Origin of the sequence: Bifidobacterium hapali (assembly GCF_002259755.1) — a bacterium.
Taxonomy (GTDB): domain Bacteria; phylum Actinomycetota; class Actinomycetes; order Actinomycetales; family Bifidobacteriaceae; genus Bifidobacterium; species Bifidobacterium hapali.
On the sequence record NZ_MWWY01000033.1, the window covers coordinates 1 to 50,770 of the forward strand.

54 protein-coding genes, 1 tRNA gene and 1 pseudogene are annotated in these 50,770 nt (G+C 57.7%); 41 read left to right on the plus strand and 15 right to left on the minus strand.

The window, feature by feature from the left end; translation table 11 throughout:
• Window positions 1–461 (minus strand): transposase-like zinc-binding domain-containing protein (locus tag BHAP_RS08335; RefSeq protein WP_420807729.1); only part of this gene is annotated, 461 nt, incomplete at its 3' end.
• Between the two features lie 570 nt (window positions 462–1,031).
• Between BHAP_RS08335 and rpsJ the strand changes: the two genes are divergently transcribed.
• The 33 genes and pseudogenes from rpsJ to BHAP_RS08500 all read left to right on the plus strand — a co-directional run bounded on the left by rpsJ (window position 1,032) and on the right by BHAP_RS08500 (window position 21,124).
• Window positions 1,032–1,340 carry a 30S ribosomal protein S10 gene (rpsJ, locus tag BHAP_RS08340; RefSeq protein WP_003808013.1) on the plus strand — a complete coding sequence of 103 codons (309 nt, stop codon included), beginning with the start codon at window positions 1,032–1,034 and terminating at the stop codon, window positions 1,338–1,340.
• Window positions 1,341–1,357: 17 nt separating this feature from the next.
• Window positions 1,358–2,005 carry a 50S ribosomal protein L3 gene (rplC, locus tag BHAP_RS08345; RefSeq protein WP_094730266.1) on the plus strand — a complete coding sequence of 216 codons (648 nt, stop codon included), beginning with the start codon at window positions 1,358–1,360 and terminating at the stop codon, window positions 2,003–2,005.
• 17 nt (window positions 2,006–2,022) lie between these two features.
• A complete protein-coding gene (rplD, locus tag BHAP_RS08350; RefSeq protein WP_094730267.1) occupies window positions 2,023–2,685 on the plus strand; it encodes a 50S ribosomal protein L4 in 663 nt (220 codons plus the stop codon).
• Window positions 2,686–2,690: 5 nt separating this feature from the next.
• Complete coding sequence (gene rplW / locus BHAP_RS08355; protein ID WP_094730268.1) at window positions 2,691–2,987, plus strand: 50S ribosomal protein L23; 297 nt, start codon at window positions 2,691–2,693, stop codon at window positions 2,985–2,987.
• A 36-nt stretch (window positions 2,988–3,023) separates the two neighbouring features.
• Window positions 3,024–3,854, plus strand: coding sequence for a 50S ribosomal protein L2 (gene rplB, locus BHAP_RS08360; RefSeq protein WP_094730269.1), 831 nt, complete (start codon window positions 3,024–3,026; stop codon window positions 3,852–3,854).
• 15 nt (window positions 3,855–3,869) lie between these two features.
• Window positions 3,870–4,148, plus strand: coding sequence for a 30S ribosomal protein S19 (gene rpsS / locus BHAP_RS08365; protein ID WP_003814508.1), 279 nt, complete (start codon window positions 3,870–3,872; stop codon window positions 4,146–4,148).
• Between the two features lie 17 nt (window positions 4,149–4,165).
• Complete coding sequence (gene rplV / locus BHAP_RS08370; protein ID WP_094730270.1) at window positions 4,166–4,525, plus strand: 50S ribosomal protein L22; 360 nt, start codon at window positions 4,166–4,168, stop codon at window positions 4,523–4,525.
• A gap of 2 nt (window positions 4,526–4,527) precedes the next feature.
• On the plus strand, window positions 4,528–5,337 hold the full coding sequence (gene rpsC, locus BHAP_RS08375; protein WP_094730271.1) for a 30S ribosomal protein S3: 810 nt from the start codon (window positions 4,528–4,530) through the stop codon (window positions 5,335–5,337).
• A 4-nt stretch (window positions 5,338–5,341) separates the two neighbouring features.
• A complete protein-coding gene (gene rplP / locus BHAP_RS08380) occupies window positions 5,342–5,761 on the plus strand; it encodes a 50S ribosomal protein L16 (protein ID WP_094730272.1) in 420 nt (139 codons plus the stop codon).
• Window positions 5,761–6,018 (plus strand): 50S ribosomal protein L29, encoded by a 258-nt coding sequence (gene rpmC / locus BHAP_RS08385; protein ID WP_094730273.1) that lies wholly within the window; start codon window positions 5,761–5,763, stop codon window positions 6,016–6,018. Before rplP ends, rpmC begins: the two co-directional genes overlap by 1 nt.
• Window positions 6,018–6,278 carry a 30S ribosomal protein S17 gene (gene rpsQ / locus BHAP_RS08390; RefSeq protein ID WP_094730274.1) on the plus strand — a complete coding sequence of 87 codons (261 nt, stop codon included), beginning with the start codon at window positions 6,018–6,020 and terminating at the stop codon, window positions 6,276–6,278. The genes rpmC and rpsQ overlap by 1 nt, the downstream gene beginning before the upstream one ends.
• Window positions 6,279–6,369: 91 nt before the next feature.
• Entirely contained in the window at window positions 6,370–6,738 is a 369-nt protein-coding gene (rplN, locus tag BHAP_RS08395; RefSeq protein WP_094730275.1) for a 50S ribosomal protein L14, read from the plus strand.
• Between the two features lies 1 nt (window position 6,739).
• Window positions 6,740–7,075 carry a 50S ribosomal protein L24 gene (rplX, locus tag BHAP_RS08400; RefSeq protein WP_094730276.1) on the plus strand — a complete coding sequence of 112 codons (336 nt, stop codon included), beginning with the start codon at window positions 6,740–6,742 and terminating at the stop codon, window positions 7,073–7,075.
• A complete protein-coding gene (gene rplE / locus BHAP_RS08405; protein ID WP_094730277.1) occupies window positions 7,072–7,644 on the plus strand; it encodes a 50S ribosomal protein L5 in 573 nt (190 codons plus the stop codon). The genes rplX and rplE overlap by 4 nt, the downstream gene beginning before the upstream one ends.
• A gap of 1 nt (window position 7,645) precedes the next feature.
• Window positions 7,646–7,831, plus strand: coding sequence for a type Z 30S ribosomal protein S14 (locus BHAP_RS08410; RefSeq protein WP_003808046.1), 186 nt, complete (start codon window positions 7,646–7,648; stop codon window positions 7,829–7,831).
• Window positions 7,832–7,936: 105 nt separating this feature from the next.
• Complete coding sequence (gene rpsH / locus BHAP_RS08415; protein WP_094730278.1) at window positions 7,937–8,335, plus strand: 30S ribosomal protein S8; 399 nt, start codon at window positions 7,937–7,939, stop codon at window positions 8,333–8,335.
• Between the two features lie 17 nt (window positions 8,336–8,352).
• A complete protein-coding gene (gene rplF / locus BHAP_RS08420; protein WP_094730279.1) occupies window positions 8,353–8,892 on the plus strand; it encodes a 50S ribosomal protein L6 in 540 nt (179 codons plus the stop codon).
• 1 nt (window position 8,893) lies between these two features.
• Window positions 8,894–9,265: a 50S ribosomal protein L18 gene (rplR, locus tag BHAP_RS08425; protein WP_094730280.1), complete on the plus strand. Its 372-nt coding sequence runs from the start codon at window positions 8,894–8,896 to the stop codon at window positions 9,263–9,265.
• Window positions 9,262–9,999, plus strand: coding sequence for a 30S ribosomal protein S5 (gene rpsE, locus BHAP_RS08430; RefSeq protein WP_094730281.1), 738 nt, complete (start codon window positions 9,262–9,264; stop codon window positions 9,997–9,999). Before rplR ends, rpsE begins: the two co-directional genes overlap by 4 nt.
• Window positions 10,000–10,002: 3 nt before the next feature.
• A complete protein-coding gene (gene rpmD, locus BHAP_RS08435; protein ID WP_094730282.1) occupies window positions 10,003–10,185 on the plus strand; it encodes a 50S ribosomal protein L30 in 183 nt (60 codons plus the stop codon).
• A 2-nt stretch (window positions 10,186–10,187) separates the two neighbouring features.
• Complete coding sequence (rplO, locus tag BHAP_RS08440; RefSeq protein ID WP_094730283.1) at window positions 10,188–10,646, plus strand: 50S ribosomal protein L15; 459 nt, start codon at window positions 10,188–10,190, stop codon at window positions 10,644–10,646.
• Window positions 10,647–10,850: 204 nt separating this feature from the next.
• On the plus strand, window positions 10,851–12,188 hold the full coding sequence (gene secY, locus BHAP_RS08445; RefSeq protein ID WP_094730284.1) for a preprotein translocase subunit SecY: 1,338 nt from the start codon (window positions 10,851–10,853) through the stop codon (window positions 12,186–12,188).
• A gap of 141 nt (window positions 12,189–12,329) precedes the next feature.
• Window positions 12,330–12,893, plus strand: coding sequence for an adenylate kinase (locus tag BHAP_RS08450; RefSeq protein WP_094730285.1), 564 nt, complete (start codon window positions 12,330–12,332; stop codon window positions 12,891–12,893).
• 305 nt (window positions 12,894–13,198) lie between these two features.
• Entirely contained in the window at window positions 13,199–13,417 is a 219-nt protein-coding gene (gene infA, locus BHAP_RS08455) for a translation initiation factor IF-1 (RefSeq protein WP_003808114.1), read from the plus strand.
• A 21-nt stretch (window positions 13,418–13,438) separates the two neighbouring features.
• Entirely contained in the window at window positions 13,439–13,552 is a 114-nt protein-coding gene (rpmJ, locus tag BHAP_RS08460; RefSeq protein WP_003814578.1) for a 50S ribosomal protein L36, read from the plus strand.
• A gap of 151 nt (window positions 13,553–13,703) precedes the next feature.
• Window positions 13,704–14,081, plus strand: coding sequence for a 30S ribosomal protein S13 (rpsM, locus tag BHAP_RS08465; RefSeq protein WP_094730286.1), 378 nt, complete (start codon window positions 13,704–13,706; stop codon window positions 14,079–14,081).
• Between the two features lie 83 nt (window positions 14,082–14,164).
• Window positions 14,165–14,566, plus strand: coding sequence for a 30S ribosomal protein S11 (rpsK, locus tag BHAP_RS08470; protein ID WP_033493949.1), 402 nt, complete (start codon window positions 14,165–14,167; stop codon window positions 14,564–14,566).
• A gap of 90 nt (window positions 14,567–14,656) precedes the next feature.
• Window positions 14,657–15,652, plus strand: a complete 996-nt coding sequence (locus BHAP_RS08475) for a DNA-directed RNA polymerase subunit alpha (protein WP_094730287.1) — start codon at window positions 14,657–14,659, stop codon at window positions 15,650–15,652.
• Window positions 15,653–15,740: 88 nt separating this feature from the next.
• Complete coding sequence (gene rplQ / locus BHAP_RS08480; protein ID WP_094730288.1) at window positions 15,741–16,262, plus strand: 50S ribosomal protein L17; 522 nt, start codon at window positions 15,741–15,743, stop codon at window positions 16,260–16,262.
• Window positions 16,263–16,541: 279 nt separating this feature from the next.
• Window positions 16,542–17,666 carry a tRNA pseudouridine synthase A gene (locus BHAP_RS08485; protein ID WP_244569363.1) on the plus strand — a complete coding sequence of 375 codons (1,125 nt, stop codon included), beginning with the start codon at window positions 16,542–16,544 and terminating at the stop codon, window positions 17,664–17,666.
• Window positions 17,667–17,803: 137 nt separating this feature from the next.
• Window positions 17,804–19,907, plus strand: a pseudogene (locus BHAP_RS08490) (circularly permuted type 2 ATP-grasp protein); the annotation flags it as partial.
• Between the two features lie 215 nt (window positions 19,908–20,122).
• Window positions 20,123–20,923, plus strand: a complete 801-nt coding sequence (locus BHAP_RS08495) for a transglutaminase family protein (RefSeq protein ID WP_094730290.1) — start codon at window positions 20,123–20,125, stop codon at window positions 20,921–20,923.
• A 116-nt stretch (window positions 20,924–21,039) separates the two neighbouring features.
• Window positions 21,040–21,124 (plus strand) — tRNA-Ser (locus BHAP_RS08500).
• Between the two features lie 90 nt (window positions 21,125–21,214).
• On the opposite strand, the gene BHAP_RS08505 is transcribed toward BHAP_RS08500, so the two are convergent.
• Together BHAP_RS08505 and BHAP_RS08510 are read right to left on the minus strand one after the other, a co-directional pair.
• Window positions 21,215–22,435 carry an ATP-binding protein gene (locus BHAP_RS08505; protein WP_094730291.1) on the minus strand — a complete coding sequence of 407 codons (1,221 nt, stop codon included), beginning with the start codon at window positions 22,433–22,435 and terminating at the stop codon, window positions 21,215–21,217.
• 534 nt (window positions 22,436–22,969) lie between these two features.
• Window positions 22,970–23,947 carry a hypothetical protein gene (locus BHAP_RS08510; protein ID WP_143248772.1) on the minus strand — a complete coding sequence of 326 codons (978 nt, stop codon included), beginning with the start codon at window positions 23,945–23,947 and terminating at the stop codon, window positions 22,970–22,972.
• 217 nt (window positions 23,948–24,164) lie between these two features.
• On the opposite strand from BHAP_RS08510, the gene nusA reads away from it, so the two are divergent.
• The 5 genes from nusA to ribF all read left to right on the plus strand — a co-directional run bounded on the left by nusA (window position 24,165) and on the right by ribF (window position 31,817).
• The gene (nusA, locus tag BHAP_RS08515) at window positions 24,165–25,193 is read left to right on the plus strand and encodes a transcription termination factor NusA (RefSeq protein WP_094730293.1); all 1,029 of its coding nucleotides are present in this window, start codon (window positions 24,165–24,167) and stop codon (window positions 25,191–25,193) included.
• Between the two features lie 288 nt (window positions 25,194–25,481).
• Window positions 25,482–28,496 (plus strand): translation initiation factor IF-2, encoded by a 3,015-nt coding sequence (infB, locus tag BHAP_RS08520; RefSeq protein ID WP_094730294.1) that lies wholly within the window; start codon window positions 25,482–25,484, stop codon window positions 28,494–28,496.
• 237 nt (window positions 28,497–28,733) lie between these two features.
• Window positions 28,734–29,282, plus strand: coding sequence for a 30S ribosome-binding factor RbfA (gene rbfA, locus BHAP_RS08525; RefSeq protein WP_094730295.1), 549 nt, complete (start codon window positions 28,734–28,736; stop codon window positions 29,280–29,282).
• Window positions 29,283–29,300: 18 nt separating this feature from the next.
• Window positions 29,301–30,461, plus strand: a complete 1,161-nt coding sequence (locus BHAP_RS08530; protein WP_094730296.1) for a tRNA pseudouridine synthase B — start codon at window positions 29,301–29,303, stop codon at window positions 30,459–30,461.
• A 135-nt stretch (window positions 30,462–30,596) separates the two neighbouring features.
• A complete protein-coding gene (gene ribF, locus BHAP_RS08535; protein WP_094730297.1) occupies window positions 30,597–31,817 on the plus strand; it encodes a bifunctional riboflavin kinase/FMN adenylyltransferase in 1,221 nt (406 codons plus the stop codon).
• A gap of 141 nt (window positions 31,818–31,958) precedes the next feature.
• Here the strand turns inward: ribF and BHAP_RS08540 are convergent, their stop codons facing one another.
• From BHAP_RS08540 to BHAP_RS08575, 7 genes are all read right to left on the minus strand, one after another.
• Window positions 31,959–32,762: an amino acid ABC transporter ATP-binding protein gene (locus BHAP_RS08540; protein ID WP_244569364.1), complete on the minus strand. Its 804-nt coding sequence runs from the start codon at window positions 32,760–32,762 to the stop codon at window positions 31,959–31,961.
• On the minus strand, window positions 32,759–33,673 hold the full coding sequence (locus BHAP_RS08545) for an amino acid ABC transporter permease (RefSeq protein ID WP_094730298.1): 915 nt from the start codon (window positions 33,671–33,673) through the stop codon (window positions 32,759–32,761). The genes BHAP_RS08540 and BHAP_RS08545 overlap by 4 nt, the downstream gene beginning before the upstream one ends.
• A 124-nt stretch (window positions 33,674–33,797) precedes the next feature.
• The gene (locus BHAP_RS08550) at window positions 33,798–34,691 is read right to left on the minus strand and encodes an ABC transporter substrate-binding protein (RefSeq protein ID WP_094730299.1); all 894 of its coding nucleotides are present in this window, start codon (window positions 34,689–34,691) and stop codon (window positions 33,798–33,800) included.
• 526 nt (window positions 34,692–35,217) lie between these two features.
• The gene (locus BHAP_RS12055) at window positions 35,218–35,859 is read right to left on the minus strand and encodes a cupin domain-containing protein (protein ID WP_338024695.1); all 642 of its coding nucleotides are present in this window, start codon (window positions 35,857–35,859) and stop codon (window positions 35,218–35,220) included.
• Window positions 35,860–36,222: 363 nt separating this feature from the next.
• A complete protein-coding gene (locus BHAP_RS08565) occupies window positions 36,223–37,674 on the minus strand; it encodes an amidohydrolase family protein (protein ID WP_094730300.1) in 1,452 nt (483 codons plus the stop codon).
• Between the two features lie 49 nt (window positions 37,675–37,723).
• On the minus strand, window positions 37,724–39,223 hold the full coding sequence (locus BHAP_RS08570; protein WP_244569365.1) for an adenosylhomocysteinase: 1,500 nt from the start codon (window positions 39,221–39,223) through the stop codon (window positions 37,724–37,726).
• Between the two features lie 314 nt (window positions 39,224–39,537).
• The gene (locus tag BHAP_RS08575) at window positions 39,538–41,151 is read right to left on the minus strand and encodes a DNA repair protein RadA (protein ID WP_094730301.1); all 1,614 of its coding nucleotides are present in this window, start codon (window positions 41,149–41,151) and stop codon (window positions 39,538–39,540) included.
• A 186-nt stretch (window positions 41,152–41,337) separates the two neighbouring features.
• Here BHAP_RS08575 and BHAP_RS08580 point away from each other — a divergent pair, with 186 nt between their 5' ends.
• Together BHAP_RS08580 and BHAP_RS08585 are read left to right on the plus strand one after the other, a co-directional pair.
• Window positions 41,338–41,997: a hypothetical protein gene (locus tag BHAP_RS08580; RefSeq protein ID WP_094730302.1), complete on the plus strand. Its 660-nt coding sequence runs from the start codon at window positions 41,338–41,340 to the stop codon at window positions 41,995–41,997.
• Between the two features lie 190 nt (window positions 41,998–42,187).
• Window positions 42,188–42,277 (plus strand): 30S ribosomal protein bS22, encoded by a 90-nt coding sequence (locus tag BHAP_RS08585; protein WP_004268639.1) that lies wholly within the window; start codon window positions 42,188–42,190, stop codon window positions 42,275–42,277.
• 362 nt (window positions 42,278–42,639) lie between these two features.
• Here the strand turns inward: BHAP_RS08585 and rpiA are convergent, their stop codons facing one another.
• From rpiA to pgm, 5 genes are all read right to left on the minus strand, one after another.
• Entirely contained in the window at window positions 42,640–43,338 is a 699-nt protein-coding gene (gene rpiA / locus BHAP_RS08590) for a ribose-5-phosphate isomerase RpiA (protein ID WP_094730303.1), read from the minus strand.
• Between the two features lie 162 nt (window positions 43,339–43,500).
• Window positions 43,501–44,676, minus strand: coding sequence for a ribonuclease H family protein (locus BHAP_RS08595; protein ID WP_094730304.1), 1,176 nt, complete (start codon window positions 44,674–44,676; stop codon window positions 43,501–43,503).
• A 595-nt stretch (window positions 44,677–45,271) separates the two neighbouring features.
• A complete protein-coding gene (locus BHAP_RS08605) occupies window positions 45,272–46,543 on the minus strand; it encodes an AAA family ATPase (protein WP_094730306.1) in 1,272 nt (423 codons plus the stop codon).
• Between the two features lie 7 nt (window positions 46,544–46,550).
• Window positions 46,551–47,369, minus strand: coding sequence for a nicotinamide riboside transporter PnuC (pnuC, locus tag BHAP_RS08610; RefSeq protein ID WP_244569366.1), 819 nt, complete (start codon window positions 47,367–47,369; stop codon window positions 46,551–46,553).
• 725 nt (window positions 47,370–48,094) lie between these two features.
• A complete protein-coding gene (gene pgm, locus BHAP_RS08615) occupies window positions 48,095–49,768 on the minus strand; it encodes a phosphoglucomutase (alpha-D-glucose-1,6-bisphosphate-dependent) (protein ID WP_094730307.1) in 1,674 nt (557 codons plus the stop codon).
• A gap of 536 nt (window positions 49,769–50,304) precedes the next feature.
• Here pgm and BHAP_RS08620 point away from each other — a divergent pair.
• Window positions 50,305–50,770 (plus strand): transposase-like zinc-binding domain-containing protein (locus BHAP_RS08620; RefSeq protein ID WP_420807730.1); only part of this gene is annotated, 466 nt, incomplete at its 3' end.

A 50,770-nucleotide genomic window follows, 5' to 3' on the forward strand; every position in this document is an offset into this window, starting at 1 on the left:
GTCATGATGCCGCCCCCGCCGTCGCACACGAGCACGTCCGGTGGCGCGATGCGCGCCATCAGGCTCTGCCACGCCGCCGACCGTTCGCTTTTGGCGATGTGCCAGCCGATCACGTGCCCGTCGGCGATGGCGATCAGCACCACGGCGTCGCGGTGCAGGTGAATGCCGTCCACATGCACCACGTGATGCACCTCGTCCACCAGGGGCACCGGCGGCCACAGGCCCCACATCAGCTCGCACCGGCGGCGCAGCGTGCGGGAGGGCAGGTCGTGCTCGGCCTGCGACCGTTTGGAAAACAGCCAGTCCAGTCCGCACCGCAGGTCACGGGCCCTGTTGTCGCGCGACTGGGTGCGCGAGCTCCCGCAGCCGGCGTCCCGGCACCGCCACCTGACCCGCCCCGAGCTTGTTCTTCCGTTCCGTTTCATCGGCTCGCCGCACACGGCGCAACTGGGTGTGTTCATCCACCCAATCTGCCACGCCAACTCGAAAGCCGCTCAACCGTTGTCCCGAAAGGCCTCACAGCCTGTTCCGGACACACATTCTGGCCGACTTCAAGTTCCCCGCCCATACAACTCGAACAGGGGAAACGCCCACTGCCACAAAGGAAAGCGAGCCAAAACAGACACACATTTTGGCCTATAACCCACATTTTGAGAGATGTGACACGTCTGCGGAGCCGTGAGGGCGGAAACCCGGTGGGTTTCCAGTAGGCGACGCCGAAGACGACCGGTAGGGAGGATGAGGGAATGTGACAGTGTGAGGGCGGGTCGCAGTGCGACACGCCCGAACTCCTTAAGGCTATGCCTAGTGGCATAATAAACAAGTTGCCTGATTTGGGCTCGCACATTGGAATCAAAAAAGCGAGCGCGGAGCGGGACTTCATGCAAATGAAGCGACGCATGCCGCGCACTGATGTGGTTTGACCACAAAGAACGCCTCGTATTGAGGTGTGTCTTGCTGCGGTCAGATCCCCGGTGCCCTTGAAGCAGGCTGGAAACCAGTACACGAATCGCTAGAAAGGGCGGACGGCAATGGCGGGACAGAAAATCCGCATCAGGCTTAAGTCCTATGACCACGAGGTCATCGACCAATCGGCGAAGAAGATCGTCGAAACGGTGACGAACGCGGGCGCAACTGTGGTTGGCCCGGTTCCGCTCCCGACCGAGAAGAATGTCTTTGTTGTTATTCGTTCTCCTCACAAGTACAAGGATTCTCGCGAGCACTTCGAGATGCGCACTCATAAGCGCCTCATCGACATCGTGGACCCGACCCCGAAGGCCGTGGACTCCCTGATGCATATTGATCTGCCCGCGGATGTCAACATCGAGATCAAGCTGTAAGGGAGGAGGGAACCACTATGACTTCACAGAGAGGCAGCCACAAGGCTCTGCTGGGCAAGAAGATCGGCATGACTCAGGTCTGGGACGAGAATGGTTTCTTTGTCCCTGTCACCCTCGTTGACGTGTCCACCAACGTGGTGACCGCCGTCAAGTCCGAGGAAACCGACGGCTACAAGGCCGTGCAGATTGGTTTCGGCCAGATCGATCCCACCAAGGTGACCAAGCCGCTTGCTGGCCACTTTGCTAAGGCTGGCGTCACCCCGCGTCGTCACCTCGTTGAGGTGCGCACTGAGGATGCCGCTGACTATCAGCCCGGTCAGGAGCTGAGCATCGACTTCTTCCCGGAAGGCTCTGAAGTCGACGTCACCGGCACCACCAAGGGCAAGGGCTTCGCTGGCACCATCAAGCGTTGGGGCTTCAAGTCCTACCGTCGTTCCCACGGCTCTCACAAGAACGAGCGCCGTCCCGGTTCTGTCGGCGCATGCGCGACCCCGGGTCGTATTCTCAAGGGCAAGCGTATGGCTGGCCGCATGGGTCATGTGACCGCGACCGCTCAGGGCTTGACCGTTATGTCCGCTGATGCCGAGAACAGCATCCTCGCCATCAAGGGCGCGATTCCGGGCCCGAAGGGCGGCATCGTTCTCGTCCGCACGGCAGTGAAGTAAGGGGAGTCTGATCAATCATGGCAAACGTTACTCTGAACGTGTCTGACGCCCAGGGCACTACCACCGGCACCGTTGAGGTTCCGGCTGAGATCTTCGGCCACACTGCTGAAGAAGTCACTGCTCGCGTCCCGCTGATCCACCAGGTCGTTGTGGCCCAGCTTGCGGCTGCTCGCGCTGGCACCCACGCCACCAAGACTCGTGGCATGGTGTCCGGTGGCGGCAAGAAGCCGTGGAAGCAGAAGGGCACTGGTCGTGCTCGTCAGGGCTCTATCCGCGCTCCGCAGTGGTACCACGGTGGCACCGTGTTCGGCCCGCAGCCGCGCGACTACTCGCAGCGTACCCCCAAGAAGATGAAGGCCGCAGCTCTGCGCTACGTGCTTTCTGATCGTGCTAACGCCGGTCGTATCGCCGTTGTGGACTTCGGTATCACCGATACTCCGTCCACCAAGGCTGCTATCGCCGCGCTGACCCCGATCACCGAGAACAAGTTCACCACTGTGGTGTTCTCCCGCGACAACATCAACGAGTGGCTGTCGGTGCGCAACATCCCGACCGTTCACCCGATCTTCGCGGATCAGCTGAACACCTACGATGTGGTCACGGCTCAGTATGTGGTCTTCACCAAGGATGGCCTTGATGCTTTCCTCGCTGGCAAGACCGAGCCTGCTAAGGAGGCCTGATCAGTATGGTCGCTATTCACAAGCCCGCACACGACATCATCCTCAAGCCTGTCGTTTCTGAGAAGAGCTACGCGCTCTCCGATCGTGGTCAGTACACCTTCGTGGTGGCCCCGAACGCAAACAAGGTGCAGATCAAGCAGGCTATCGAAGAGATCTTCAAGGTGAAGGTGACGAACGTCAACACCCTCAACCGTGACGGCAAGCGCAAGCGTTCCCGTTACGGCTTCGGCCAGCGTGTTTCTCAGAAGCGCGCGATCGTGACCGTGGCTGAGGGCCAGACGATCGACATCTTCGGCAACTGAAGGCTAGCCGAGAAAAGTTAAAGGAAGAACTATATTATGGCTATCCGCGTTTATAAGCCGACGACTGCAGGCCGTCGCAACGCTTCCGTCTCGGATTTCTCCGAGCTGACGCGCTCTACGCCTGAGAAGTCGCTGGTTCGCAAGCTCACTAAGACTGGCGGCCGTAACTCCTACGGTCGTATGACCTCCCGCCATCGCGGCGGCGGCCACAAGCGTGCCTACCGTCTCATCGATTTCCGTCGTTGGGACAAGGACGGCGTGCCGGCAACGGTCGCTCACATTGAGTACGACCCGAACCGTACCGCTCGCATCGCGCTGCTGCACTACGCCGATGGTGAGAAGCGTTACATCATCGCTCCGGAAGGCATCAAGCAGGGCGACCGTATTGAGACCGGCGAGAACGCCGATATCAAGCCGGGCAACAACCTGCCGCTGAAGAACATCCCGACCGGTACCGTTGTGCACGCGATCGAGCTCAAGCCGCTGGGCGGCGCTAAGATCGCTCGTTCCGCTGGTGCTGCCGTTCAGCTCGTCGCTAAGGATGGCGCTTACGCTCAGCTGCGTATGCCGTCTGGCGAAATCCGCAACGTCGACGCTCGCTGCCGCGCAACCGTTGGTGAGGTCGGTAACTCCGATCACGCTAACGTCGAGCTCGGTAAGGCTGGTCGTGCTCGCTGGATGGGTAAGCGTCCGTGGACTCGTGGTGAGTCCATGAACCCGGTTGACCATCCGCACGGTGGTCGTACCCGCGGTGGTAAGCCGCCGGTGTCGCCGTGGGGCAAGGGCGAAGTTCGTACTCGCCGTCCGAAGAAGGCTTCGAACAAGATGATTGTTCGTCGTCGTCCGAATGGTAAGAACCGCAAGTAAGGGAGTGTCGAGTAGATGACTCGTAGCATCAAGAAGGGCCCCTTCGTCGACGCCCACCTGCAGAAGAAAGTCGACGAGCAGAACGAGAAGGGCACCAAGAACGTCATCAAGACGTGGTCCCGTCGTTCGATGATCACCCCTGATTTCATCGGACACACGTTCGCTGTTCACGATGGCCGCAAGCATGTCCCGGTGTTTGTCACCGAGGCTATGGTCGGTCACAAGCTCGGTGAGTTCGCCCCGACCAAGACCTTCAAGGGTCATGTGAAGGACGACAAGAAGGCCCGCCGCTAAAGGATAAGGAATAGAACATGGAAGCTAAAGCAATCGCTCGTCACGTCCGCGTGACGCCGCGCAAGGCTCGCCGCATGGTCGACCTCATCCGCGGCAAGCAGGCGACCGAAGCCGTCACCATTCTCAAGTTCGCTCCTCAGGACGCGTCCGTTCCGGTGCGCAAGGTCCTCGAGAGCGCTATCGCCAACGCTCGCGTCAAGGCCGACAAGGCCGGCGAAGCGTTCCGCGAAAACGATCTGGTCATCAAGGAGACGTACGTGGACGAGGGCGTAACCCTCAAGCGTTTCCGCGCTCGTGCTCAGGGCCGTGCTGCTCGTATTAACAAGCGCACTTCCCACATCACGGTCGTTGTCGCTACCAAGGAAGGAGCCCGCTAAAGATGGGTCAGAAGATCAATCCCTTTGGCTATCGTCTGGGCATCACTGAAAACCATCGTTCCAAGTGGTTCTCCGATTCCAACAAGCCTGGCGAGCGCTACAGCGACTTCGTCCTTGAGGATGACAAGATCCGTAAGGAAATGAACAAGGACCTCGAGCGTGCAGGTGTGTCCCGCATCGTGATCGAGCGTACTCGTGACCGCGTGCGTGTGGATATTCACACCGCTCGTCCGGGTATCGTGATCGGTCGCCGTGGCGCCGAGGCCGAGAAGGTCCGTGCCAAGCTCGAGAAGCTCACCGGCAAGCAGGTCCAGCTCAACATCTTCGAAGTCAAGAACGCCGCGCTGGACGCCCAGCTCGTCGCTCAGGGCATCGCTGAGCAGCTGACCAACCGCGTGACCTTCCGTCGTGCAATGCGCAAGGCTCAGCAGGACGCTATGCGTGCTGGCGCTAAGGGTATCCGCATCAAGCTCTCCGGCCGCCTCGGTGGCGCGGAAATGAGCCGCTCGGAGTTCTACCGTGAGGGTCGCGTTCCGCTGCAGACCCTGCGCGCCCTGATCGATTATGGCTTCTTTGAGGCCAAGACCACCTACGGCCGTATCGGCGTCAAGGTGTGGATCTACAAGGGCGACATGACCGAGAGCGAGTTCGAAGAGCAGCAGGCGCAGCAGAACAACCGTCCGGGTCGTCGTGGCGGCGATCGTCGCCCGCGTCGTGGCAACCGCAACGCCGCAGCACAGCAGCAGGCCGAGGCCCCGAAGGCCGAGACCGCCGCCGCTGAGGCTCCTGCCGCAACGGAAACGAAGGAGTGAACTGATGCTTATCCCGAAGAGGACTAAGTACCGCAAGCAGCATCGTCCGGTCCGCTCTGGCATGTCCAAGGGCGGCAACGAGATCGCATTCGGCGATTTCGGTATTCAGGCGCTTGCGCCGGCCTACGTGACCAACCGTCAGATTGAGGCTGCGCGTATCGCCATGACCCGTTACATCAAGCGTGGCGGTCGTGTGTGGATCACGATCTTCCCGGATCGTCCGCTGACCAAGAAGCCGCTGGGCACCCGAATGGGTTCCGGTAAGGGCACTCCGGAGTTCTGGATCGCCAACGTGCGTCCGGGCCGCGTGATGTTCGAGATCGGTGGTGTTTCCGAGGATGTCGCTCGCGAGGCTCTGCGCCGCGCAATCGACAAGCTCCCGATGAAGTGCCGCATTATCGCTCGTGAAGGTGGTGATATCTGATGGCAGTCGGTACCGCTGAATATGCAATCAAGAATCTGAACGAGAAGACCAACGAGGAGATTGAAGGTTTCCTCAAGAAGTCGAAGGAAGAGCTGTTCAACCTGCGCTTCCAGCACGCGACCGGTCAGCTCGACAACACTGCCCGCCTCAAGGCGGTCAAGCACGACATCGCCAGAATGTACACCGTTCTGCGCGAACGTGAGCTCGGCATCAGCCAGGCGCCCGAGGCATCTGATACGAAAGCTGAGGAGAACTAATGGCTGAAGAGCGTAACTTCCGCAAGGTTCGTCGCGGTTACGTCACGTCCGAAGCAATGGACAAGACGATCACCGTTGAGCTCGAATCTCGTTCGACCCACCCGCTGTACGGTAAGGTCGTCCGCAAGACCAAGAAGGTCAAGGCCCATGATGAACACAACGACGCGCATATTGGCGACCTCGTGAGTATTATGGAAACTCGGCCTCTGAGCAAGACCAAGCGTTGGCGTCTCGAAACCATTATCGAGCGCGCTAAGTAACAAGTTCGGCAAGGCTCCGCGAGTCACCCCGCCCATGCTCGTACAGGTGGGCGGGGTGCTTGGGGAGAACCAGCTCGGCTAAGGAGAATCAATGATTCAGCAGGAAACGCGGCTTCATGTCGCCGACAACACGGGTGCGAAGGAACTCCTCTGCATTCGCGTGCTCGGCGGATCGAAGCGACGCTATGCCGACCTAGGCGACGTGATCGTCGCCTCCGTCAAGGACGCGATCCCTGGCGGGTCGGTCAAGAAAGGCGACGTGGTTAAGGCCGTCGTCGTTCGCACCGTCAAGGAGCACCGTCGTGTGGATGGCTCCTACATCAAGTTCGACGAGAACGCCGCTGTCATTCTCGGCTCTGGCCGTGAACCGAAGGGCACTCGTATCTTCGGACCGATCGCTCGTGAGCTGCGCGACAAGCGCTTCATGCGTATCGCGTCCCTCGCTCCGGAGGTGATCTGACATGGTAGCCAAGATCAAGAGCGGTGACCTCGTCAAGGTCATCCGCGGCAAGGATAAGGGCAAGGAAGGCAAGGTCACTCGCGTGTTGGCCGACGATCGTCTGATCGTCGAGGGCGTGCAGATTGTTAAGAAGCACGTTCGCGCCACGCAGCAGGGCCAGCAGTCCGGCATCGTCTCCGTCGAGGCTCCGATCCATCGCTCTAACGTGATGCTGATCGACCCGGAGACCAAGCAGCCGACCCGCGTTGGTGTCGTGGTGAAGGAAGAGGCTCGTGACGGCAAGGTGAAGACCGTGCGTGTGCGCGTGGCCAAGAAGTCCGGAAAGGAGCTGGCATGACCGATACGACCGTTGAGGCGCCGGCAACCCCCCGCCTGAAGCAGAAGTACAACGAGGTCATCATCCCTGAGCTCGAGAAGGAGTTCCACTACTCCAACCCGATGCAGGTGGCCCGCATCCAGAAGATTGTTGTCTCTATGGGTGTCGGTGCCGCAGCTCGCGACTCCAAGCTCATCGAAGGCGCAATCAAGGACCTCACTCTGATCACCGGTCAGAAGCCGAAGGTCACCAAGGCTAAGAAGTCTGTCGCGCAGTTCCACCTGCGTGAAGGCCAGGCCATTGGCGCATACGTCACCCTGCGTGGCGATCGTATGTGGGAGTTCTTGGATCGTCTGCTGACCCTCGCGCTGCCGCGTATCCGCGATTTCCGCGGCATCAACGGCAACCAGTTCGATGGTCAGGGCAACTACAACTTTGGTCTCACTGAGCAGTCCATGTTCCACGAGATTGATCCGGATTCGATCGATCACCAGCGTGGTATGGACATCACTGTGGTGACCTCCACCAAGGACGACAAGGAAGCCTCTGTGCTGTTAAAGCACCTCGGTTTCCCCTTCAAGGAGAACTGATATGGCAAAAACCGCTCTGAAGAACAAGGCGGCCGCCAAGCCGAAGTTCAAGGTGCGCGCTTACACGCGCTGCCAGGTTTGTGGTCGTCCTCACTCCGTCTACCGCAAGTTCGGCCTGTGCCGCATCTGCCTTCGTGAGAAGGCACACCGCGGTGAACTGCCCGGCGTTACGAAGTCCAGTTGGTAAACATCGACGCTGAAGGTCCGCGGCCCGATCGCCTGAGCTTGAGCAGTTGTCTCGGCCAGGCGTGAGGGCGGCGGAAACCATAGCGAGAAAGGGCAACAAGCCCAAATGACAATGACAGATCCTATCGCAGACATGCTTACGCGTCTGCGTAATGCGAGCGCGGCTAAGCACGAAACCGTGGACATGCCGTACTCCAAGTTCAAGGCGAACATCGCCGAGATCCTGAAGCGTGAAGGCTACATCAAGGACTTCGCTGCTAAGGAAGCCAAGGTTGGACAGACTCTTGAGGTCACCCTCAAGTACGGTCCGAACGGCGAGCGTTCCATCCAGGGCATCAAGCGTATTTCCAAGCCGGGCCTGCGTCGTTACGCTAAGTCCGATGCGCTGCCAATGCCGCTCGGTGGTCTCGGTATCGCTATCATCTCGACCAGCTCGGGACTGATGACTCAGAAGGAATGCCTCGATCGAGGCATCGGTGGCGAAATCGTCGCCTACGTGTGGTGAGAAAGGAGAGCTAGATCATGGCATCGCATATTGGTAAGCTCCCCGTCACCATCCCGGCTGGCGTGGAAGTCACGATTGACGGTCAGAACTTTGCAGCTAAGGGTGCGAAGGGCTCTGACTCCTATGTTCTTCCTGAAGGCATCTCCGCTGTCGTCGAAGGCAACGAGATCGTCCTCACCCCGTCCGATGATCTGCGTCCGACCCGTGCTAAGCACGGTCTGGCTCGTTCTATCGTTGCCAGCATGGTCAAGGGTGTGCACGATGGCTACGCTAAGACCCTGCAGATCGTTGGTACCGGTTACCGCGCCACGCTTAAGGGCAAGAGCATTGAGTTCGCTCTCGGCTACTCCCACACCATCACGGTGAACCCGCCGGAAGGCATCGAATTCGAGGTCCCGAACGCCAACACGGTGATCGTTAAGGGCACCGACAAGCAGGTCGTCGGCCAGGTCGCTGCGAACATTCGCAAGCTGCGTGCTCCGGAACCCTACAAGGGCAAGGGCATCAAGTACGCTGACGAGCATATCCTGCGCAAGGCTGGAAAGGCTGGTAAGTGATATGAGCGTTAAGATTTTCGGCAAGGGCAAGAAGTTCTCGCTCAAGCGTCGTCACGCCCGCATCCGCAAGCGCATTTCCGGTACTCCGGAGATGCCACGTCTCGTGGTCTCCCGTTCCAACCGTCACATGGTCGCTCAGATCGTTGACGACACCAAGGGCATCACCCTCGTGTCTGCTTCGACCCTGACTGCTGACTTTGCCGGTTTCGAGGGCACCAAGAGCGAAGCGGCCAAGAAGGTTGGCGAGCTCGTGGCTGAGAAGGCCAAGGCTGCTGGCATTCAGGCCGTCGTCTTCGACCGTGGCGGCAACAAGTACACTGGTCGCGTCGCAGCTGTCGCTGAAGGCGCCCGTGAGGGAGGTCTGGCACTGTGAGCGACGAAACTCAGAAGGAAACCCAAGTGGCTGAAGAAACTCAGAACACTGAGGCGGCTGAGACCAACAACGCGAACGAGGATCGTAAGTCCCGTCGTGGCCAGCGCGGCGAAGGCCGTCGTGGCGAGCGTCGCAACCGTCGCGAAGAGAAGCAGGGCGATGAGCTGCTCGACCGCGTGGTGACCATTAACCGTGTGTCCAAGACTCACAAGGGTGGCCGTACGTTCAGCTTCGCCGCTCTCGTGGTTGTCGGTGACGGCAACGGCACCGTCGGTGTTGGCTACGGCAAGTCCCGCGAGGTTCCGGCCGCTATCGCTAAGGGCCAGCTCGACGCTAAGAAGCACATGTTCTCTGTCCCGCGCGTCCGCGGCACTGTCACCCACCCGGTGATCGGTCACGACGCTGCTGGCACCGTTCTCCTCCGTCCGGCTGCTCCGGGTACCGGCGTTATCGCCGGCGGTCCGGTTCGCGCCGTCATGGAGTGCGCCGGCATCACCGATGTCCTGTCCAAGTCGATGGGCTCCGCCACCGCCGTGAACATGGTTCGCGCCACCGTGGCTGCCCTCAAGCAGCTTGAGGACCCGGAAGAGATCGCGGCTCGCCGTGGTCTGGCCCTCAACGAGGTTGCTCCGGACGCCCTGCTGCGTGCTCGTGCCGCTGGCATCGACGAGGCCCGTAAGGCTCGTGAAGAGGCTGCGGCTGCCGCTCAGGCTCAGCAGAAGGATGGTGAGTGATAGATGGCTAACCTGAAGATCACCCTGCATCACGGTCTAGTAAACCGTACGCCCAAGCAGCGCGCCACCGTGCAGACTCTTGGTCTGCGCAAGATCGGCCAGAGCGTTGTCCTTGAGGACAACAAGAGCACTCGCGGCATGATCCTGACGGTGCGCCACCTGGTCACCGTCGAGGAGGTCGACTGATTATGGCAGAAGAAGAAACCACTATCCTGCAGATGCACGATCTGCGTCCGGCTCCGGGCGCCAAGAAGGACCGCATCCGCGTGGGCCGCGGTGAAGGCTCCAAGGGTAAGACCTCGGGCCGTGGCGACAAGGGTACCAAGAAGCGTTACCAGGTTCGTCCGGGCTTCGAAGGTGGCCAGCTGCCGCTGTACATGCGCCTGCCGAAGCTCCGTGGCTTCAAGAACCCCTTCAAGCAGGAGTTCCAGGTCGTGAACGTGGCTGCTCTCGCTAAGCTCTTCCCGGAAGGCGGCGAAGTAACCGTTGCCGACTTGGTTGACAAGGGTGCTGTGCGTGCAAACCAGCCGGTGAAGGTGCTGGGCGATGGTGAACTGACCGTCGCACTCACCATCAAGGGCGTGAAGGCTTCCGCATCGGCTAAGGCCAAGATCGAGGCTGCTGGCGGTTCCATCTCCGAGGACTGATCTCGGGCACGGATTACCGCTCTGTAATACGAATGATGACCCCCGTCCGCGATTTGCGGCGGGGGTCATTCGTTATATTCATTCGTTATATATGGACAATATGAACTGTTACCGGGGGCAGTGGTAGACGCTGTACGCTAGACTCGTCGGTTAGAGTCTGTCCGGACGGGTGCGCAAGGGGCGCACATATGGAAAGGAACCCAGGTGAGGACGTTAATCCAGGCCTTCCGTACCAAAGAGCTACGAAACAAGATACTGTTCGTTTTCGGCATGATCATCATCTACCGTATCGGTTCGTTTATTCCGACACCGGGTGTTGATTACAAGATCGTGCAGCAGTGCGTTGGCACGATGAAGACCGCTTCCGAGAACTTCATTGGTCTGGTCAACCTGTTTTCTGGCGGCGCTATGTTGCAGCTGTCAATTTTCGCGCTGGGTGTTATGCCGTACATCACCGCGTCCATTGTGGTGCAGCTGCTGCGCGTGGTCATCCCTCGTTTCGAGGCACTGCACAAGGAAGGTCAGTCCGGCGAAGCTAAGCTGACGCAGTACACGCGTTACCTCACCATTGGCTTGGCTGTGTTGCAGTCCACGACGATTCTGGTGACGGCTCGTTCCGGCGCGCTTTTCAACTACCAGTGCTCGCAGGTGATTCCGGACGGTGCTGTGTGGAACTTGATCGTTATGGTGTTGATCATGACCGGTGGCACCGGCTTGATCATGTGGATGGCTGAGTTGATTACTGATAAGGGTATCGGTCAGGGTATGTCCATCCTTATCTTCATGTCGATCTGCTCGGGCTTCCTGCCGCAGCTGTGGGAGATCGGTTGGGGTACGAATGGCACCGATGGTAACTGGCCGAAGTTTGCGATTGTCGCTGGCGTGCTGCTCGTTATTTTGATCTTCGTTGATTTCGTTGAGCTGTGCCAGCGTCGTATTCCGGTGCAGTACACACGCCGCATGATTGGTCGCAAGATGTACGGTGGTTCGTCGACGTATGTGCCGCTGAAGATCAACATGTCTGGCGTTATTCCGCCGATCTTCGCATCGTCGATTCTTGCGATTCCAACGTTGATTGCACAGTTCGGTTCCACTGACGCCGGCTGGGTGACGTGGATTAACAATAATCTCGCTAACACGACGTCTGTTTGGTACATCGGACTGTACGCGCTGATGATTGTGTTCTTCTGCTTCTTCTACACGGAGATCACGTTTAATCCTGACGAAACTGCTGACAACATGAAGCAGTACGGTGGCTTCATTCCGGGTATTCGTGCCGGTAGCGCAACCAGCCGTTACTTAAGCTATGTGATGAACCGTTTGAACACGGTTGGTGCAATCTACTTGCTGTTCGTGGCTCTGATTCCGACCGTGCTGATCATGGCTTTGCAGTTGAACACGCAGTTGCCGTTCGGTGGTACGACGATTCTGATTATCGCTGGCGTCGGTCTCGATACGTTGCGCCAAGCGAAGGCTCAGACTGAGCAGTTCCAGTACACTGGTTTCCTGCTTGAGAATATTGATCACAAGGAAGGCAAGTAGAAATTCTTCTTGGCTCCCCTGATAGGCGGTCGCTCGATTGGCAGCGGCACGCGCGTGGAGGTGAACAGTCCAGTGGACTGTTCACCGACGGAGCCATCCATTTCTACACACCTACATCACAATAGGAAAAGGAACAAACCAATGCGTCTTCTCATCATGGGCCCGCAGGGCGTCGGCAAGGGTACTCAGGCTGCACTGCTCGCTGAGCACTTTGGTATTCCGGCGATCTCGACCGGTGATATTTTCCGTTACAACATCAAGAACAAGACTGAGCTCGGTCTTGAAGCATTGAAGTACACCGACAAGGGTGAACTGGTGCCGGATTCGCTGACCAACACGATTGTTAAGGATCGTCTGGCTAAGGATGATGCCAAGAACGGATGGATTCTCGACGGCTACCCGCGTAACGCATCGCAGGTTGAGGCCCTCGACCAGATGCTCGCTGAGCTTGGCACTCCGCTCGACAAGGTCGTGGCGCTTGATGCTAACCACGACGTGCTCATGGAGCGTATCGCTAAGCGTGCCAAGGAGCAGGGCCGTTCCGATGATACTCCGGATGCGATTGCTAAGCGTCTGGAAACCTATGCGAAGGAAACCGCTCCGCTGCTCGATATTTACCAGCAGCGTGGTCAGCTTGTTGCCATCGATGGTGTCGGCGAGATCGACGCAATTCAGACCAACATTGTTAAGGCACTCGAAGCCTGAGTAATTTTCGGCTTGTGATGAAAGTGGGCAGCTCAGTTGAGTTGCCCACTTTTTGTATGCGGGGAGGCGAGAATAACTTTGACACGGGGGATTTATTTAGATTGATTGTGGCGGGGTGTGGGATACGGATGGCTCTGTCGGTGAACAGTCCACTGGACTGTTCACCTCCTCGCGCGGTCGCCTGCTGAGCGGGCGACCGCAGCGACACGCCATTGTCGTAATCCCCACTTTCGTGTATATTTGATCGTTGGTGTGTTTTCGGACATGCTAACGGTAATTGTCCCGAGGAACGGATAACGAGGCTCATGGCAAAAGACGGTGTGATTGAAGTCGAAGGTCAGGTAGTGGAAGCGCTGCCGAACGCGATGTTCCGCGTCGAACTTGAGAACAAGCACATCGTGCTCGCCACGATCTCCGGTAAGATGCGCAAGAACTATATTCGTATTCTGCCGCAGGATCGCGTTGTGCTCGAAATGAGCCCGTACGATCTGAACCGCGGACGTATTACGTACCGCTATAAGTAAAGGTACAAGTAAAGGAAAACCATGAAGGTCAGCCCTAGTGTGAAGAGGATCTGCGAAAACTGCCGCGTGATCCGTCGTCACGGCCGCGTCATGGTGATCTGCACGAACCCGCGCCACAAGCAGCGTCAGGGCTGAGAGCAGATCCAGCGGCACACAACCAAAAATCAGGCGCTGAGTCACAGGCGTGTTTCTCCCGAGAGGCGCGTCTGAACCCTGGGTACGCAGGCCCGGGCCGGGAAACCGGACGACTTGGTGCACGACCTGCGGAAGTATAGAAGGAATCGCAATGGCACGTCTTGCCGGAGTCGACATCCCCAATGAGAAGCGTATCGAGATCGCGCTCACCTACATTTTCGGTGTGGGTCGCACTCGTGCGAAGGAAACGCTTGCCGCGACCGGTATTAACCCGGACACCCGCGTCAAGGATCTGACGGATGAGCAGCTCATCACGCTGCGTGACTATCTTGAGGGTAACTACAAGATCGAAGGTGATCTGCGTCGTGAAATCGATGCGGATATCCGTCGTAAGATCCAGATCAACTGCTATCAGGGCATTCGTCATCGCCGTGGTCTGCCTGTGCGTGGTCAGCGCACCAAGACTAACGCGCGTACCCGCAAGGGTCCGAAGCGCACGGTCGCCGGAAAGAAGAAGGCCACCAAGTAGTAGGTGGTCCAGTCCAAGCCACGGGATGAATAATTCCATCGTTTGGACACACAAATTAGTACGTTACTAGGAAACGAGGGTCAATGGCAGCTGCAAAGCAAGCCGCTCGTAAGCCTGTCCGTCGCCGCGACCGCAAGTCGATCCCGGTGGGTCAGGCTCACATTAAGTCCACTTTTAATAACACGATCATTTCGATCACTGATCCGTCCGGTGCTGTTGTCTCCTGGGCGTCCGGTGGCGACGTCGGGTTCAAGGGTTCCCGTAAGTCCACGCCGTATGCTGCTGGCATGGCTGCTGAATCCGCCGCCCGCAAGGCGATGGAGCACGGTCTGAAGAAGGTCGACGTGTTCGTCAAGGGCCCGGGTTCCGGTCGTGAAACCGCTATCCGTTCCCTGCAGTCCGCCGGTCTTGAAGTCGGTTCTATCACCGACGTCACCCCGCAGGCGCACAACGGCGTTCGTCCGCCGAAGCGTCGTCGCGTCTGAGCCGTCTGAGCACTAGACATACCACATCATCCAACACCGCTTGTCTGGCTGGTGAGTGCACCACCGACCAGAAGCTGAAAGGATAATACAGTGCTTATTGCACAGCGTCCGACACTGACCGAGGAAGTCATTAATCCGCAGCGCTCCCGCTTTACTATCGAGCCTCTTGAGCCTGGTTTCGGCTATACGCTGGGCAACTCCCTGCGCCGTACCCTCTTAAGCTCGATTCCGGGTGCAGCTGTGACTTCGGTGCGTATCTCTGGCGCCCTGCACGAGTTCACTACTCTGCCGGGTGTCGAGGAGGACGTAACCGAGATCCTGCTCAACATCAAGGGTATCGTGCTCACGAGCGAGTACGACGAGCCTGTCGTCATGTATCTGCGTAAGAGCGGCGAGGGCGAAGCTACCGCGGGCGATATCACCCCGCCGGCTGGCGTCACCATCGCAAACCCGGAACTGCACATCGCAACTTTGGCCGAAGATGGCGAACTCGAGATCGAGTTCACTGTCGAGCGTGGCCGTGGCTATGTGCCGGCGCAGATGAACAAGCAGGACAACGACGAGATTGGCCGTATTCCGGTCGACTCGATCTACTCCCCGGTACTGAAGGTGAGCTACAAGGTCGAGGCTACCCGTGTGGAACAGCGCACGGATTTCGACAAGCTCATTCTGGACGTGGAAACCAAGCCCGCCATCTCCCCGCGTGACGCAGTCGCTTCCGCTGGTTCGACTCTGGTGGAGCTCTTCGGCTTGTGCCGTGAGCTCAACACTCAGGCCGAAGGCGTTGAAGTTGGCCCGGCTCCAGTGGCAGAGGAAACCAATCCTGAGATGGCCGTGCCGATCGAGGATCTTAACCTCACCCAGCGCAGCTACAACTGCCTGAAGCGTGAAGGTATCCACACCATCGGCGAGCTGGTTAACCACACCGAGCAGGACCTGCTCGACATCCGCAATTTCGGTATGAAGTCAATCGATGAGGTCAAGGATAAGCTGCAGACGCTTGGTCTGTCGCTGAAGGCCTCCCCGCTGGGCTTTGATACCACCAACCTCGAAGGCGGCACCTTCTACTCGCCTGAAGACGAGTGATTTGTCGTCGTTGACTAATAACCCCGCTGCGCCCGGATGTTCGGGCACATGCCCACCTGTGCGTGGCGGGGCATTCAAGGAGTAATTCATGCTTACACCCAAGAAGGGCCCGCGTCTGGCCTCCAGCCCGGCCCACGAGCGTCTGATGCTCGCGAACATGGCTACCAGCCTGTTCCAGAACGGCCGCATCGTCACCACGCTGCCGAAGGCCAAGCGCCTGCGTCCGCTGGCTGAGCGTCTGATCACTTTCGCAAAGCGCGGTGATCTGCACTCTCGCCGTCGCGTGATGCGCGTCATCCGCAACAAGTCCGTCGTGCACTCCCTCTTCACTGAGATCGCTGAGCAGATGGAACAGCGCGAGGGCGGCTACACCCGCATCGTGAAGATTGCGCCGCGTAAGGGCGATGCCGCTCCGGCTGCAATCATCGAGCTCGTCACCGAGCCGGTTGCGAAGAAGGCTGTCGTGGCTGAGGCTGAGTCCGCTGCTAAGGTTGCCGAGGAGACTGCTGCTCCGGTCGAGGCTACTGCCGAGAACACCGAAGCTACTGAGGCTCCGGCTGAGGCAGCTGCGGCTGAGACTACCGAGGCTCCGGCTGAGAACGCCGAGTGAACTCGCTAGTTGTATAGCATAGCGACTACTGAGGGGTCGAGAATCCGCAAGGGTTCTCGACCCTTTTGTTCTTTCCCCTATATTCCTTCCCATGATGCGGTATTTCACTCATGGTGCGGTAAATAACACATGATGCGGTAAACCAAAACGGCTTAATTCCAAGCTTTTCCCTGCATTGGTCAATTTCGCTTAACCGCATCATGGGCGAATTACCGCACCATGAGGGTAGGGGTGTTCCGGTTGTGATGTGTGTTTGAGACTTTTGTACACTTAATACTCATGAGATTGCGCATTGACTTAGCATATGACGGCGGCGACTTCTACGGCTGGGCAAAGCAGCCAACCTTGCGTACCGTGCAAGGTGAAATCGAGCAAGCAATGCGTACGGTGTTGCGACTGCCGGATGTAGCATCAGGTGCAACAAACACGGCGGATTCTGCGGCAGGTGTCGTGCAGAGTGTTGTGCGCACTACGTCGAATGCTTCAGCCGTAGCGCAGGGACCGCAGGAACAGCAGCAGGAACAGCAGGAACCGCAGAAATCACACGAACTACACGAACCACTCAAATCGCGCGAACCACTCGAACCACACAAATCGCAAGACTTATCCCAAGCAACAGCGCATTCGCAACTCCAGCCGCTACGCCTAGTCGTTGCCGGTCGTACCGACACCGGCGTTCACGCAAGTCATCAAGTTTGTCACGTAGACATCGAAACGGAAATACTCAACCGTTGCGTGGGTCACATGAACGTGCCGCCGATAATCGCGTTCACACGTCGACTGCAGCGCATCTTGCCGGCGGACATTGCGATTCACAATATCAGCGTCGCGCCAGACGGCTTCGACGCGCGTTTCTCCGCGCTCGAACGCACGTATGTGTATCGCATCGCCGATCGCAGCAGTGAAATTGACCCGCGCATGCGTGGGTTTGTATTACATATCGACGACGATCTCGACATTACCGCAATGAACGAAGCCGCCGCGATGACTATCGGCTTGCATGATTTCGGCTCGTTCGCAACGCCAAACCCTGGTGGCACGACGATTCGCGACGTAAAAACTGCATACTGGCGCAGGATTCCCGCTCGCTCGCTCATCGACGACGATATGACAATGGGGGAGCGGTATCGTACGCCGACCGTCGAATCGGGACTGCTCTGTTTTACGATCGTCGCCGATGCGTTCGCACGTAATATGGTTCGCTCGCTGGTCAACGGTTGCGTGCAAGTCGGCATCGGCAAACGATCACTTGACTGGTTCGGACAGAAAATGGCCACGCCGTTGCGCGAAGGATCCACCGGACCGATCGCACCACAAGGACTCACGCTCGAACATATCGCCTATCCGCCCGACGATCAGCTCGCCGCACGCGCCGCAGCAATCCGCGCAAAACGTACGTTGTAGCACTTTCGTAACACATTCGCTCACGTCCGGTAACCGCACGCGACTACGGTAACGCTCAGATATGGCGACTGCCGCAGCGTGAGCGCGCGCTTCAGCAGTCGCAACAGCGCACGGAAACACGAATAAGGAGTGCGATCATGGTTGCATCGGCGATCAAACTGGCAGGTGAACTCGTCAACCGTCGCGAGGCGATCAACCGCGAACTGAGCCGTAACGGCGTGCGGTTTGGTGTGTACAAGAATGGCGAATATCATGATCGACTGTTTCCGTACGATCCGATTCCGCGCATTATCGAATCTGACGAATTTGATCAGCTGGAAGCTGGTTTGAAGCAGCGTGTGAACGCACTGAACGCGTATTTGAAGGACATTTACTCCGACAAGCGCATTATTCACGACGGTGTGATTCCCGAAGAATACGTGTACACGTCGGCCGGGTATTTTCCGCAGGTTAACGGCGTGACGCCTCCCGGCGGCATTTTTGCGCACATCGCTGGCGAAGATCTTGTGCAGGGCGAGGACGGTCGCTGGTGGGTGCTCGAAGATAATCTGCGCATCCCGTCGGGCGCGAGTTATCCGCTGTTTGCGCGCGACATTGAACGTCGCACGAATCCGAAACTGTTCCGCGAAGTGCACGTGCGTGACAATCGCGACTATCCACGGCTGCTGCGCAAAGCGATGGATTTCGTGTCGACAGAAGGCATTGCGGTTGTGCTTACGCCGGGACGCTACAATTCTGCGTTTTTTGAGCACGCGTATTTAGCTGAGAAAACTGGTGCAGCGCTTGCGTTTCCGGAAGATCTTGAGGTTGTTGATAACAAGCTGTTTTTCCTTGATTATGCGGGGAATCGGCATCGCGTTGGCGCGGTGTATCGCCGGCTTTCGGACGAGTATTTGGATCCGTTCGCGTTCAATCCGGACTCTGTGATTGGTGTGCCCGGATTATTGTCCGCATATCGGTCAGGCAACGTTGCGATTATCAATGCGCCCGGTAACGGCGCGGCCGACGATAAGGCGATTTACTATTTCGTGCCGCAGATGATCAAGTATTATCTCGGCGAGGAACCGATTCTGCACAACGCACCAACGTATATGCCGATGTTTGAAGCCGATCGCAAGACGGTGCTTGATCGACTCGGCGAGCTGGTGATTAAAGACGTGGCTGAGGCTGGCGGTTACGGCGTGGTGTTTGGCTCGTCGCTGGATGCTGCGGCTCGTGCTGAACTTGCTGATCGGATTAAGGCTGAACCGCGTCGGTTTATTGCGCAGGAAGTGATTCAGTTCCGTGATATCGATGTCATTGACCCTGCCACTGGTGAGGCGAGCCCGCGCAAGGCTGATTTGCGCGCGTTCGTGGTGACTGGTCAGAACACGCACGTGTGGTATTCGGGCCTTACCCGCTACTCGTCAGTGCCCGGTCAAATGATTGTCAACTCGTCGCAAGGCGGCGGTTTCAAGGATACGTGGGTGCTCGCTCCGGATGCTGGCGGTGACGGTGACGCTGGGCAGGGACAGGGACAACAGCGCGAATCGCAGATCAAACGCGAGGAGGCGATCGCGTCGGTGAGCTTGATTCCGCATTCACGCAAGCACACGTTGTCATTGGTCACCGCGTCGAAGGCAGACAATCTGTACTGGCTCGGCCGCTACACGGAACGCGCGTTCACCACGCTTATCCAGTTCTACCCGTTCTATGACCGCGTTATGGACACGGATGTGGACGCTTTCCGTCCGTTTGCGCGCGCGCTCGATCTGCCGGAAGATTTCGAAAACTTCGACGAGTTCATCCACTCGTTCCTCTACGACGGCACCAATCCAGATTCCGTGCGCAGCGCAATCGTTGCCGCATTCAATAATGCGGTAGTACTCCGTCCGGAACTCAGCTCGCGACTGCTGCAATACGTTGAACTTGCAGTGAAAAACATCACCGACGCTGCCGAACGTGCAGCCAGTGCGAACGATATTTACAATCAGCGCGACATCGCCGACGACATGCTCGCTTTCTGGGGTGGTATCGAAAACTCGACCGCAGACATCACGCTGAAAGCGTTCGTATTCATTGGCAAATACATCGAACGTATCGATTTGTATACGCGATTCCGTCTGCCAGAGGACGAGCTGGACGCGCCGCTCGCCAAACTCGAAACGTATTCGCGCACGCTTGACGGCCAGCCGCTTCCGTCGTGCTTCGTATCTGGCATCAGTTGGCTGCTCGGCCAGTTGCCAGACCGTGGCTACCCGGAGCTCACCAAGCGATTGCAGGTGTTCCTCGACGATTTCAACAGTCGCGCGATCGCCGGTGACGTGAAGGATACGAACGCGCTCAACGCGATGAATATGGATGCGAAGCGCCCATGATGTGGTCGTGACGGTCCGCTGGGGTACAGTGGAGGATGAATGTTGTAACGTTGTACGATCTGTCCACTGTCCGGTCATGTCCACTGAGGAGTCGCGTTCATGAAAAAACTGGTGTTCGACTACGAGATGAAGCTGTCGTTCAGCTCGCCGGTCACCGATCACCGATTTCAGCTGCGTTGCGTGCCGGCGACCGGTCCTCGCCAGCAGGTCGTGGACGTTGAAGTCGATATTGAACCAAACGTTGAACTCGAACGTACGATTGACTCGTTTGACTCGGTGGTCATGACCGGGTTCATTCCTGAGCCGCATACGATGTTCAACTATACGGTTCGCGGTATTGCATTCGTGGATAATGCGCATATTAAGCCGGAAATATACAAACCGCTGTATCGGTTCAACTCAGCGTTAACGATTCCCGGTCCGTATATTGAACGCATGATTGAGATGAGTCGTATTCGTTTGTCCGCGCTGCCGATTGATGCGACGCCGATCGATCAAGCGCGCGAAGTGATGGATGAAGTGTTCCACGCGTTCACTTATACGCCGGGTTCGACGACGATTCGCACCACGGCAGAGGAGGCGCTCGCACAAGGGCGCGGCGTGTGCCAAGATTACGCGCATGTGATGCTCTCAGTGTGTCGTCATGTCGGGTTGACCGCGCGCTATATCGCGGGATTACTTGGCGGTGAGGGTGCGACGCACGCGTGGGTTGAGATTTATTATGACGGTCGTTGGATTGGACTCGATCCCACGCATAATCGGATGGTTGACGACAATTACATTACGATTGCGCACGGTCGTGACTACCGCGATTGCATGCTCGATATTGGGATTTTCTCGGGGTATGACGTCAAGCAATCGCAGTGGGTGAACGCTTCGGTACACGAGCAGCAGCTGTAGGCGTGGTTGTTGGGGCTGGTCGCGTTATGTGGGAGCACGCCACGCCGAGCGTATGCTGATTTGCGTAATAATGATTTCGCCATATAATAGACAAGTTGCGTTTATGCGTAGCGAATGGATAGATGTCCGAGCGGTCTAAGGAGCACGCCTCGAAAGCGTGTGAGGCTAACCCCTCCGCGAGTTCGAATCTCGCTCTATCCGCCCCTAGGGTTTCAGGCTTCGGCCTGAAACCCTTTTATGTTTTCTCTACAGCACGCGTCCGCGGGCCGTGGATATAGCCGCAGTCGTCGGTCACCAATCTTGCGCAAGCAAAAACTCCTCGATATGTCGATGTGCGATCCCGTCACGTGGTTGTAATATCGGGTCCATAGACACTACGGTTTTCGGGTAGTTGTCTGTGATCGTGCGAAACGCGCCGAACTCTCGTTCTGCAGTGACCGCATCGTTCATCATATAGGTCACTTGGATGTACTGTCTCGCGTTGCCCTTGTCAAATACAAAATCAATTTCCTTGCCGTTCGCGGAGCCTACGGTAACGTTGTATCCTCTCCGTACGCCTTCCATCGCTACGATGTTTTCCAGTAGTCCCTGTATCTGCGTTGTACTGTCGCCGACGATTGCATTGCGCAGACCGTGATCCGATGCGTAGTATTTTTGCGCCGTTTTCAGCAGCTGTTTGCCGATAAGGTCAGTTCGGTTAAACCGCGCGAGTAGGAACGATTCACGGCAGTATTCGAGATAGTTGATTACGGTTTGCACGCCGACGTCGATACGCTCTGATTTCAGATACGAGGCGATTGCATTGGCTGATAACAAACTGCCGGTGTTCTGCATGACGAACAACACGATGCGTTCCAACAGGGCGACGTCGCGTATGTGATGCCGACGTATGATGTCCTTCAATACGACGGAGCGGTAGATATCGGTGAGATATGTGCGTCGGCTTTCTGCATCCCATGTGCGGGTTGCGATGAACGGCATGCCTCCATCGATGAGGAACGTGCTGAACGCATCGTCCGCGTCGTGCTGTTGGCGAGCAGTTTTGAATTCCTCGTATCCGAACGGATAAACTTCGAACTGCACATATCGGCCGGCAAGATAGGTGGCGAGCTCACCGGAGAGCAGTGTGGAGTTAGAACCAGTGATGTATACATCGGCGTTCGTGGTGGCGTGCAGTGAGTTGACCACTTTCTCGAAGTCGCGCACCTCCTGTATCTCGTCGAGGAAGATGTATGGTTTGCCGTTGATATGCGATATGCGGTCGATCAGGTAGGGGTATAGTCTGTCTGGATCGTGGTATTCGATAAGTGTGTAGTCTTCGAAATTGAGTGTGATGAATTGCTCTGATTTGCGGCCGTTCATGATAAGTCTGCGTTGAATAAGCCGGAGCATATCCGATTTACCGCTTCGGCGCAGACCGGTGAGTACTTTGATGATGTCTTTGTCGACGAATGGCATGATGCGTTCTATATAGCGTGGACGGTCCACCAAAGTCGCATTTGCTTCTTCCATAGAAGAAATTATAACAGCTTTTGTTAGTTTCTTCTCGTATAAAAGAAGAAACTAACAAAACGGGGGAAAATTCTTGTATGAAAGAAAATTGGTGTGATGGTTGAATGGCTCAACAGCGAGTTTTGGCTTTGCTACGGGCATATCTTGCAGTTCTAGGTCAGTGACGCGGGTATGACGACGATATTCGCAGATTCCGGGCTTGCAAAATGGCCATTTTGCAACATTCTGTAATCGGTATTCCCGTTGCAAATCACAGTAAAAAACCTAGAACTGCAAGATAGGCTTCACAGGAAGCCGAAACGGCATAACGCCACCGCCTCGTCGAGCTCCTTTTCTCGGTTTGACGAATGATGAGTGCTCAATGTGCCCCAAATTTTGCGTGGCAGAAAACGCTCTCTGACAGTGGTCCCAGTGAGAGATTTCTGCCACGCGTACTGCTGCGTGGCAGAAAACGCTCGCTAGTGGGGTGCTCAGCGAGCAAAAACCGCCACGCACAAAGAGCGGATGGCATTGTGGTTGATGGCCTAAGGATCGTTAGCTGGTGAAGAGCGCGTGATCGAAGGCGGGGTAGCCGGCAGTGAAGGCGCGGGCTACGCGTGACGAGATGAGTTGTGCGAGTGTGCGCATAGATTTCGTGTGCTCGCTGTCGGGTGAATTAGTGAGCACACTAGTAGACGCACCATCGGATTGCGATGAAGTGGTAACGTGACTATTGCTGTTCTGCGATGTGTGGTCGTTGGACGAGCCGGATGAGTTGGCAGACGAGCCGGCAGAAGACGGCGATGCATTGCCAGTGCTTGAAGTATCGCTCACGGCTTTGTCGGTTTGAGATGTTTGGCCATTCACTGCGGCGAGTTCCTCACGCGCGCAGTTGATCTCCACAATCGCGTAGGTTGAGGCGCGCAATCCAGTAGCTGGATCGACGATATCGTTAGCGTTGGTAAGCAACGAGCTAACGTCGTAGACCTTTTGCCGAGGGTCATTGATCGCAGAAGACGTGCCAGTCGAATCGTTTGATGTGGACGTTGACCGGTTGTGTGCATTTGCCAATGAGATCAAGCGTTCTCCGGTTGCCTTGTGCTCGTCTGCAATTGCAATCGTTGCGTCAGTAGCGCTTCGAGCAGCGAGCACTTCCACACTAAATCCAGCCCGATCTTCGGCCAATGCCATGCCTGTGAGCGTAGACTCACTGACATCAAGGGACGTGACGTTATCAAGCGACACAGCGGTATGCTCATTACCTGAATTATCCGTAATGCCAAGCCGCACAGCAAGACGTGAAGCAAACAACGACGCTTGCGCAGCGCGAATCACACCCTCAGCGAACCGATCAGTACAGTCTGCCGCAACATTAATCCATTGTGATTGTGCGCGCGAAGCCAACAACCAGCGCAACGACAGTGGTTTTCCGGCTTCGGCAACAACATCGTACGACGATGATGCGGCAACATATGACCGTTCGCATGCACTCATTGTCTGCTCAGATTCAGCGCGACCAACATATCGCGGCATGCTACATCCGCTAAGTGATAGCGATAATCCTGCGCATATGAATACAGCAAGACACGCCGTAACCTTGCGACGCCATTTAACAGCGATACGAACATCGCGACCGGCTTCACGCGGTGAACGATAACGGTGACGTGTCTGCATGAATCCCTAGACTAGTAGTCGACTGTGACCATAGGGCCCTAGCGCTCGGACATAACTTCATAGGAGGTCTTGACTCATGGAACTGGACCTGACAGGAATCCATCAGCTTGCCGTTGGACAAGGCATTGACACCGAGTCGCTGGACGCCGCACTGTCGGAGGCGTTGCGCCTTGCTTATCTAAAGACTCCACATGCTGCGAAGCATGCTCGCGTTGAGCTTGACGAGCGCGCGGGTACGTTCACGGTGTGGGCGCGCGATGAGATTCCTGCCGAGCCGACGGAAGACAATCCGCATCCGGCGCCGACGCTGGGTGAAGAGTACGACGATACCCCGCGTGATTTCGGTCGTTTGGCTGCCGCGACTGCGCGACAGGTTATCACGCAGCTATTCCGCAAGGCTGAAGATGATCGTGTATTCGGCGCGTTCTCTGGTCAAAAGGGCAAGCTGGTCACTGGTATTGTGCAGCAGGATGTGAAGGACCCGACCAACGTACACATTGCGATTGGTGACGTGGAAGCGATTCTGCCTCGCCGCGAGCAGGTTCCTGGCGAACGGTATCGTCATGGCGAGCGTCTGCGCGTGTACGTGGTGAATGTGGCGCGCGGCTTGAAAGGCCCGGAAATTGTGGTGTCTCGTTCACACCCGGAGCTCGTGCGTCAGCTGTTTGAGCGCGAAGTGCCGGAGCTGGTTTCTGGTGCTGTGTCGATTATGGCGATCGCGCGTGAGGCTGGTGCGCGTACGAAGATTGCAGTGCGTGCAAATACGGATGGCGTCAATCCGAAGGGTGCGCTGATTGGTCCCGGCGGTGCGCGCGTGCGTGCGGTGATGGAAAACCTTGGCCCGGAGAAGATTGATATTGTCGATTGGTCGGCTGATCCGGCGAAGTTTGTAGCGTCCGCGCTGTCTCCTGCTGTGGCGACTGGCGTGCAGGTGATTAGCGAGAAGAACAAGACGGCGATCGCGTTTATTCACGACGATCAGCTTTCGCTGGCGATTGGTAAGGAAGGTCAGAACGCGCGTCTTGCTGCGAAACTGACCGGCTGGAAGATCGGTATTGAATCTGCTGAGGCGCACGCTAAGAAAAAGGCTGAAGCTGAGCAGTGATTTTCAGATAAGCGGGGCTCTGCAAACGTGGGGCTCCGCTTTGAGCACTTCGGGCGTGTTGCGCTAGGCGCTCACATCCAATGGCACGAGTATGCTTGTCACGGAATCCGAGCATGGTCGCGCCGCGCGGTCATGCCTTGATGGACGAATACGAGGTAGCACAATCATGGTCGCACGATGAGACGTCGAATGATGAAACGTCGCACGGTAACACAATGTAGGCTCTCGAATAATCAATAGTGACCGCCGTCTTCATACGTACGCGCGGTTCGGACAGGAGAAAAGTTAGTGGCGAAAGCACGCGTGTATGATCTAGCCAAGGAACTTGGCGTAGAAAGCAAGGATGTCCTTGCAAAATTGAAGGATATGGGCGAGTTCGTCAAATCCGCGTCGTCTACGGTGGAGGCGCCGGTTGCTCGTCGCCTTAAGTCGGCGTTTCAGGGGGATAACGGCAAGGGTAAGACTGGGGAGTCTTCACATAAGCCGTCTGCATCTGATAATCATGGTTCGCATAAGCCGTCGGCTCCTGCACGCCCGGCTGCTCCGCTTCCGCACGCACCGCATACGCCTGTAGCGGCGCCTGTAGCGGCGCCTGTAGCGGCCGCGCCGACTCCTGCCGCACCTGCCGCTCCGACTCCGGCTGCACCGGCTGTTTCGGCTACGCCAAAGCCGTTCGCGCCAGTTCCTGGTATTCCGAAGCCGGCTCAGCATATGCCGCGTCCGCAGCGCGATCGTGATGATCGTGACGGACGTGATGGTCGTCGTGACGATCGCCGTGACGGTGATCGTCGTGACGGCCGCCGCGATGATCGTCGTGACGGTGATCGTCGCGATCGTCAGCCGCGTGGCGAGCGCAATGAGCGTGGCGAACGTAACAATCATCAGCAGCGCGGTGGCGCGCGTCCGGGTGCTCCGCTTCCGCACGCACCGCGTCCTTCGGCTCAGCCGGGTCAGAACGGTGGCCAGCAGTCTGCTGCAACTCCGGGCCCGCGTCCGGGTAACAATCCGTTCAGCCGCAAGCAGGGCATGCGCACGCCGACGCCGGGTGATATTCCGCGTCCGCATCCGATGGCGCGTCCGTCTGTAAACGGTAACGGTAATGGTGAAGGCGGCCGTGGTGGCCGCGGTGGTCGTCCGGGTCAGGGCGGCGGTTTCCGTGGTGGCCGCGGCGGTGGTCGTCCGGGTCAGGGCGGCGCACAAGGCGCACCGCGTCCAGGCCAGTGGGGCCACAACCGTCCGTCTCAAGGCGGCGGCGCTCAGGGCGCACGTCCGTCTCAGGGCGGCGGTAGCCGTTTCGGTGGTGGCGCAGCCGCAGCACAGGGCGGCGCTCCGAGCAATGGTCCAGCACGTGGTGGTCGCGGTGGTCGCGGCGGCGCAGCCGGCGCATTCGGCCGTCAGGGTGGTAAGTCCTCGAAGGCTCGTAAGAACCGTCTTGCGAAACGTCAGGAGTTCCAGGAGCTCAAAGCTCCGGTTATCGGCGGTGTGCGCATCCCGACCGGTAACGGACAGACCGTCCGTCTGCGTCAGGGCGCATCTCTCGCCGATCTGGCTGAGAAGATCAACGTTAACCCGGCAGCGCTCGTAACTGTAATGTTCCATCTCGGTGAGATGGCTACGGCCACGCAGTCGCTCGACGAATCCACGTTCCAGATTCTCGGTGAGGAAATCGGCTGGAACATCAAGATCGTGTCCGCTGAGGAAGAGGACAAGGAGCTGCTCCAGCAGTTCGACATCGATCTGGATGAGGAAGAGCTGCAAGAAGACGAGAACTTAAAGCCTCGTCCGCCGGTCGTCACGGTCATGGGCCATGTCGATCACGGTAAGACTAAGCTGCTCGATACGATTCGCCAGACGAATGTCGCTGCGCGCGAGGCCGGCGGTATTACGCAGCGTATCGGTGCGTATCAGGTGACTGTTGATCTCGACGGCGAAAAGCGTAAGATCACGTTCCTCGATACCCCGGGTCACGAAGCGTTCACTGCTATGCGTGCTCGTGGTGCTGAGATTACGGATGTCGCGATTATCGTCGTGGCTGCGGATGACGGTGTCATGCCGCAGACTGTGGAGGCGATCAACCACGCGCAGGCGGCTCACGTGCCGATCGTTGTGGCTGTGAACAAGATCGATAAGCCGGGCGCGAACCCGGAGAAGGTTCGCGGTCAGCTCACCGAGTTCGGTCTCGTGGCTGAAGAGTATGGTGGCGACACGATGTTCGTTGATATTTCTGCTAAGCAGAATATCAACGTCGATAAGCTGCTCGAAGCGGTTCTGCTCACTGCTGACGCTGATCTTGATCTGCGTGCGAACCCGGATATGGACGCGCGTGGTGCGACGATCGAAGCGCGACTTGACAAGGGCCGTGGTGCAGTGGCGACCGTGCTCGTTCAGCAGGGTACGCTGCACATCGGTGATGCGATTGTGGCTGGTACTTCGTACGGCCGCGTCCGCGCAATGCTCGACGAAAACGGCAACCATATGAAGGAAGCCGGTCCGTCCACTCCGGTGCAGGTACTGGGCCTCACCTCCGTGCCGACCGCAGGCGACCTGTTCTTGGTTGCCCCGGACGATCGCACTGCCCGTCAAATCGCCGAGAAGCGTCAGGCCACCGAACGCGCCGCGCAGCTTGCCAAGCGCCGCAAGGTTGTCTCGCTCGAATCCCTTAAGGAGCAGTTCGCCAAGTCCGAAGTTGACATGCTCAACATCGTCATCAAGGGCGATTCGTCCGGTTCTGTCGAAGCGCTGGAAGATTCCTTGATGAAGATCGAGGTATCCGACGAGGTCGGTATTCAGGTCATCCACCGTGGCGTCGGTGCGATTACGCAGAATGACGTCAACCTCGCAACGGTCGACAAGGCCGTCATCATCGGCTTCAACGTGCGTCCGAACCGTCAGGTCGCGGACCTTGCCGAGCGCGAGGGCGTGGAAATCAAGTACTACTCGATCATCTACAAGGCAATCGAAGACATCGAGGCCGCGCTTAAGGGCATGCTCAAGCCGGAATACGAGGAAGTCGTTACTTCGCACTCCGAAATCCGCGAAATCTTCCGCTCCTCCAAGTTCGGCAACATCGCCGGCGTTATGGTTCAGGATGGCGAAGTCAAGCGCGGTACGAAGTGCCGTATTCTGCGCAACGGCGTCGCCACGGTCAACGATCTCGAGATTTCCTCGCTGCGTCGTTTCAAGGACGACGTGCAGTCGGTGGCGGAAGGTTACGAGGCTGGTATCAACCTCGGTACCTTCAACGACATCGAGGTGGGCGATATCATCGAAACCTTCGAGATGCGTGAGATCGAGCGTAAGTAGTCGATTCTCCTATTAACAAAGCGCCTGTCGCACCATGTGCGTGGGCGCTTTGTTGTCTGTGCACGTACGATTTGTGCATGTACGATCTGTTCAGATGATGCCGCGCAGCCGTACCCTAGCGGCCGCTTTCGCGGAAAGTCAAAGCAGAAGATATGTCAATATAGAACAAGCGTTAATGAGAGTATCGGCCGATACTCTATGTAATAAGGGTAATAAGGTTAGAGCAAAGGAATATACATGGCAGGAACGAATCCTCGCGCGGCTCGTATTGCTGCGCTGATCCAGCGCGTCATCGCATCCTCGATGGAGGCGCAGCTGCACGATAAGCGGCTTGCGAACGTAACCATCACCGATGTGCGCGTTACTAACGATTTGCAGATCGCGAAGATTTACTGGACGCAGCTCGGTCACGCTGGTAAGGAAGACGGCGAGCGCAAGCGCGCGAAGCAGGCGCTCGATCAGGCGAAGGGACGTTTGCGTTCGCTGGTTGGATCGAAGGCTGGACTGCGACTGACTCCGCAGCTGCAGTTTATTTTCGACGAAGTGCCAGGTGAGGCGACAGAGATCGAGGATATTCTCGCTGTGGCACGCAAGCGCGACGAAGAGTTGGCGCGTGCGCGTGCAACCGCACAGTACGCGGGTGATGCTGATCCGTACAAGCATCCCGAGGAAGATGCTGAGGATGACGACGATACTGATTTCGCGGATGATGAGTTGGATGAGTCGGATGAGTCGTACGATGACGACGATGAGATCGTCGTCGAAGACGGTGACGCCACGAACTAACGCATAGGTGAGGAGATCATGGTACAGCCGCAAGCCCAACCGTCCGGACTGCTCGTCATCGATAAACCGCAGGGCGTAACCAGTCACGATCTGGTTGCGGCTGTGCGTGCCGGATTGCATACGAAAAAAGTCGGTCATGCAGGCACGCTCGACCCGATGGCTACCGGCGTGCTCGTGATCGGGTTCGGCAACGCTACGCGGCTCCTCAACTACATCGTCGATCATGACAAAACGTACGAGGCAACGATTCGACTCGGCCGTGCGACCACGACTGACGACGCTGACGGTGAGTTGATTGCGTTATCATCGACGTCTCCGTCGGAGTCATCGGCGTTTCCGTTGGCGCAATTCAGTAATGACTGGCGTGAGTTCTGCAACGCGGTGACTGACCATGCATCAACGGCTGACACAATCGCCGCGTGGCGCGAGCGTATCGAACGCACGATCGCAGAACAGCTCACTGGAGCGATCGAACAGGTTCCGAATACGTTTTCCGCGATCAAAATCAACGGTCAACGTGCTTACGATCTCGCGCGCGACGGCAAAGACGTTGCGCTCAAAGCACGTCCGGTCACTATCCATTCGTTCGACGTACTTGACATGCGCGCCGGGCTTACCGACACCGCGCGCACGAACGGTCCGTTGATCAATAATACGAACGCGTCCGCCGCGACGTCACCCACGAGCCTGACGCCAGTTATCGATCTCGACGTGCGCGTCAGCTGCTCAGCTGGCACGTATATCCGCGCGCTCGCCCGCGATCTCGGCACGATACTCGGTTGCGGCGGCTACTTGACGCGGCTTCGTCGTACGCGAGTCGGCCGGTTCGATCTTGACACGGCGGATATTGCGAGCCGTGTCGTCACCGCGCACGTCGAATCGTGTACGTTTACGAACCGCGACGGACAGCTGGTAACACGTAACCGCGCAGTACTTGACCAGGCTGGCGACGAACTGACGTCCCGCGCGATGACGATGGTTGACGCGGTGCGCACTGCCATGTCAACGCTTGCGATTACGGCTGAAGATGCGGCCAACTTGCGATTCGGTCGGCGGATTGCGTACGACGTTCACGAGCCGACTGCCGCGTATGTGCCAGCTTGCGGCGACGTGGCGGCCATTGTCGATCGAGCGAAGCGCGGCGAGGCCAAGCCGATCGTCGTATTTGCGGCTGACTGATGACGTGGGTGAGCGTGTTGTTGAGCGCCGCATTACGCAAAAAGCACGCTCTCGTGACTTTCGGCTCAGTGGTCGGCCGAGTACACTGTCATAGGACTAGAAAATCGCCTGTTTACCACCTGCAAAGGAACACTTATGAATATCACCCATCTCACTCCCGACCCGACCGGTCTGGTCGATTGGCCAACGTTGAGCAACGACCGCAAATCCGTGGTCACTGTCGGAGTGTTCGATGGGATGCATCGCGGACATCAGGCTGTGATTGGACGCGTGGTTGAGCTTGCGAAACAGTTCGATGCGTTCTCGGTTGTCGTTTTATTTGACCCGCGGCCCGGTCTAGTACACAAGTATGCTGCTGAACATCACGGCAGTGAACCGGACGCTAACGTGCGCGATAGTCAAGCGCTTACCAATGTCGACGAACGCTTGCGTATGATGCGTGCGCTCGGCGTTGATCAGGTACTGGTTGTTCGCTATACGCTTGCGTTTGCTGCAAAATCGTATCGTTTCTTCCTCGGTCAGATGGTCGGCAAGCTCGGTATGCGCACGCTAGTACTCGGTCAGGATGCTGCGATGGGCAAAGATCGCGCGGGCGATGTGAAAGCGATTTCCACACTGTCGGCTGCAACCGGTGTGTTTGAACTTGAGATTGTGGACGATCGTGGGCCGGGTCATGTGTGGATTCCGGGTAATGCCGCGCCGCATATGCCGTCCGAGTGGGGTGAGCCAGCTGATCCGTGCGCGTCGATGAACAAGGCTGAGCGCCGTGCGTGGAGTAAGAAGCAGCAGGCGAAACTTCATCGGACGTGGAGTTCGACGAATGTGCGGTATTTACTCAGTCAAGGTCGCATCGTTGCGGCGAACGAGATTTTAGGCCATCGTCACGCGATCGAGGGTACGGTCGTGCATGGTGAGGAGCGCGGTCGCACGATTGGATTCCCGACTGCGAATCTTGACGAGGCGAGCGTGACTGGCTACCTTCCGGTGGACGGCGTGTACGCAGGTTGGCTGGTTGATATGGGACCGGCTGACGATGGCGACGAGCATGCTGGCGCAGCAGCTGCAGACCGCGTTGCTTCGGATGACCGCGCGCGTATTGCGGACGGTTCGCCGTGGCGCTGGCCTGCTGCGATTTCGATCGGCACGAAGCCGACCTTCAGTGAGACGACCGGATTACACGAGCGCGTGGTTGAAGCGTATGCGATTACTAGCGATTGGCTGGAGTTGTACGGTCACCGCGTGCGCGTTGAGTTCGCAGGATTCCTGCGCCCGCAGGTTAAATTCGATTCAGCCGACGCGCTAGTCGCCGAACTCGCCCGCAACGTAGAGGAAACCAAGCGCCTCACCGCCGTGTGAGCGGACATGGTTGACTGATATGACAACGACGACCACGAGTTACGGTCGTTTTCAGCCTCGGAAACGACCGTAACTCGTGGTCTCGTGCGAGCGTGACGGTCGGATGAAACGCCCCGACGTCTGACGCTCGCCTGTCACCGGTCAGTGCCGGAAATGGGCGAAGAATTCGCGGGTTTCTGGGTCCTCGGACTCATCCATCACTTCGCGCGGCGTACCGTTCTCGGCGATCACACCGCGCCGCAGCAATACCACACGATCAGCCGCATCATGGGCGAAACTCATCTCGTGCGTGGCCATGAGAATCGTTGTACCCTGCGACTTCAACTCGGCGACCATGCTCAGCACTTCGCCCACAAGCATTGGGTCAAGCGCCGACGTAATCTCGTCCAGCAGTAACAGTTCGGGGTCCGTCATCAGTGCGCGAGCAATCGCCACGCGCTGCTGCTGGCCTCCCGACAGCTGATCCGGATATGCGCCAGCTTTCGCACGCATACCAATACGATCAAGCAACTCCAATGCACGAGACTCCGCACGATCACGGCTCCAATGATGCACTTTGATCGCAGCCAACGTCACGTTCTTGAGCACAGACATGTGCGGGAACAGATTGAACTGCTGAAACACCACGCCAATCCGCGCGCGAATACGATCCTGATTCGCGCGCGGGTCAGTAATATCCGTGTTTCCAAGCCAAATCTGGCCGTCGTCAACCTGTTCGAGTAAGTTCACACACTTCATCAGCGTAGACTTGCCGGAACCAGACGGACCAAGCAGTGCCACAACTTCGTGCGGCCGAATATCAAACGAAATACCGCGTAATACTTGCGTCGAGCCGAACGATTTGCGGATATTATCAAGCAGTAAAACCGGCGTCGCGTCGGCAGCTGATGACGCGCCAACGCTCGTCACAGCGTCGGCACGCGCCGTAAGATTGCGATCACTCATACCATGCCTCCGCTCTGCTCGCGCTTACGCAGCCGTTCCGAATACCAGTCGTTCAACAGAATAAACGGCACGCTCATCAGAATAAACAGTAAGCTCGCCACCACGTACGGTGTGAAATTATACGAACTCGCCACTTCGATCTGCGCCGCACGCACCGCGTCCACCGCGCCGAGCACCGAAATCAAGCCGACGTCTTTCTGCATCGAAATAAAATCGTTCATCAGCGCGGGCGCAACCTTGCGTAACGCTTGCGGAATGACGATCATGCGTGTCGTCTGACCGGCTGTCAGTCCCAGTGAACGCGCGGACGCACGCTGCGAAGGATGTACATCGTTGAAACCAGCGCGCAATACCTCGGCCACGTACGCGCTGTAGCCCATGATCACGGCGATCGTGCCGAGCAGCGACGGATCGATGCGTTGTTTGGTTAGCTGCAGTCCGGGAATGCCGAAACCGATCAAGTAGAGCACGACGATCATTGGGATGCCGCGCATTACGGTCGTGTACAGTGCGGCCAGCGCGCGCAGCGGGAACATGACCGGGTTTTTGCTCGTGCGCACGAGCGCGATCAGCGTGGCGAAAATTGCGACGCCGATCACTGCGATAACAAGTACTTTGACGTTCAGCCAGAGGCCGTCGAGTACGTCCGGAAACGATTTTGCGAAATATTGTGCGGAGAAGAACGTCTGCTTAACGCGTGGCCAGCCAGGCGACATTTTCAGCCCGGTGACGACGATCGCCGCCAGTACGATCGTGCTGACCAGACTGGTGACGACTGATTTGAGTTGCTGACGGCGGCGGTATTCGCGCCGGGAACGTTCAACATCGCTCACCTGTGATGTTGCGTTCGATGCAGCGGTATCTGCGTCCACCGTCGCGGCGGAGTCATGCGTGGATGGGGAATCGACCATAATCTAGGATTCTATTGCAGTGCCCAAACCGAACGAGATGCGTGATGTCGTATTGCGTTACGGCATGCGGCGATCGTCGTGCAACCCGATAGATTCGGAACACTGCAATAGACTTGCTTGCGACTTACTTGAGTTCAGTCAGATCGGTCGTGTACTCGGCCAGCCACTTGTCTTGCAGCTGCTTGACAGTACCGTCCGAATTGAGTTCGTCCACAGCCTTGGTGACCGCCGACGTGAGCTTGGAATCCTTCGGCAACACGATACCGAGGCCATCCTTGTCTTCCGAACCAGCGATACGGCCGAGAACCTTCGCATCCTTGATCTGCTCAGACTGAACCATGTACACACTTTCGACAGTGTTCGTCACGAGCGCGTCGATCTGACCGGCATCGAGAGCCTGACCGAGGGAAGCATCGTCGTTGAACGTCTGAATATCGTCCTTAATCTTGTCCTTGACGATCGTATACGCTTGCGTGCCAACCATCACGCCGATCACCGCGTCCTTAAGATCGGCGAGCGACTTAGCGGACGCAAACTTGCCATCCTTCTTGACGACGACGGACTGCGTGTCCTTGTAGTAGCCGGACGAGAAATCGACAGCCTGCTTGCGTTCGTCGGTGATGCCGAACTGCTGGATGTTGAGATCCCAGTCTTTGGCACCCGGTGCGATGGCCGAGTCGAACGTGGTGCGAATCCACACGACATCGGACTTGTCAAAACCGAGTTTGTCGGCCACATCATATGCGAGCGCAGCCTCGAAACCTTCGCCGGACTCCGGCTTGTCGTTCATGACCCACGGTTCGTACGCCGGGTCGCCGGTGGCGATGGTGAGCTTGCCGGGGGTGACGGTCTGCTGCTTGATGTCTGAGCTGTCGGAGCTGCTGTTGCTGCTTGCGGTGTTGTTTGTGTTGTCTGAGCTGCTGTTGTTAGCCGAGCCGCATGCTGCCGAGAATGCGAGCGCCACAATGCTGACCGTTGCGGCTGCCGCGCGGATAATGCCGTGCTTCGTGTTGAACATGAATTTCCTCTCCTTGTAGTGATGCGCGCCACATGACATGGCCAAGACCTAGCTGGATTCAAACCTTTTACTGGTGCGATGAGGTGCTTTCGCTTCGCTTTCTCGCGCGTTATATCGCGTTGCGTGGCATCGTACCCTGTTGGTTTGGTTCAGCGTGGTCTGGGCTGTTTTGGCGCAGTAGCGCCAATCTTAAAGTATGCACACTACTGCCGCGCGCTCGCCCATATCGCCATTATTTATAGCGAGTTATTAACACGTTACCGACGCGCTACTGGCGCGATATTGACACATGAATTATATGTTTTCGTCGAAAAGAATGCCGGGGGCTCCCGGCGTTTGGAGCTTCATATGCGAGATATGACGGCTCTTTCTTTATGACATATGTTGAGTTGGGCGGGTAGGGTGTGTTGGTGCGTGGCGGAAATGTCTCGCTCAGGGGTACCTGAGCGAGACATTTCCGCCACGCACCATGCACCTCACACCTGAAATAGGGGGTGCAAGTGAGTACGCACGCGTTTCGCCCCTGCTACTGCAGGGTGAAGCCGTCGAAGGTGAAACCGGGGGAGACGACGCAGGAGACGAGCGCGTCACCGTGGCCGGGAACGGTGCGCTGCCATACGCCGGCCGGGACGATCGCGTGACCGACAGGCGGCATCGTGCGATTTGCGGCAAACGAGTCGTTGCACACGATTGCAGGGTCGGTGCCGTCAACGCAAGCCGTGCCATTGCCAGTGTGGCATGCCGATGCGTCGCCATAAGCGACGGACGCGGTGCCGGTCGTTGCATTGATGATCGGTATGTCTGATTGCACTGCAGTATCGAAGGAACTTGTTGACCGAGGTACTGCGATACCGTCACCAAGCACGATCGTCGTACGATCGGCTGGATCAGCGGCCGGTTGATCGCCGCTGCCGCCGAGTTCCAGCGTAACGGTCGCCGGACCGTGCCACAACCAAATCTCGTCGGCGTCGACTTTGTGCCATGAGCTTGCATCACCTTCCGGCAGCAAGAAATAGATCAGCGACGCTAGCGGTCGGCCGGATGCTGTATCGGTTGCCGGCGCTTGCCAGTCGCGCACATACCAGCCGCCTTCGGGATGGGCTTCAAGTCCGAGCCGCTCCACGACGGAACGTGCGTACGGGCTCATGTTTTCCAATGCAATGCTCATCGGTGTCTCCTTGTTTGTTCTGTCTGCGATGATCTCATCACTATTCGTGGATATGCCAAAGGCGGTGTGAGGCAAGTGTGGGACAAGCGCGAAGCAAGTGTGACAAAGCGGCGGACATAGCAGTAACTTCCGCCGGAATATCACACTTTTCGGCTGATTTATGTGATATTCCGGCGGTAAGTGGCCCGTTCTCCGCCGGAATATCACGTTTGGAGGCTGAGTTCTGTGATATTCCGGCGGAAAGCGTTAGGGCATCCGCCGGAATATCACATGTACTAGGTGTTTGCATAGGTATTGGGGGAGTTTGTGCTCAAACGGATTGATGTAAGCGAGAGCAGAACCATCTGAGCCATTCAATCCGAATCAGAACGCGCCATTGTTATACACGACGCGCCCGGAAATCACGGTGGCACGGTTCGTGCCCGCACCATGCCGCACCAGCTCCTCAAGCGTATCCTCGATACCGCGCGGCGTTGCCACATACACCGGCACATCGAAGAACGCAAGATCGGCCATCGCACCAGCATTAATCTGACCGATACGACCCGCGCCCACATGCATGCCGAGTTCCTGCGCGCCGCCCAAGGTCATCATACGAATCAGTCGATGCGTCAAATCATCGCCTTTGTAGCCTTGCTCACGAGCCAAATCGTACAGCATTGCCACATCGTCGAGTACGTCCAAACTCGGCGAACTCGACAGCGAATCGGTGCCGACCGCCAGCAGATTACCTTCCTCAAGATACTCGCGGATCGGTGCGTCGCGTCCAGTCACGGTAATCCGATTCGACCGCGGACACAGGGCCACGCCTACGCCGCGCTGCCGCAAAATACGGCGATCCTCGCCGTCCGCCCATACGCCGTGCGCGATATGCACATCCGGGCCGAGCGAGCCGAGCTGATCGAGGAACTGAATCGCAGACGCGCCCATGCCAGCATCCTTGAGCTGCTGATAACTGGCCCAGTCGCGGTCGCGCCACGCAGCCGCAGAATATGTGGACAGTGTGGAAGATGCTGCGGTTTGCGGGGCTTCAAGCGACGTGGCAGAGCCGGCAGCACCAGCGCCGCTCCAACTCGCCCCAGCCTCCATCGGCGTCTCCGCCAAATGAATATGCAATCGCATATCAAGCTGGCGCGCAATATCCGGCAAATCCACAAACGGAGCGGTTTCCAACGTGTACGGAGCGTGCGGACTAATGCCGATACTCGGCAAATCCTCAGCGCGCATCCGTCCCAAATGACGCACGAGCTCGCGAACGCCGATCTTACGCCAGTCGTCGTTACGCCAATCCATGACCTCCCAGTACGCTACGCCGTGCATGCCTTGCGAAGCCAGCGCACCCGCAGCCTCCGGATCAGTCACAATATCCGCCGCCGCCGTGGTTCCAGCTTCGACCATCATGCGCGCACCCTGCTCAGCCGACGCTTTCCAATCGCCCTCGGCGCACAGCCGCTCGTAAACCGGGTTAAACCCCAGCTCCCAGTCGCGGAAACTCGCGTACGTGCCGCGACCGACCTCGGCCATGTTCGTGTATTGCAGATGCGTGTGCGCGTTGATTAAGCCCGGCGTAATAATGCCGTGCCAGTGATGCTCGGTAATGCGAGCGTGCGCAGCCATATCTTGCCGCAGCGTGTCGAGCACCCAGCGGCGCGTGCCTACGTGCACTACGCGGCTACCGGCCACGGCGATCGCGCCATCCATGATCACCGGTCCGGTGACGGGAATGATCAGCGGCGCACTGTACAGCGTCACCTCGTTGAGCGGTGCCGGGTGCGCGGCCGCATACAAAGGGTCAAAATCGTCGGTTGTGGTCATGAGTCATTTATACCGGGTGGCCTGCCGTCGACTGCGGTGACGGCTCCGTTCAATGTGTATCGGCGAATCGCGTGAGTTGCCAGCTGTAACCGTTGTCAGCAACTGTGCGGCTGGCCGCGAATCCGCGCGCAGACAGTGCGATTGCAGCAATGCGACGGTCGGATGCTGCGTCGAGCCGGTGTAGTCCGGGAGTAAGCGGACGGTCGGCTGCTCGTGACTCGAGCAGACGTGCGACAGCACTCGCTTGCACAGCGAAACTTAAATCCATGATTTCGATCGGATTGCCTCCGCCAGCCGTGTAATTGACACCATCGCCCTCGGCGAGCAAAGTGAGCGTCGGCCCTTTCGGCACATGTAGCTCGCGGATATTGCGCGCATTGTCGTGACAAAAATCAGGAACGTCGTCGAGTGCAATTTCGTTAGCAATACCGCCGATCACCGCTAATGCAGCGCCTTCGCGCATACATCGTAGATGATCAACGGTAAGCGTATGCCGCACGCCAGTTGCGGATACGACGATGTCGGCGGTAGCAATTGCAGCGTTGATATCGAGTGCGGCAAATCCGTCAAATACTGCTCGCAACGCAGCCACCGGATCAGTATCGCTCACAGTCACGTGCGCACCGAGTGCGCGCACGCGACGAGCGAACCCGCGGCCGACCGGACCGTACCCGATCACGGCAACGTTCGCACCATCGAAACGGCTCGCGCCCAGCAGCTCCTGCATGGTTGTCACGCATGTTTCGCCGGTGCCGTGCTCGTTATCGAACCCGGTTTTGAGCACGCTATCATTCACCGCGATCACCGGGAACGTGAGCGCGCCCGCATCTTGCATGGCTTGGAATGCGCGTACGCCGCTGGTTGTCTCCTCAGCCACGCCGATCAGGTCAGGAAGAAAGTGCGGCCGCGCGCTCGCGGCGAGACGGGCGAAACTTGCGCCATCATCAATGATGATCTGCGGGTGGATTGTATCCAACAGTCGCAACGCACCAGCTTGTGTTTCAGAGGCAGTCCAGCGCGTGTCAGCTTCTACTGCGATTCCTTCGCGGCGCAGTTGATCGGCTACACGCTGGTCGGTTTCAGACGGGTCCGCGAACACGCCGACTGTCGCGCCAGCTGACTTGAGGGCGCGCAGCAGTACCGCCGTTTTCGGCTCCAGTACCAGACATACGGCGATACGAATGCCTTTGAAATTAACGGTTTCCTGCAGCTGACTCATGAGCGCGCGCAGCACTGGCATGTGCGATTGCGCGTAGTCGATCGCGTCCTTACCGGATAGTGCGCGCGCATCCGGAATATCGGCTGTGCGGGTGGGGTAGAGAGGGGCGCTCTGCGAGTCGGTTTGTGCTACGTCGTCGTTCTCACGGGTCTGCGTTTGGCTTGTGGTATGAGCCTCGACGATCATGCCCCATTGCGCCGCCTGAACGGCAAAGTCCGGTGCGGCATGCTGCGGTACCGCAATGCGGGCTCCAGCCAACGAACGGTTCGTACGCTGCGAATACTGCGCGGCCCAAACGGGGAATTCTATACCCTTTCCCATATCCTCCATGTGGGTGCTCCTTCCTTAGTTTGGTAAGTTCCACTCTTATGTGGATGCGTGATGCCTGTCAATGTGGTGCGAGCGGTACGTCGGAAGCAGATTGGCTTTTTTTTGGAGTGCATCTTGCAGTTCTAGGTCATTAGCCAGAGTATCCGCCTATCTCTGCGTTCAGTCGAGTGTTGAAAAATGGCCATTTTCCAACACTCGACTACGACCGCTTGACCCTACATACTTGGCCAAATAACCTAGAACTGCAAGATGCACTCCAAAACAAGCCAAAGTTCGCTGATTCACTCGCCGCTACCGACGCGACGCATCCCGTTTCATTTCACCGTCCCGCTCCAGATTGCGTCAAGTGCATCCTTGAGGGTGTTGACTTCGATGACGTGCAGCCCCGGTACATTGACCTTTTTACGCAACGGTGGCACCACAGCCGTTGTAAACCCAAGCCGAGCCGCCTCTCGCAGACGATACTCCAAACGCGGCACCGGCCGAACCTGACCCGTCAACGAAATCTCACCGATCGCACACGTCGTACGCGCGATCGGGCGTGACTTCGCGGCGCTCGCCAATGCAGCCACAATCGCCAGATCACACGCCGGTTCCTTTGCCAGCCCGCCCGCAATCGTCGACACATATAAGTCGTTTGCCAGCAGATTCACCTTTCCATGCCGGTACAGCACGGCTGTGAGCATTGCAATCCGATTCGTGTCCACGCCATTGACCGCGCGGCGCGGTGTCGGCAGCACCGAACTGGTCACCAGCGACTGCACTTCGATCGGCAGTGAACGATGACCGTCCAACGTAAATGTCACGCACGTGCCCTCAACTGGCGGTGTGGCGGTTCCATTCGCATCCGTCACACCGGTTGACGACAAGAACAAGCCGGACGGATCATTCACTTCCTCAATACCTTCGCCGCTCATGTCGAAACAGCCAACTTCGTCGGTCGGGCCGAAACGGTTCTTCACCGCGCGCAACATGCGCAACGCGGTTTGCGAGTCGCCCTCGAACTGACAAACCACATCCACAAGATGTTCGAGCGTGCGCGGACCAGCAATTGACCCATCTTTCGTTACATGACCGACCAGCAAAACCGGCACATCAAGCCGTTTCGCAGTGTCGATGAGCGCGCTCGCAACCTCACGAACTTGCGTGGAACCGCCTGAAATACCATCGACGTCTTGCGACACGATCGTTTGCGCCGAGTCGACGATCGCGAGCGCAGGTTTCGTCTGTTCGATCAATCCCAACGCGGTAGCGAGGTCGGTGGTGGATGCGAGCAGTAGGTTTGGCTCGACTGCGTTGATGCGAGCGGCTCGCAGACGGACTTGCGCGAGTGATTCCTCGCCGGAGATGTAGAGGACGGGACGCGGTGGTGTGCTGGTTGTGTTGGTTATGCTGCTGGCAGTGACGTTGGTGGCTGTGTTGGGTGTATTGTCGGCAGCCGTGTGATCGGTCGCGTGATCGCGAGTTGTGACATGACCGCGAGTCGTTGTGCTGGCTCCAGTACTGGCCGCCTTACCGGCAGTGCCGCGTTGTTGTGCGGCGCGCGCGATATTGCCCGCCGTTTCCAGCAGTAGCGTGGACTTGCCAATGCCAGGCTCGCCGGCGATGAGCACGACTGAGCCGGGTACGATACCGCCACCGAGTACGCGATCGAACTCGCCAAACCCGGTAGGAATACGGGTGACGGTATCGGTGGTGATGTCGGTGATCGGTCGGGCGGCGGCTTGTGCGGATACGACACCGGCTGTGGTTCGCGCGGTGCGACCGGGTGCGGCGGTACGATTGCCCGTCGCTGTGGTTGCGGTTGGTCGCGCCTCGCGGAATTCCTCGACGGTACCCCATTGACCGCATTCGGGACAGCGGCCGAGCCATTTCGGTCCGCTCCAACCACATTCGGAACACACGTACTGTACGGAGGTTTTCGCCATACGCTCGACGCTATCGGTGTTTGACGACAATGCCGATGGACCTATTGATCGATGGGATCGATGCATTGCTCGCCATCGCAGTCCGCCGCAGTCGTCACATGCCGCTCTCTCCGCTGCGTCTACTGCCGTCCCGAGTGCAGAATTACGGATTCGTCCGCGTCATGCGGCTGTGAGAGAATCAAAGCCATGTCGAACACTCAATCATCGTCTTCTGTATCGCCGTCTCACGGTAAGTTAATCGCCGTCGTGGTTGCTGCGGCGTTGGTGATCGTTCTCGCGCTGCTGTCTGCGTTTATTTGGCCGGGTTGGGCGCTCAACAAGAACGCCGCGTCGCAGCAGGGAGCTGGTCAGACGTCTGCGTCTGGAGACTCAAATAGCGAGGACAGCAAGACGGAAGAGGAACCGACTACGCCGAGTATTAAGGCGACCGCGTTGCCTGATGGTGCGAGTGAACTGCTCAAGGCGATGCCGGACACGGTATTGAATTACGCGCGTACGAAGGCAGATGCGAGCACGACGTGGAATAGTACGTCGCCGCTCGAAGAGTACACGCTGACGTATTCGACTGGCGATAGTGCGAAGGACGTAACGTTGATCGTGGCGCAGTGGACGACTGCGGATGCTGCGAAGACTCAGTATACTGCTCTGTCGGGTGCGCTGACTGGCACTGAGCTTGGCTCGGGTAAGGTGAAAGTTTCCGGTGAGGAGAAGGGCAGTTATACTGCCAAAACTGATGCGAACGACGAACAGAAGGCGATCGCGGTTTGGCAAAATGATACTGTCGTATTCCAAGCGATGGGCGCCAAGGCTGCGGTTGAGCGGTTCTATCAGAAGTTCCCTCTGTGAGATGTACCGCGCAGGTTTGCTTGAGAATGATTCCCAAAGTCTTACGGTTACATAGTTGCTAGTTGATATGGTTGCGTGACGGTAAACACAGTCAAAACGCCCGTATAGGTGACTGTTACCGTTCGTCCCCGAATACGTGTACTATTGGGCAAGTTGCAAACTTTTCCATTACATAGGATCGGAGGCTGAGATGGGTTCGGTCATCAAGAAGCGCCGCAAGCGGATGAGCAAGAAGAAGCACCGCAAACTGCTGCGTAAGACTCGCCACCAGCGCAAGTAGTCTTTTCGCTCACTTGGTGAGCAACACAAAAAGCCCCTTACAAACCGGAAGGTTTACGTAAGGGGCTTTTTCGTTGTTATTAAGGTTGTTGTTGGGGGCACTGTTCTGGTTCAGAAGCAAAAACACAGTAATGCGCAGTTGTTGTACTGCGGGATATGCGTTTTTTGAGCGTCTCCGAGAGCTTTCGAGCATTTTTCAAGCGTAACTGCGCGCAATCAACACATGCGCGCGCACTTACGCTCGTTTTTTGCCTCAAAATCGAGCATAACTGCGCGCACCCTTCATAATTGCGCGCAGTTACGCTCGAAAAATGCTCGGAAACAGTATGCGCCAGAACATCAATGCCAGTTACCAGCGCAAGCTCACTTGTTGCTGTTGGTCATCACGCGCGGACCATTCGGATCGCCGACAATCACCTTGTCAACCATGTTGAGGAACAGACCGTGCTCAACCACACCAACCGTAGTGATCAGGTCTTCGGCCAAATCCTGCGGGTGATCGATACGCTCAAGGTGCAGGTCAACCACGTAGTTGTTCTCATCGGTGCGCACCGGCTTGCCGTCAGCGTCGAGACGCAGCGTCGGCTTGTAACCGCGGTCTTCGAAACGCTTAATCACATGGCCAGCGCCGAACGGAATCACTTCAACCGGCAGCGGGAACTTGCCGATCGTGTCCACAACCTTGGACTCGTCAACAATCCACACGATCTTGTCGGAGTTGGTGGCCACAATCTTCTCCCACAGCAGAGCCGCGCCGCCACCTTTAATACCGTTGAAGTTCTTGTCGACCTCGTCCGCGCCGTCAATCGTGATGTCAATGTGGTCAACGTCGTCAATGTCGACGATCTTGATACCGTAGCCTTCAGCCTGCTCCTGCGTGCGACGCGACGTAGTCACGCCAGTGAACTGCAGACCCTCTTCCTTGACGCGACGGCCGAGCTCATCCACGAGGAATCGCACGGTTGAACCGGTGCCGAGACCTGCGATCATGCCATTAGTAATCAGCTTGGCGGCTTCGATACCTGCCGCCTTCTTCAGCGCATCCTGCTGTGCCTTATCCATGTGTTCTCCTTCGATGGACGACGGAAATCGTGCCTCGCGCGAGTTGCGTTCGGCCTACCTCTCAGTGTATCCGATATGTTGCTTGTTGTGATCTTGTGTCCGGTTTATGGTGCGATTTGTGGTCGTATGTTGGCCTGTTCGTTACCCGCAGAGCAGTCGCGTTCAGCTTTGGCGGATGATAAACGGTGCGCTGTCGATCGTGATCGTACCGTCGCCGTTCACGTAACCGTCAACGAGCACATATCCGCTGATCATGCGCGGCTTGCCGTCGTACGTTGGACTCGACGACGGTGGGGGAGTGAACTGCAACGTGCCGGATACTGCGAGTCCAGATGGGCGGGACTGCTGAGGATCCTGTACTGCGAACGATCTCACTGCCTGGTTCGATGCGGATCGTTCGGTATCGGATGACGATCGGGTTGGTTGGTTGGGTTGGCTGGATGCCGATTGTTCGGATGTCGGCTGGGTCGCTCGGTCGAGTATTGACTGTGCGGATGCAGTTTGTGTGCGATCGGGTGACGTGGAAACTGACTGTATGGGCTGCGATGCGGTTCGTTCGAACGATCCCGTCTGATCCGTATGCGTTGCCTCCGTCTGAGACGACGCATACGGATTGTCGATATCGAAAACGGAAGAATCAGTGGAATCGGTGGAATCGTCAGCGGATAACGCGCCGGAATCACGCAAGTCATCGACGTCGGCAGGTGCCGCGTCTTCAGAATCCTCGCCGCGTCCTAAATGATAATCTTTCTCAGAAATCAGACCATCCATCAGCATTTGCGCGTCTGCGGGCACATCCGTGCCTTTCGCATACTCGGATGCTAGCAGCGACTGCCAGCCTTCCTTTGGCAGATAGCCGTCGCGCACCCCCGAACGGCAGTCGCCAGCGTACGTACGAGCCAACTCGTCGACTTTTTCGTTGCCGGCGTTGCCCGCGTGACCCTTCACCCACACGAACTTCACTGACCCTGCGCGGCGCGATAATTCCACGTCGATCGCCTTAATCAGCGCTGCGTTCTTGACTGGTTTTTTCTGCGCGTTCTTCCAACCGTTGCGCTTCCAGCCGTGCACCCACTTCGTCGAACAGTTAATCGCATACTGAGAATCAGTTTCGATAATCAGCGGCTCACTGCCGGGATGCGCGCGCAATACTTCGAGCACCGCGCACAACTCGCCGATCTGATTCGTGCCATTCGTCGCGCCGCCGGCATCGCAATCGCCAGGATGCTCGTGACCGGGCGTGCCGCCAGCGTGCGCATCGTGATCGGCCCACGCCCAGCCCATTGGTCCGTTAGGATTGCCCAGCGCCGAACCGTCAGTAGATACAGTGATTGTCATGATTGGCTCGCTTTCTGGGCAATCCTAACGGACCCTTCGCGGGCAGGCCTGCTCACCTCGCCTACAGACAGTCCGCTGGACTGTCTGTTATACGGCTCGACATTAGGATTGCCCAGTGCTGGCCCGTCAGTAGATACAGTAATCGTCATAGCCCTGAGTATAAGGTGCCCACGGCATCATCGCCGCGAGCCTGCCGTACGCTGTGCCCTGTCTGCCGTACGCTGTGCCCGCCGCGTCCGCTGTGTCTGCCGCGTCCGCTGCGTGCAGCGATACCGCGTGGCAGAAAACGCTCGCTAACACCCCTCTCAGCGAGCGTTTTCCGCCACGCAAAGTGGGGGTGTGGCAGAAAAGTCTCACTGAGAGAGGCTTAAGCAAGCGTTTTCCGCCACGCAGAGTGGTGAGTGGCAGAAATGTCTCGCTGACAGCCTGCTCAGTGAGCATTTTCCGCCAGTGGGGGTGTCAAAGGGGTGGCAGGGGGGCAAGGGATATCAGGGGGAGCGTGTGTGGCAGAAAAACGCTCGCTAACACCCCTCTCAGTGAGCGTTTTCCGCCACGCAGAGTGGTGAGTGGCAGAAAAGTCTCACTAACACCCCTCTCAGCGAGCATTTTCTGCCACGAGGGGACTGTCTTGTCGCGGAGTGAACCCGGTGCGCTCGCCGATCACACGAATCGCATGCGCATCACGCTCGGCAAACGTGCGATCATCGAGCATGACCACGCGGTCGGCGTACGGTGACTCGCGAATCACTCGCATGAGCGTCTCATGGAACTTGTATCGGTCGGACGCCCACTGCATCGCGCGGAATCCGTCGTCCACATACTCAGTAACCGGCGGAATCACCAGCACGAGATCAGGCCGTTCCTGCCGAATCACCATGTCGAACGTCGAGTCGAGACGCGCGGCTTCCTCGACCGGCAGATACCGCTCAACGTATGTTTTCGTAACCATTGCGTCGGTGTCGAGAAACACAATGCCGTGATTCGCGTCGGATGCGAGTGCCTGCTCGTTCTGCGCGAACTTGCTCAAGATGAGCCGCTGATAGTCGAACGCGGTGAGTTCGTCGTCGTCAACGTTGCGATTTTCCTCGAACTCGCGCGCGTATTCGACGGCGATCGGTGCGTCGAACAGTTTCGACAGTCGCGTAACCATCGTCGTTTTGCCGACGGACGCACTGCCGACGACGAGTACGACGGTGGTGAATTCGCGGCGGAACGTGTGATTAATGGTTGACCAGTATGCGCGATCGTGCGGATGCGCACAGATCGTGCGTTGTAGTTCGTCGGAACCGTCGATGAACGTGCCGACGTTCCAGCGTGTGCGTTCGGGTGACGTCTCCTTAGGCTGGTCAGCTAGCTGTTTTGTTGATGCCTGGTCAGCAGTAGTCTGTTCAGACGTAGTCTGTTTCACAGTCTGTTTCACAGACTCAGAAGCCACCGTCGGCCATGTGTTACGCAACGTGCGATTAAGCGGCACAATATCCGTGACAACAGTGATCTCGCTGGCTTGAGTCGGTTGCGCGAGCGCAGATAACACTACATCCTGCAGCTGTTTTATCCAGTCTGGTGCGTCGACACTCGACGTCGATACAGCGCAGATGAGCTTCTTCGGACTGATTGCCGGATCGTCGTTAAACGCTTCACGCAAATACCGGAACCGGTTACGCACGCTCATGCCGGTGAGACTGTCGAGTCCGATACCATCGTTCGGGTCTGGCCTCGACGCAAGAACCAGCACAACACCGTCATAGCGCGACGCAAGATCGTAAATACGCTGCTCCAGCCCGGCGTGCAGCGGACTGAATCGGCTGACGACAACCGCGAAACGCGAGCCGGTCAGTGGGGCAGTAGTGAGATTACAACGTGGCATCGTGATATCACGCCTTCGCTGGAGCTGGATCGGCAGTGCGTGCGGCCGCTTCGGAGATGACGTTCTCCTTGTGGAACCACACCCATGTACCGTAGAAACCGTTGACGAGCATCACGAGCTGCAGTACGAACATCGACATTGCGCCAGGGCCGCCCGCAGCAAGCTGATTCCACCAAATGACGACCTTGATCACGTCGAGCAGCAGCCATGCGATCCATTGTGAACGGTAACCGTACGTCATCAGGACCTGACCGATAATACCGAGCGGCAGCAGCGTGCCGTCAAGCCAAATCTGTACGCCGCCGGTCGCGTGCGATGTGAACACGACGATCAGATAGACAGCGACAGTGAGCACGATCGCGAGCAGACCTTGCCACCACGTGATGTTGCGCGCCTTGACTTCCTCGGACTGATCGGACTGCTTGACTTGTGCGTCGGCAGTTACTTTTTTCTGTCGATCGAGTTGACGCTGCCAGACGTACACGCCGACGAACTGCATGATCACGTAGAAGATTTGCGAGAAGATGTCACCGACGAGATGATTCATGACGGCGACCCACAGCCATGTCGCGCAGCCGAGGAAGCCCCACAGATAGTTGGTCAGGCGGCCGCGGTCTACGAGGATGAGGTTGAAGACGATGCAGATGCCGGAGATCAGGCCGATCCAGTCGGCGGCGGTGTAGGAGCCGGTGAAGATGAACGAGATGATCTGCGCGAGCAGCATTGCTGCGATGAGGACGAATTCGCCGGTTTGGAAATCGAGCAGTTCCTGCACGACTCGCTTGGGATTGATAGCGTTTGTGACGCCGTTGATGAGATCGTTCATGACTTCCTTCTTCTGGTTGCGTTTTTCTGCGAGGTGCGCGGTTGGTTGGTCGGTGCTCTCGCTTGTGGGATCGCGGTTGGCTGCATGTGGTCAGTCGTTCGCGAATTAGCGAACGGCTGACTTTCTGGTTATTTGGCAGTCCAATCAGTTGACTGGATTGTCTGTCTGCATGTGTGTTCCGCGATACAGTTCGCAACGCTACATCTAGATATAGTCATATTGACTATTAGTAGTCCGATCTGTGAAACGCGATGCTGTTGTGCTGCTCTGTCGTGCGGTTGCTGTCGCTATTGCTGCTGTCGTGCTGTCGCTGCTGCTATTGATGTCGCAAGCTCCTTGTGCACCGTTCCCTGTGTCCGTGTCGTGATATCGCGTGGCGGAAAACGCTCACTGAGTGGCCCGTAAGCGAGCGTTTTCTGCCAGTGGGAATTCCGCGTGGCGGAAAACGCTCGCTTACACTGGTGCTAGCGTGAGATTTCTGCCACTAAGGAGTGTTAGTGGCAGAAAATGCTCGCTGAGAGGTCACTCAGCGAGCATTTTCCGCCACGAGGAATGGGTATCACGGAGGCACATTACCACTGCATCAACTGCGATGCAGTTCGTGAAACGTGGCGTGAAACATGCTGTGAAACGGTATGTGAATAACAAAAAAGTGGGTGTCTGTTCTGCGAATCACAGAACAGACACCCACTTAAGCAATCGCTAACAAATCAATCGTCAACGCATCAGGCGAGCGCCTTGTCAACGACCTCTTCAGCTTCCTTGAGCACCTTGTCGAGAGCCTCCGGAGACTCGAACGACTCAGCGTACACCTTGTAGATATTCTCGGTGCCGGACGGACGAGCGGCAAACCAGTTATCTTTGGTCGTGACCTTCAGGCCGCCGATCTTGGCGTGGTTGCCAGGAGCTTCAGTCAGCTTGGCTGTGATGTCTTCGCCTGCAAGCTGAGTTGCGGTCACATCGTCGCCGGTCAGCTTAGCGAACTTCTGCTTCTGCTCGAACGTGGTCGGCGTATCAACGCGCTTGTACCAGCTCTCGCCGAAACGCTCAACCTGCGACTGATGCAGCTGAGCTGGGTTTTTGCCGGTCTTCGCGGTGATCTCAGCAGCCAGCAGATCAGGGATCAGACCATCCTTATCGGTGGTCCAGATACGACCGTCCTTGCGCAGGAAGCTCATGCCGGAGCTCTCCTCGCCGCCGAACGCGACCTCACCACTGAACAGCGGGTCCACGAACCACTTGAAGCCAACCGGCACCTCGATAACCTTCGCGTTAATCGACGCGGCCACGCGGTCAATCAGCGACGAAGATACGAGCGTCTTGCCAACGGCTGCGCCCTTCGGCCAGCCCGGACGGTTACCGCCGAACAGGTACTCCACGCACACAGCGATGTAGTGGTTCGGATTCATCACACCCCAGTCAGGGCAGACGATGCCGTGACGGTCGGCATCCGGGTCGGTGCCGCCGACGAGATCGTACTTGCTCCACGCGCCGGCGTTGAGCTCGTCCACGAGGCCCTTCATCGCGTACGGCGAGCTCGGGTCCATACGAATCTTGCCGTCGTGGTCGATGGTCATGAAACGCCACGTCGGATCAACTTCCGGACGCACCACGCCGATGTTCAGATCATACTTTTCGTTGATCAGCGGCCAGTAGTTCACGGATGCGCCGCCGAGCGGATCGATGCCGAGACGCACACCGGAAGAACGGATCGCATCGAAGTCGATCACGTTGCCGAGGTCGGACACGTAGTGATCGCGGAAGTCGAAGCCCTCAACGAACTCAGACTTGATGGCTTCCTCGTACGGTACGCGTTTGACGTTCTTGTAATCGCCGAGCAGTTCGTTGGCGCGCGCAGCGATCGCGTTGGTGACGTCGGCTGGAGCCGGGCCGCCGGTGACCGGGTCGTACTTGAAACCACCGTCGGTTGGCGGGTTGTGAGACGGGGTGACGACGATGCCGTCAGCCAGACCGTCGCCAGTGAAACGCTGGGTGCCGTCGGCTGCGCGGTTGTGCGTCAGGATTGCTTGCGAGACGACCGGGGTTGGCACGAAGTCGTCGCGTGAGTCGATGCGCACGTGCACGCCGTTGGCGACGAGGACCTCGATAGCGGTCTTCTTAGCTGGAGCGGACAGTGCGTGCGTGTCGGCGCCGAGGTACAGCGGACCGGTAACGCCGGCCTTCTTGCGGTATTCAGCGATGGCCTGAGAAATCGCGACGATATGAGCCTCGTTGAAGGAAGTCTTGAGGGAAGAACCGCGGTGACCGGAGGTGCCGAACACGACACGCTGCTCGGGAACGGACGGATCAGGGACGAGGTCGTAGTACTTACTGATGACCTCATCGACGTTAATCAGATCAGCTGGGGTGGCGGGAAGACCCGCATTTTTTGCTACCATACGTCCTATTGTGCCACGGTAGGGCGAAGATTATGGACGAGTTCTGTTAATTTTTGTCATATTCTGTGCGAATGATTCCGGCTGCTGCTGTGCATGGAAATCAATACGTGCTCCGTATTTATCATACCAAGCCTTGAGTATCGCGTGGCGGAAAATGCTCGCTGAGGTGGTGGTCAGTGAGCGAAAACCGCCACGCACTAAGGGGAGTGGCGGAAAATGCTCGCTGAGGTGGTGGTTAGCGAGCGAAAACCGCCACGCACTGGGAGGAGTGGCGGAAAATGCTCTCTTGCTATGTTTCTGGCTCCCTTGCTAGGGGAGCCAGGGAGCCGCTATTGGCATTAGATAAAAAATAGGGTTATAGGCCAAAATGTGTGTCTGTTTTGGCTCGCTTTCCTTTGTGGCAGTGGGCGTTTCCCCTGTTCGAGTTGTATGGGCGGGGAACTTGAAGTCGGCCAGAATGTGTGTCCGGAACAGGCTGTGAGGCCTTTCGGGACAACGGTTGAGCGGCTTTCGAGTTGGCGTGGCAGATTGGGTGGATGAACACACCCAGTTGCGCCGTGTGCGGCGAGCCGATGAAACGGAACGGAAGAACAAGCTCGGGGCGGGTCAGGTGGCGGTGCCGGGACGCCGGCTGCGGGAGCTCGCGCACCCAGTCGCGCGACAACAGGGCCCGTGACCTGCGGTGCGGACTGGACTGGCTGTTTTCCAAACGGTCGCAGGCCGAGCACGACCTGCCCTCCCGCACGCTGCGCCGCCGGTGCGAGCTGATGTGGGGCCTGTGGCCGCCGGTGCCCCTGGTGGACGAGGTGCATCACGTGGTGCATGTGGACGGCATTCACCTGCACCGCGACGCCGTGGTGCTGATCGCCATCGCCGACGGGCACGTGATCGGCTGGCACATCGCCAAAAGCGAACGGTCGGCGGCGTGGCAGAGCCTGATGGCGCGCATCGCGCCACCGGACGTGCTCGTGTGCGACGGCGGGGGCGGCATCATGAAGGCCG

What these genes read in the sequence shown, in the direction of transcription:
- BHAP_RS08595 (WP_094730304.1), bottom strand. Translation starts at nt 44,676, where the DNA reads ATGACAATCACTGTATCTACTGACGGTTCGGCGCTGGGCAATCCTAAC.
- BHAP_RS08530 (WP_094730296.1), top strand. Translation starts at nt 29,301, where the DNA reads ATGGTACAGCCGCAAGCCCAACCGTCCGGACTGCTCGTCATCGATAAA.
- BHAP_RS08540 (WP_244569364.1), bottom strand. Translation starts at nt 32,762, where the DNA reads ATGAGTGATCGCAATCTTACGGCGCGTGCCGACGCTGTGACGAGCGTT.
- rpsQ (WP_094730274.1), top strand. Translation starts at nt 6,018, where the DNA reads ATGGCTGAAGAGCGTAACTTCCGCAAGGTTCGTCGCGGTTACGTCACG.
- pgm (WP_094730307.1), bottom strand. Translation starts at nt 49,768, where the DNA reads ATGGTAGCAAAAAATGCGGGTCTTCCCGCCACCCCAGCTGATCTGATT.
- BHAP_RS08410 (WP_003808046.1), top strand. Translation starts at nt 7,646, where the DNA reads ATGGCAAAAACCGCTCTGAAGAACAAGGCGGCCGCCAAGCCGAAGTTC.
- rpiA (WP_094730303.1), bottom strand. Translation starts at nt 43,338, where the DNA reads ATGGATAAGGCACAGCAGGATGCGCTGAAGAAGGCGGCAGGTATCGAA.
- rplE (WP_094730277.1), top strand. Translation starts at nt 7,072, where the DNA reads ATGACCGATACGACCGTTGAGGCGCCGGCAACCCCCCGCCTGAAGCAG.
- rpmC (WP_094730273.1), top strand. Translation starts at nt 5,761, where the DNA reads ATGGCAGTCGGTACCGCTGAATATGCAATCAAGAATCTGAACGAGAAG.
- rplR (WP_094730280.1), top strand. Translation starts at nt 8,894, where the DNA reads ATGAGCGTTAAGATTTTCGGCAAGGGCAAGAAGTTCTCGCTCAAGCGT.
- BHAP_RS08495 (WP_094730290.1), top strand. Translation starts at nt 20,123, where the DNA reads ATGAAAAAACTGGTGTTCGACTACGAGATGAAGCTGTCGTTCAGCTCG.
- BHAP_RS08585 (WP_004268639.1), top strand. Translation starts at nt 42,188, where the DNA reads ATGGGTTCGGTCATCAAGAAGCGCCGCAAGCGGATGAGCAAGAAGAAG.
- nusA (WP_094730293.1), top strand. Translation starts at nt 24,165, where the DNA reads ATGGAACTGGACCTGACAGGAATCCATCAGCTTGCCGTTGGACAAGGC.
- ribF (WP_094730297.1), top strand. Translation starts at nt 30,597, where the DNA reads ATGAATATCACCCATCTCACTCCCGACCCGACCGGTCTGGTCGATTGG.
- pnuC (WP_244569366.1), bottom strand. Translation starts at nt 47,369, where the DNA reads ATGAACGATCTCATCAACGGCGTCACAAACGCTATCAATCCCAAGCGA.
- BHAP_RS08565 (WP_094730300.1), bottom strand. Translation starts at nt 37,674, where the DNA reads ATGACCACAACCGACGATTTTGACCCTTTGTATGCGGCCGCGCACCCG.
- BHAP_RS12055 (WP_338024695.1), bottom strand. Translation starts at nt 35,859, where the DNA reads ATGAGCATTGCATTGGAAAACATGAGCCCGTACGCACGTTCCGTCGTG.
- rplQ (WP_094730288.1), top strand. Translation starts at nt 15,741, where the DNA reads ATGCTTACACCCAAGAAGGGCCCGCGTCTGGCCTCCAGCCCGGCCCAC.
- rbfA (WP_094730295.1), top strand. Translation starts at nt 28,734, where the DNA reads ATGGCAGGAACGAATCCTCGCGCGGCTCGTATTGCTGCGCTGATCCAG.
- rpsJ (WP_003808013.1), top strand. Translation starts at nt 1,032, where the DNA reads ATGGCGGGACAGAAAATCCGCATCAGGCTTAAGTCCTATGACCACGAG.
- rpsC (WP_094730271.1), top strand. Translation starts at nt 4,528, where the DNA reads ATGGGTCAGAAGATCAATCCCTTTGGCTATCGTCTGGGCATCACTGAA.
- rplD (WP_094730267.1), top strand. Translation starts at nt 2,023, where the DNA reads ATGGCAAACGTTACTCTGAACGTGTCTGACGCCCAGGGCACTACCACC.
- BHAP_RS08485 (WP_244569363.1), top strand. Translation starts at nt 16,542, where the DNA reads ATGAGATTGCGCATTGACTTAGCATATGACGGCGGCGACTTCTACGGC.
- rplV (WP_094730270.1), top strand. Translation starts at nt 4,166, where the DNA reads ATGGAAGCTAAAGCAATCGCTCGTCACGTCCGCGTGACGCCGCGCAAG.
- rplO (WP_094730283.1), top strand. Translation starts at nt 10,188, where the DNA reads ATGGCAGAAGAAGAAACCACTATCCTGCAGATGCACGATCTGCGTCCG.
- rpsM (WP_094730286.1), top strand. Translation starts at nt 13,704, where the DNA reads ATGGCACGTCTTGCCGGAGTCGACATCCCCAATGAGAAGCGTATCGAG.
- BHAP_RS08505 (WP_094730291.1), bottom strand. Translation starts at nt 22,435, where the DNA reads ATGGAAGAAGCAAATGCGACTTTGGTGGACCGTCCACGCTATATAGAA.
- BHAP_RS08570 (WP_244569365.1), bottom strand. Translation starts at nt 39,223, where the DNA reads ATGGAGGATATGGGAAAGGGTATAGAATTCCCCGTTTGGGCCGCGCAG.
- rplN (WP_094730275.1), top strand. Translation starts at nt 6,370, where the DNA reads ATGATTCAGCAGGAAACGCGGCTTCATGTCGCCGACAACACGGGTGCG.
- infA (WP_003808114.1), top strand. Translation starts at nt 13,199, where the DNA reads ATGGCAAAAGACGGTGTGATTGAAGTCGAAGGTCAGGTAGTGGAAGCG.
- rpsS (WP_003814508.1), top strand. Translation starts at nt 3,870, where the DNA reads ATGACTCGTAGCATCAAGAAGGGCCCCTTCGTCGACGCCCACCTGCAG.
- rplF (WP_094730279.1), top strand. Translation starts at nt 8,353, where the DNA reads ATGGCATCGCATATTGGTAAGCTCCCCGTCACCATCCCGGCTGGCGTG.
- BHAP_RS08510 (WP_143248772.1), bottom strand. Translation starts at nt 23,947, where the DNA reads ATGCCGCGATATGTTGGTCGCGCTGAATCTGAGCAGACAATGAGTGCA.
- rplP (WP_094730272.1), top strand. Translation starts at nt 5,342, where the DNA reads ATGCTTATCCCGAAGAGGACTAAGTACCGCAAGCAGCATCGTCCGGTC.
- BHAP_RS08550 (WP_094730299.1), bottom strand. Translation starts at nt 34,691, where the DNA reads ATGTTCAACACGAAGCACGGCATTATCCGCGCGGCAGCCGCAACGGTC.
- rpsH (WP_094730278.1), top strand. Translation starts at nt 7,937, where the DNA reads ATGACAATGACAGATCCTATCGCAGACATGCTTACGCGTCTGCGTAAT.
- rplX (WP_094730276.1), top strand. Translation starts at nt 6,740, where the DNA reads ATGGTAGCCAAGATCAAGAGCGGTGACCTCGTCAAGGTCATCCGCGGC.
- BHAP_RS08580 (WP_094730302.1), top strand. Translation starts at nt 41,338, where the DNA reads ATGTCGAACACTCAATCATCGTCTTCTGTATCGCCGTCTCACGGTAAG.
- BHAP_RS08575 (WP_094730301.1), bottom strand. Translation starts at nt 41,151, where the DNA reads ATGGCGAAAACCTCCGTACAGTACGTGTGTTCCGAATGTGGTTGGAGC.
- BHAP_RS08545 (WP_094730298.1), bottom strand. Translation starts at nt 33,673, where the DNA reads ATGGTCGATTCCCCATCCACGCATGACTCCGCCGCGACGGTGGACGCA.
- rplC (WP_094730266.1), top strand. Translation starts at nt 1,358, where the DNA reads ATGACTTCACAGAGAGGCAGCCACAAGGCTCTGCTGGGCAAGAAGATC.
- rplB (WP_094730269.1), top strand. Translation starts at nt 3,024, where the DNA reads ATGGCTATCCGCGTTTATAAGCCGACGACTGCAGGCCGTCGCAACGCT.
- rplW (WP_094730268.1), top strand. Translation starts at nt 2,691, where the DNA reads ATGGTCGCTATTCACAAGCCCGCACACGACATCATCCTCAAGCCTGTC.
- rpsK (WP_033493949.1), top strand. Translation starts at nt 14,165, where the DNA reads ATGGCAGCTGCAAAGCAAGCCGCTCGTAAGCCTGTCCGTCGCCGCGAC.
- BHAP_RS08605 (WP_094730306.1), bottom strand. Translation starts at nt 46,543, where the DNA reads ATGCCACGTTGTAATCTCACTACTGCCCCACTGACCGGCTCGCGTTTC.
- rpmD (WP_094730282.1), top strand. Translation starts at nt 10,003, where the DNA reads ATGGCTAACCTGAAGATCACCCTGCATCACGGTCTAGTAAACCGTACG.
- rpmJ (WP_003814578.1), top strand. Translation starts at nt 13,439, where the DNA reads ATGAAGGTCAGCCCTAGTGTGAAGAGGATCTGCGAAAACTGCCGCGTG.
- BHAP_RS08450 (WP_094730285.1), top strand. Translation starts at nt 12,330, where the DNA reads ATGCGTCTTCTCATCATGGGCCCGCAGGGCGTCGGCAAGGGTACTCAG.